This window comes from Chitinophaga pendula (genome assembly GCF_020386615.1).
Lineage (GTDB): Bacteria > Bacteroidota > Bacteroidia > Chitinophagales > Chitinophagaceae > Chitinophaga > Chitinophaga pendula.
This window is the reverse complement of the sequence record NZ_CP077769.1, coordinates 6,028,874-6,086,544: the sequence shown is the minus strand read 5'-3', so window position 1 is coordinate 6,086,544 and position 57,671 is coordinate 6,028,874. Positions and strand designations below refer to the sequence as shown.

Here is a 57,671-nt window from a genome sequence, read left to right as displayed (position 1 = left end):
GATATTGTGACAGGCGCTTGCCTGCCTGCTTTAAAAAGGCATTTGGCCAATACTGTTCAGGAATGAAATATGCTAGATAATAAGGTATGTGATTCATAAACTATACGGATATGCAAAAGTCAAATAAGAAGAAACCAGTACGTCCTGCGCAAAAACAAAAAAGGCAACCCGGTTTGGAAGAACATATGAAACCTGCGCCGGAGTTTGCGGCGAAAGTTTCTCCTTTTACGGGGAAGCTGCATAACAAGGTAGCATTGATTACCGGTGGAGATAGCGGTATAGGACGGGCTGTGGCGGTAGCTTTTGCAGCAGAAGGTGCGGATGTGGTCATCGCTTATCTTGATGAGGATGAAGATGCTACACTTACTGCACAATACGTACAGGAGAAGGGGCGTAAGGTATTACTCATACCAGGTGATGTATCCAATGAAAAACATTGCCAGAATATAGTGAGCAAAACTATGAAGGATTTCAGGCGTATTGATATCCTGGTGAATAATGCTGCGGTGCAATATCCACAGAAGGGGATAGAAGATATCAGCGCTGTACAGCTGCAAAAGACATTTGCCACCAATATATTCTCACAGTTCTATCTCACGAAGGCTGCGTTGCCGCATATGGGAAAGGGGAGTTGTATTATCAATACTACTTCTGTAACGGCCTATAGGGGAAGCAGTCATCTGTTAGATTATTCGGCCACTAAAGGAGCTATTGTTGCTTTCACCCGCTCACTGTCGGCCTCTTTGGTGGACAGAGGGATACGTGTGAATGGTGTGGCGCCCGGGCCTATCTGGACACCGCTGATACCTGCTACATTTACTCCCAAAGAAGTAGCACAATTTGGTTCTGATGTTCCGTTGAAAAGGGCGGGACAACCTGCAGAGGTAGCACCCTGTTATGTATTCCTGGCGAGCGATGATGCTTGCTATATCACCGGACAAATATTACATCCCAATGGAGGGGAGATTGTCAATGGATAATTTATCTGCCATCATTACGGACCCGGTTGCGGCTGCCCGGGCTATCAAATTGCGCTATGTTAAAGCGGGTACCACTGGTTATTCCCGTCAGCGCCATGGTAAAGAATTTCATTACCTGGATCAGCATGGTGAGCGTATACGGGATACGGAGACTTTACTACGTATAAGAGGTTTAGTATTACCGCCTGCCTGGGAGCAGGTATGGATATGTCCTTATGCGAACGGTCATCTGCAGGCAACAGGAATTGATGCGCTGGGCCGTAAGCAGTATCGTTATCATGCTACCTGGGCTAAGGTAAGGAATGAGACTAAATACGACCGGTTGCTACAGTTTGGGGAAAAACTACCGCAAATCCGTCGCCGTATACAGGTCTCGCTTCGTAAGAGGACATTGGATAAAGAGAAAGTATTGGCAATTGCGTTGAGTGTGATGCAGGAGACGCTTATTAGGGTAGGTAACAGTGCATATGAGAAGCTATATGGCTCTCATGGGTTGACCACTTTGCGTAATCAACACGTTAAAATCAACGGAAATACCGCTTTTTTCCAGTTTAAAGGTAAAAAGGGCGTTATGCACAAGATTGCCTTAAAACATGCCTCCTTAGCCCGCTTATTGCAAAAAATGAAGGATATACCCGGGCAGGAACTTTTCCAGTATTATGATGAGTCGGGAGAGCACAAGGGGCTGGACTCCGGCGATATTAATGAATACCTGAAGGAGTGTGCGGAAGAGGATTTTACCTGTAAAGATTTTCGCACGTGGTCCGGGACTGTTAACGCTCTTAATCTTATGGCGGATCTGATGCCATTCGAGTCGCAGGCGGAATGTAAGCGTAATATTGTTAGTATTATAGACGGTGTGGCGGGTAAGCTGGGTAATACTAGGGCGGTCTGTAAGAAGTACTATGTTCATCCACAGCTTTTGCTGGCCTACGAAAACTGCCAACTGGACACTTACCTTCAACAGATACGGGATAGCAGGAGCCGGCCCGCCAAGGGAGGGCTGCACAACGATGAAAAGGTATTGTTACAGTTCCTGAAGAAGCAACAGCAGCCTCGTCGCGCGCGCATAAAAAAACCGGTAAAGATGATAGCTTAGCTGCTTTTCATCTTTACCGGTTTTTGCGGTTTTTACGAAACGATCTTTCCGGTCAATCTAGCCAAATAGTAACTGGTCTTCCCTGTCTTCAACAGGAATCTTCTGGAGGAATTCGTCGAATCCGGATTCTTCATGTGTACTGTAAGTACCGTAGGCATCCAGCACGTATCCTTTTTCTCCCTCTTTATCTTCCAGTACATATAGTACAGAGGAATCTGAAGGATCGGATTCTCCTTCGAAGCGGTAGGTTTTGATGATCTTCAGGTCTTCCGGATTATATATCTTGCTACTCACTGATGACTGCATCCTACCGTGATCGCTCATTTTCAACTCATGGTCAAATCCCTTCTCGTGTAACCGTTCCAACACGCGTGTCAGTGTGGTCATTTCACCAGGTTTTTCCATAAAAAATAGTTTTTGGTATGATTAAGTAAAATTCAAAAGTTATGCCACGCAGCTGGCATTAAGTTTGGCATGCCAATGTTAACAAACGTATAGCAGGCGGCAGATACAGGCGATCTGCCCCCTTCAACTAAACCTATTATATATGTCTGCGCATCCGTTACCACATTCTTTTTTCTACAGGAATGGCCTTACTATCGTATTTATGTCCCTTTTATTGCTCTTTTGGGGAGGGCAGGCTTATACCGGTTGGAAGGAATATAATGAAGAACGAAAGGAGAAAGGTATATCGCCGATCGCCTTTGCGCCTTATCTGCGATCCAATCATTTTGTGGAGGCTACTTTTGAAAACTGGGAGAGTGAGTTCCTGCAGATGTTCCTCTATGTAATATTAACGGTAAAGTTGCGGCAGATCGGTTCAGCAGAGTCCAAAGACCTGTCCAAGCCTGAGCCGGTGGACCGGGAACCCCAGCCACATAAGGATGCTCCCTGGCCGGTAAAGCGGGGCGGATGGTGGCTCCGGCTATATCAACATTCCTTATCCCTGGCATTTCTGCTGCTGTTTATGGTATCATTTGTGTTACACTTCATAGGTAGCCGCGGGACATATAACGTGGAGCAGGCGGCTATGCATCAGCCTTTGGCGTCTGTGTGGTCTTATCTGTTTAACACTAAGTTCTGGTTTGAATCGTTTCAAAACTGGCAAAGCGAATTTCTATCAGTAGCTGCCATCGTCTTTTTGTCCATTTATCTCCGCCAGCGAGGTTCTCCCGAATCCAAACCGGTGGATGCTCCTTACATGGAAACAGGCAAATAGTTTTTCACCCTCCAAATACAACAAACTATGAGAGCAATATGGTCAGGATCAATAGGCTTCGGGTTGGTTAATATACCGGTGAAGCTGTATAGTGCCGTGCAAGAGAGCCGGCTTGATCTGGATATGCTGGACAAAAAAAACCATGCACGTATCAGGTATCAGCGTGTGAATGAGGATACCGGTAAGGAAGTGCCTTGGGACCAGATCGTAAAAGGTTTTTTGTACAACGACGAGTATGTGATACTGGAAGACCAGGATTTTGAAGACGCCAGCCCTAAGAAGAGTAAGGTAATAGAGATCGAGTCTTTTGTGGATGAACAGGAGATCGATAATATCTACTTCGAAAATCCCTATTTCATACAGGCGGAAAAGGGAGGTGGTAAAGCTTATGAGCTGCTGCTGAAGACATTGCAGAAAACAGGTAAGGTGGGGCTAAGCCGTTTTGTGCTCCGCTCCCAGGAGCACCTGGCAGTGGTAAGGCCCCGGGCGAACTACTTGATGTTGCAACAGCTGCGTTTTGAAGAAGAGGTGCGTTCTCCCGATGAGATCACGGTGCCGGGGGATGTACGCATTACCAAAAAGGAGCTGGACATGGCTGCAGAATTAGTGAAACAGTATAGTGCTCCTTTCGATATCAGTCAATACAAAGATGAATACAAGGCAGAGCTGATGAAGATCATCAAGGCTAAAGCCAGCGGTAAACGCCGGACGGTGAAAAAGTTGAAGATCGTACATACCAAAAGCGATGATCTGTTTAGTCAGTTGAAGGCCAGCCTTGGCACTGGTAGTAATAAAAAGCGTGCATCATGAGTTTAAGTACCTACCGTAAGAAGAGGGATTTTTCCAGTACTGCAGAACCGACAGGAGGAAAAAAGCGTAGTAAGCAACACCAATTCGTGATACAACGACATCACGCGACGGCGTTACATTATGATTTTCGCCTGGAAGTAGATGGGATATTGAAAAGCTGGGCGGTACCCAAAGGGCCTTCGCTGGACCCGCAGGATAAGCGGCTGGCAATGGAAGTGGAAGACCATCCTTACGATTATAAAGACTTTGAGGGTACTATCCCTGCTGGTAACTATGGTGCCGGCAATGTATACATATGGGATAAGGGCACATTTGAATTGCTGGAGCCCAAGACGGATAACTTTGATAAAGAGGCGCTGAAAGACATTAAAGCAGGAAGTCTGAAAGTTATTCTGAAAGGCAAAAAACTTAAAGGGGAATTTGCATTGGTCAAAATGAAGGGCCGTGGGGAACGGTCCTGGTTGTTGATCAAACATCGGGATAAGTATGCTGTGGACGGGTACGATAGTGAGGAGCATACACCGCAGCGTGTGAAGGACAAGGGTATTCAAGTGAAAGAGGCCGCGAAGGAAAGCAAAAAAAAAGTCCACGTGAAAAAGCCCGAAGCAACGGAGGTAAAAGCAGTAACACCAAAAAGGCAGTCCGGAAAACATAAACTCAAGGCCATCTACCGGCCTATGCTGACCACGTTGGTTGATGCACCCTTTGACCGGGACGGGTGGATCTTCGAAACCAAATGGGACGGTTATCGTGCGATTGCTGCTGTCAATAAGGGCAAGGTAGCGCTTTACTCCCGCAACCAGGTATCCTTTGACGAAGTTTATCCGCCAATCGTTGCTGCGCTTTCCAATATGCAGCATAATGTGGTATTGGATGGGGAGGTTGTCGTATTGGATAAACAGCAGCAATCGGACTTCCAGGCTTTACAGAATTACAAAACGACGGGCAAGGGCAACCTTTGCTATGTCGTGTTCGATCTGTTACACCTGGACGGTAATGAATTGCAAGCATTGCCACTATTACAACGGAAGGCTTTATTAGATGACTTGCTGGCACAGCTGAATGACAAACGTATATTATTTTCGGCGCACCTGGAGCATAAAGGGCTAGCGCTATTCAAAAAGGCGCAGCAGCGTGGATGGGAAGGAATCATCGCAAAAGATGGAGAGAGTATATATGAGGAGAACAGGCGTGGTAATGCCTGGCTGAAGATAAAGATCATTCAGCAGCAGGAAGCCGTGATATGTGGTTATACTGAGCCAAGGGGTAGCCGCAAACAGATCGGAGCGTTGATATTGGCTGTATACGAGAAGGATACGTTGCGGTATGTAGGTCACTGCGGCGGTGGTTTGAATACACAATTGATAGATGATCTGTACCGGCAGCTGCAACCACTACGCCGTAAAACTTCGCCATTACAGGAAAAGGTAAAGGTCAATATGCCGGTTACCTGGGTGGAGCCCAAACTGGTATGCGAGGTGAAGTTTTCCTCCTGGACGGCCGATGGTATATTACGTCAGCCGATATTTATGGGGTTGCGTGTAGACAAACCTGTTAAAGAAGTGCACCAGGAGACTGCTAAATCATTACACATGGGAAAAGCCAAAAAGACGGCGACGTCCGCCAAAGAAAAGACATCTGATACTGCCGAAAAGGAAAGGGCTCTTTCGCTCAACGGCCATCAGGTGGCACTTACGAATCAGCAGAAGATATACTGGCCTAAAGAAAAGATTACTAAAGGTCAAATGATAGATTACTACCTGGCTGTGGCGGATTACTTGTTGCCGCATATAAAGGACCGGCCATTAAGTCTGAATCGTTTTCCCAATGGTATTACCGGCGCCAGTTTCTACCAAAAGGATCTCGATCTTGCCACGGTGCCCGGCTGGATCAAAAGCATTCCTATACACTCCGATTCCAGCCATAAGGATGTAGATTATCTCTTGTGTAACAATGCAGCAACGCTTGCTTATATGGCTAACCTGGGGTGCATAGAGATCAACCCCTGGCTGTCGCGTACCCGTAGCCTGGATCAACCGGATTTTATTGTGCTGGACCTTGATCCGGAGGGTATTTCTTTCCGGCACGTGGTAGAGACGGCTTTATGTATCAAGGAGATACTTGATGGATTTGGTCTGCATCATCACTGTAAGACTTCTGGCTCGTCGGGGTTGCATATATACATTCCTACCGGTGCTAAATACAATTATGATAGCTGTCGCTTATTTGCTGAATATGTAGCAAAACAGACACAGCGCCAGCTGCCCGATATTACCAGTGTGATCCGTGCCAAGTCGCAGCGTAAGAAAAAGGTGTATATCGATTACCTGCAAAATAGCAGGGGCCAAACGGTAGCGGCGCCATACTCGGTACGTCCAAAACCAGGCGCTACAGTATCTGCTCCGTTGTTGTGGGAAGAGGTAAATAGTAGTCTACGTATCAGCGATTTCGATATCTGGAATATGCCGGACCGTATTAAAGAAAAGGGGGAGTTGTGGAAGGATATACGAAATGAAAAAAATGACCTGAGGAAGGTGATCCGGCAGATAGAAAAGGCACCTGAAGTGGAATAGTGTTTGTGTTACATCACATGAACGTTATTCCTAAATGAAAAACCTACGCTCATGGAAACAGGTCACGCACACACCAAACTGTCACCTATTTACGGTATAGGCATTGCAGCAGTATCCATTGTATTTATTATCATTTTTTATGCTACGCAGGTATATGGTAATTTATGGACGGGATATTTTGTGAACCTCATTGTGTTCCTAGGGGTATTGTTTTCCGTTATTCATTACAATAGTCAGCATCATGAGCGTACTTCTTCACAAGCGCTCTTTGCAGCAGGGTTCCGTACGACATTATTATCCGTAGTGATCATTTCGGTGTTTACTATTGTGGTACACTTGGTGACGCAGGAAGGTGCCCAACGTAATATGATCACTGCCGACGACAGGCCACAGGGGGTGGATATGCAGCATAACTTCTGGATATATATGTTGACCAACGTATTCTTCACCAGCCTGATATTGGGGGTACTGGCATCCATAATAAGTGCTTTGGTATTTAAGAGGAACCAGCAATCTACCAAGGGGGAGCGACCCGGCAACCAGGACCGGCCCTAAAATATAGCGAACTATATTACCTTTGCTCCTATGTCAAAAGGAGCTATACTTATCATCGACGACGAAGAACAGTTGCGCAAGTTACTGAGCAGGTTATTGGCGCTGGAGGGTTATGTCATGCATGAAGCGGGGAATGTGAAAGCAGCCCTGAAAGTGCTGGATAAAGAGGATATACAGGTGGTGCTGTCTGATGTTAAATTGCCGGATGGCAATGGGGTAGAACTGGCACAAACCATCAAGGCTAAATACCCGGATACGGAGACGATCGTGCTTACTGCCTTTGGTAACATTGCGGATGGTGTGCAGGCCATTAAGAATGGCGCTTTTGACTATATTACCAAGGGGGATGATAACAACCGTATCCTACCCCTGGTAAGTAAAGCAATGGATAAGGCGCAGTTGCAGTCGCGTGTAAGCAAGCTCGAAAAACAGATAGGGGGCAAATACGACTTCAGCAATATTATCGGCGAATCGTCTGAAATAAAGGCGGCTATCAACCTGGCTCAGAAGGCAGCTCCGGCGGATATCACTGTGCTGTTGCTGGGGGAGACGGGTAGTGGCAAGGAGGTATTTGCGCAGGCCATCCACCAGGGTAGCCTGCGGCGGCAGCAACCTTTTGTGGCTGTGAACTGCAGTGCTTTTGGTAAGGATATATTAGAAAGTGAGCTATTTGGCCACATTGCTGGTGCTTTTACGGGTGCGGTTAAAGATAAGAGGGGCTTCTTTGAAGAGGCGAAAGGGGGTACTATTTTCCTGGACGAGATAGGAGAGATGGCTGTAGAACTACAGGCCAAATTATTACGAGTGCTGGAGACCCAGGAGTTTTACAAAGTAGGGGAGTCTAAACCAACCAAAACCAATGTCCGCATTATAGCGGCTACCAACCGACATCTTGATTCCGAGATAGCGGCGGGTCATTTCCGTTCGGATCTTTACTACCGTTTGTCTGCTTTCCAGATACAGCTGCCTTCTCTGAACGAACGTCGCAAAGATATTCCGTTGCTGGCCACCTGGTTCGTGCAACACCTGTCGCCCAAGCTGAACCGTAAGGTGAATGAGTTGTCGCCAGGGTTCCTGCAGGCGCTGCAGCAGCATAGCTGGAAAGGCAATATCCGGGAGCTCAGGAATGTAATAGAGCGGGCTATGATACTGGCTGATACTGCTATCCTGGAAGAGTCGCTACTTCCGTTTGACTTCAAATGGAGCCAGGCGGACGAAAATTCTTCTTCTTTTAGTCTTGTGGATATGGAGAAGCAGCATATTGCCAAGGTGATGGCTTATGCAAAAGGTAATAAAACCAAAGCAGCCGAATTGTTGGGGATAGGGCTTACTACCCTTTATAACAAGATAAAAGAATATAATATTCACTGATCTTATTACATCAGCCATCCCAGCAGCAGGCATGCCAGTACGATAAAGGGGGAGGGGATACGGGTAAAGAAAAGTATCAAAACGGTTGCGATAATGAGGGTAAGGTTATACCAATTGAGGGGGATGGCAAGGAATAAGAGGATGGTAGCCGACCACATGATGCCTACTACGACGGCGTTGATCCCTTCCAGGGCGCGGTAGATGACCACATACTTTTTCAGGTTGTGCCAGATGGGGAAAAAGAATAATACCAATAACAGACTGGGCAGAAAGATGGCCACAGGTGCTAATATGCATCCAATGAACTGATATCCCATACCCTGACTGCGCATGACCATACCGCCAACATAGGCTGAAATGGAGAAGGTAGGACCAGGTAATGCCCGCATGATACCGGCCCCGGTGAGCAGCTCCTCTGCTGACATGAACTGGGTTTGTGCCCTTGATACATATTGTTCCAGCATCATGGCAATCAGCATATCGCCGCCGCCGAAGACGAGGCTGCCGAAACGATAGAAGTGTTCGAACAGGTTAAAAGGCCGCCTGGTGATCCAATTATTTGTACGAGCGATCTCCGAAAACACTCCTGCCAGAATAAACAGCAATGCAAACAACCAGATATTGGTCCATTGGATCTTTTTCGGCTTTTCGGCGATGTCGGGGATACGTTTATTACTGAAATTGGAGACGATACCGCCCAGTATGATTAGCACGGGGAATATCCAAGGTGATTTCAGGTAGAAGGCTGCTATCATGGATACCAGCATGATTACGCTGGTAGCGGTATTCTGTACGCTGATGCGGTAGGCTTTGCTACCGCCATATGCGAGGAAGCCTACTGCCATGGGCTGTACATATTTGAATATGTCGGTCTGCAGGGCGCGGCGGTCGAAATATTGTAGCAGGAAGCTGAGGGAACCCATTAGCAGGCAGGCGGGCGTGATCCATATCAACAGGGTGATAATGGCCAACGGTACGCCACCACGTTTATAGCCGATGAGTGTCAGGGTCTGGGAGGAGGAGGCGCCGGGTAATAGCTGGCAGAAGGCGTTGTATTCCATTAACTCCTGTTCGGTGACATCCTTTCTTTGTTGCACAAAAGTTTTCAGCATCATGGCCAGGTGCCCTTGCGGGCCGCCGTAAGCGGTGAGGCTATGTAACAGGACTGCTTTTAAAAAAGGGACATGACGTAAAAACACAGGCAGTTAATCTTTCCAACCCCCGAATTTCTTCTAAAAAAATGTAATTATCAAACGAATTGTTGATGAGCCGGTTACTTACTGCGGAAAGCAGGCATGGAACTTGCCGTATATTCCCGCAAAACAGCGCTCAGATCGATCGTGCCAGTAAACTGCCCCTAATGACAACCCATAATAGCCATGGCAAAATACTTATTTATTCTACTCCTGATCAGTTGGGCCGGCATAGCACAGGCACAGCTTATCATCGATAATAGCGATGCCCGTTGGGCTACGTTCCGTTGGCAACAGGATACTCCGCGTATTGCGCCGGGGGATACCTGCGTAGTATTGGTAAGTAACCGGCATATTTATCCGGACAGTCTGCGTTTTGCGGATGAATTTGTCGACACCTGTTCTCTGAAGTATTTTCTTCTGCAAAAACAGCCGGATGGCTGGAAAGTGTATCGTACTTCCGGTTTGGATGCTGCTATGTCTATGTTTCCGGAAAAAAGGGACGTTGTGTTGTATGCGGAAGGGATGGGGAAGATATTTACCAGTAATGTTTTCAGGGCGTTGCTGATGACCAGGCAGTACCAGGTGAATGTGGTGATGTTTGATTACGCGAGTATCAATACTACTTATAAGCCTTCCCGTAATTTCCGGTTTGCGCGTAGTAATGCCAGTCTTTCGGCCCGGCAATATTATACGTTGCTGGAGGAGTTTCAGCAGGCCCGGAAGGAGCAGCGTGAATGGCTGGCAGGAGTGCGGTTGTCTGCTTTTTATCACAGTATGGGCAACATCATCCTGATGGATATGATGAAAACGCTACCTTATGAGCGGCTCAATGCTTATCCTTTTATCAACAACCTGATCATTAATGCAGCTTGTGTGCCGGAGGGGAAACATGCGGGGTGGGTAGAACATATCCGGTTTGCGGACAAGGTATATATTCACTTCAACCGTACAGATATGCAACTGAAGGGAGCGCATTTGATCACTTTTACTCCTCAGCTTGGAGAGAAGGCCAAGGGGCCGTTGGCGCATAATGCGCGTTATATCAACTTCCATAGTCTTGTGGGTTGGAAGCATAGTTATTTTCTCAATTTCCCCCATAAAGAATTTCGTTTGCCCGATCCCGTAACCCGTTACTTTACGGACTTGTTTAAGGGGCTGCCTGCTTCGCTGGCACCGGTACCGGTGGGTCTATCACGGCCGGAATATTCTGCGCAAAAAAAATCCAAAGAGCAGCTTCTGGGCATCTGAGTGATCCAGGAGGCTGCTCTTTGGAAAGTATCTGTGCAGAAGTTGTAATTACTTCTTCAGTCCAATTTCTCTTAAACGTTCATCCAGATAGTCGCCTGCTGTGATAGGTTCGTAAGCGAGGGGGTGTTCTGCATCTACGCAGCTTTCCAGGCAATCCAGGCGCATGTTGGATTTAGGATGCAGGAAGAAAGGGATGGAATAACGGCTGGTATGCCACATTTCGCGTGGTGGGTTCACTACGCGGTGTGTGGTGGATTTCAGCCGGTTGTTGGTCAGACGTTGCAGCATATCACCAACATTCACTACGATCTGTTCCGGTAACGAGGTAACTGGGACCCAGTTGCCTTGTTTGTCCTGAATCTGCAGGCCATCGGCGGAGGCGCCAACGAGCAATGTGATCAGGTTGATATCTTCATGCTGTTCTGCACGGATGGCAGACTTCGGCTCTTCTTTGATGGGAGGATAATGGATGGCACGCAGGATAGAATTGCCATTGTGAACCTTATCATCGAAGTAATGCTCATCCAGGTTGAGATAGAGGGCAATGGCCTGTAGCAGGTATTTACCGGAGGTCTCAAATCCGCGATAAGCTTTGGCGAATGTAGGGGTGAATTCGGGTACTTCGGCAACACTTACATTTGGTGGGTATTCCTGTTGGATGGGATCGTCATCTTCTACTACCTGACCGAACTGGAAGAACTCTTTTAAATCGGGTGCATCAAATCCTTTGGCGTGTTCTTTACCGAAGGAGGTATATCCTCTTTGTCCGGCCAGTTCAGGGATTTCGTATTGATATTTGGTTTGAGAAGGCAGCTGAAAGAAACGTTGTACATAGCTATACAGGTCACCGATCAGCGCATCGGGGATACCGTGGTTTTTTACCGCTACGAAGCCGACTTCTTCATACGCTTTTCCTAACTGCTGCACAAAAGCGGCTTTGCGGGAGGCATCTCCGGAGGTGAAATCTGCCAGGTCCACAACAGGGATGGAATGAGTTATTGCCATAATAAAATCGTTTTGGGACACTGAAGGTAGGAAATTCCTGCTGTATCGCCGCCTGCGCGCGGTATTAAAGGCTTTTTATTTTCTCCTGTCTTAATGGTTGACTGCAACTGGTCTGTTGGTCAGATAGGTGTGTTCTTGCGCTGTCATGTCTGCAAGGGTATAACTTTCTACTTTATTGATCAGCATTTCATCCATAATATCTACTATGTTCTTATAGCTGGCGTGTTGATCTGCTTTGATCAATACCATCAGCTGGTTTTTTCCGGTGCGTTGTAATATTTCGGCCCGTTTGCGACGGATGATGTTGCCAATGCCATTGCGTTGACCATAGGAAGTGTACTGAACGGAAGGATTGTCTGGCAGGCCTTCATACCAGGCAATACGGTTATGATCGCCCAGGAGGAGGGTCATGGCATTGCTGGCTTTTAATGGGGACGGGTCGCCATCATTATGGGGCATGATAAGATCCATGGTTTTAGGTTGCATCAGGGTGGTGCTGAGCATGAAGAAAGTGATCAGGAGGAATCCCAGATCTACCATAGGTGTCATGTCTACACGAGGATTATTCTTTTTGCAACGGGTACCTTTCCGGTTGTTATTGTCGGTAGTGATTTCGGCCATAGTAACAGGTATAGATGAACGAATTAGTTGTTTTATGGAAGATGCGGATGTGATATGATTCCATAAAAAAAAGAGATGCGTATATCACGCATCTCTTTGGTATTGTTGGCTCCTTAGGAGGAGTTGTTTGCAGGTGGATTAGAACTCTGCGTTCTTGGGTGTTCTTGGGAAAGGGATGACATCGCGGATGTTGCCCATACCAGTTACGAACAATACCAATCTTTCGAAGCCAAGGCCGAAGCCGGCGTGTGGAGCGGTACCGAAGCGGCGGGTATCTAGGTACCAGCTCATTTCTTCTACGGGCAGGTGCATTTCTTCCATGCGGCGTACCAGTTTATCATAGTTTTCTTCCCGTTGGCTACCCCCTACGATCTCTCCGATACCGGGGAAGAGGATATCCATTGCTCGTACGGTTTTTCCATCTTCACTTTGCTTCATATAGAAGGCTTTGATATCCTTTGGATAGTCGGTCAGGATGACTGGTTTTTTGAAATGTTTTTCTACGAGGTAGCGTTCGTGTTCGCTTTGCAGGTCTGCGCCCCATTCCTCGATGAGGTACTGGAATTTTTTGCTTTTGTTAGGCTTGCTGTTTTTGAGTATATCGATGGCTTCGGTGTAGGTGATGCGCATGAATTCGTTGTTCAGTACGAATTCGAGTTTTTCGATCAGGCTCATTTCGCTGCGTTCCTGTTGCGGCTTTTGTTTTTCTTCTTCCTGCAGGCGTTGGGCGAGGAATTCCAGGTCTTCGCGGTTATTTTCCAGTACGTAGCCTATTACGTATTTGATGAAAGCTTCTGCGAGGTTCATATTGTCTTCTAGGTCATAGAAGGCCATTTCTGGTTCTATCATCCAGAATTCTGCGAGGTGGCGGGCTGTATTGGAGTTTTCGGCTCTGAAGGTAGGGCCGAAAGTGTAGATATCGCCGAAAGCCATCGCGCCTAATTCGCCTTCCAGCTGACCGGAAACGGTGAGGTGGGTGGCTCTGCCGAAGAAGTCTTCTGTATAGTTGATTTCGCCGGCTTCGTTGCGGATGGGATTGTTGATATCCATGCTGGTGACATGGAACATTTCGCCGGCGCCTTCTGCATCGGAGGCGGTGATGATAGGTGTATGCAGGTATACAAATCCTTTTTCGTTAAAGAACTTGTGTACGGCAAAAGCGAGACTATGTCTTACTCTGAAGATAGCACCGAAGGTATTGGTACGGAAGCGCAGATGAGCGATTTCGCGCAGATATTCGAGGCTAGGTTTATTTTTCAGCTGTAGCGGATATTGTTCGGGATCGCAATCGCCGAGTATTTCGAGTGTATTGGCTTTGAGTTCTACGCGTTGACCCTTACCGAGGGAGGGGATTATTTGCCCTTGTATGCTGATGGCAGCGCCGGTTGTGAGCCTTTTGACAATGGCAGGATCAATCTGCTCTTGGTTTATTACTACCTGTAAATTATTATTAGTAGAGCCATCATTCAGGGCTATAAATTGGTTATTACGGAAAGACCGTACCCAACCCTTTACTGTTGTTTCGTAATTGGTCCTGTCGTCGGACAGGATGTGTTTTACTTTCACTCTTTGGCTCATAATAGATAATTTTTAGGAATGCAAAAATAAGCGATCTCACTGAGAAGTTATAGGGTTTGCAAAGTGGGCTTTATGGCAGGATTGTGCCGGTGTGGGGCGTATATTACCCGCCAAAACGAGGCTGGAACTGCCAAATAAATGTTAAATAATGTTATGAGGGCACTAAAAACACTCCTGGCGTAGTTTTTGAAGGACTAGATAATATTGATCGGCTGTAGAGTACCATACAATAGCCATTTTGACTGTTCACAGGGATACAATACCTGCCTCAAAATCTGCCTAGAAGCCGCATTATGGGTGTTGAGTGTTATAACTTTTTTTTGGAGAATAATAAAACTTGTTTTAATCTTGCGTTATTATCTGCCTGATTAAGCTTAATTTTATCCATCTTCATCAGCAGTTCCTGAACTCAACAATCCCTATCAGGTTTAATAATCAAATTAAATTTATTGGACTAAACAATTATCAGTAATTGGTGTATGTTGGTACGTAGTGCTACCCGCCTTACAACACTTCTAAAATTAGACAACACAGATGATGTACGACATCTTACAATTGAACGACATGCTCGTTCCCGAGCTGCTTGACATTGCAGAGAAACTGGAAGTACCCAACGCTAAAAAACTCAGCAAACAAGACCTGATCTATAAAATACTCGACAGGCAAGCAGTGATGGCCTCAGAAGGTAACCCGGCCAATGGAGAAGAGAAAAAAACACGCAAAAGAAAACCTGTAAAGAAAGACGAAACTGTACAAGAAGAAGTAGCGCCAGCAGAAGAGAAACCCGCCGCTAAGAGAGGCCGCAAAGCCGGCAGCACGAAGACAAAAGAAACAGAAGAAACTACGCCCGCCACTCCCAAATCCAAAATAAAAGACTTCGACCTGGACCTGGATAGTATTCCGTCTCTTACATTTGATGATGATGAAGATATCATCCTGCCTGCATTTACAGAAGACCAGGTAGAAGAAGAAGAGGAAGAAGAGGTGCCAGCAGCTGTAGCAGCAGCTCCTGCACAGAAACGTAGTGTTATAGAAGAGGACGAAGATGAAGAGGAGGATGAGGATGATGAGGAGGATGATGAAGATGACTTTGTGATGCCTGATGAAACATTATTTACGCAAAAGCAACGTGCTGGCAAGAAAGAGCCTGCTTTTAATATTGAATTTGATGGCATTATTGTTAGTGAAGGGGTATTGGAAATGATGCCTGATGGCTATGGTTTCTTACGTTCTTCAGACTATAACTACCTGAGTTCTCCAGATGATATTTATGTATCACCGTCCCAGATAAAATTATTCGGTCTTAAAACAGGTGATACTGTTAAGGGCTCTGTAAGACCACCGAAAGAAGGTGAGAAATATTTCGCTTTACTGAAAGTGGAGACAATCAATAACAAACAACCGGAAGAGGTACGTGATCGTGTTCCTTTTGATTATCTCACTCCGCTTTTTCCTTTTGAAAGGTTGAGACTGACTACTACTCCTACTAATTACTCTACGCGTATCATGGATATGTTTACGCCTATCGGTAAAGGACAGCGTGGTCTGATCGTAGCACAGCCTAAAGTAGGTAAGACGATGTTACTGAAAGAGGTAGCGAATGCAATTGCTGCTAACCATCCTGAAGTATACCTGATGGTTGTACTGATCGATGAGCGTCCGGAGGAGGTAACAGATATGGAGCGTAGTGTGAAGGCGGAAGTGATTGCTTCTACCTTTGACGAGCCGGCTGAGAAGCACGTGAAAGTATCTGCTATTGCGCTGCAAAAAGCGAAAAGACTGGTTGAATGTGGTCATGATGTAGTGATCCTGCTGGACTCTATCACCCGTCTGGCGCGTGCGCACAATACGGTAGCTCCTGCTTCCGGTAAGGTACTGAGTGGTGGTGTGGAAGCTAACGCTATGCAGAAGCCTAAACAATTCTTCGGTGCTGCCCGTAAGATAGAAAATGGTGGTTCATTGACCATCCTGGCGACCGCGCTAATCGATACTGGTTCTAAAATGGACGAGGTGATCTTCGAAGAATTTAAAGGTACCGGTAACATGGAGTTGCTGCTGGATCGTAAGCTGGCGAACAGACGTATCTTCCCTGCTATTGATGTAACAGCTTCGTCTACACGCCGTGATGAATTGATGCTGGAAAAGGATATGCTCAAACGTATCTACATCCTGCGCAAACACCTGGCGGATATGAATACAGAAGAGACTATGAACTTTATGCTGCAGCATATGCGTGGTACTAAGAACAACGAGGAATTCCTCAGTTCTATGAACGGATAATATGTTAATTATCTTTTTGTATAAAACGAAAGGCCGGCGATTATGCCGGCCTTTTTTATGGTGTCCTACTTTTTTTATTAGCTCCTGGTTACATTTAATATCCTTTCTTTTGTTGTCCTGGTGCAAATGGTTTTGCACTTTGGGTGCCATAGATTTTTTTAGCCTGGCCCGGCGGTAGTCGATGAGGATTACCACCGTTATCCCTGGTGGTTACGCAACTACCGAATAACAGGATACCTGATAGTAATAGCGTAGCGGTTGTGTATGTCATCTTTTTCATAACTATTGCTGGTTATTGCTATCCTATTATATACCAAAATGCTGCCAATATTTATAACAAAAAAAGGGCAAGCCTTACGGCCAGCCCTTTCATTCATCTCTGTTTACCTTAAAGAGGTTATGCTATAATAGGCCTATTACTTTCTTCAATTAGAAGATAAAGTTTACGCCAACCTGGAAAGATTTAGTGAAAGCGAAGTCAAATTCACCCACTTTGGTTTTAACATCAGAACCATCGGTTTTGAAAGTGTCATAAGTGTAACCGAGGCCACCGAATTTACCTTCCAGTGCGAAACGTTTGGTGATGAAGTAAGCAATACCAGGAGCTACTTCGATACCAAAGCCATTACCTTTTACATCTTTACCGAGGCTGTTAGGCTCTTTGCTGTAGCGGTAAGAAGCAGTTGCTTCACCAAAGAAAGCGAAGTTAGAGCTACCGATAGTATGGTAGTTACGAACGAATACACCTGGAGCGAACAGGGTGCTTTTCACTTTAGCTTCAGCGTTAGCAGTTTTTACTTTGGTATTGGAGAGTTCTGTATTTGCTACGATACCGATCATCCATTGGCTATTGAGGGCAACGCCTACTCTTGGGCTGATAGTGAAGCCAGTAACAGTAGTTTTGTTGCTGGTTCCATCTACTTTAGTGGATTTGCTGTTGGCACCTAAAGTACCACCTACTAATACATCACCTGCTTTGAACTGAGCGTTAGCGAACTTAGCACCAAAAAGTGCGAGCGCGGTCATTACAATCAACTTTTTCATCTTGCGTAAATTTAATATTCATTAAAACTGTTGTCCAAATCTTGGTTTTTCTACATTATCCGATCTGGAAATTGGTTGATGGGGGGAGGGACCGCGTAAGAGAGGAGATATGGTGTGACGTTCTAAAGTTTTTTTCTTTTCGTGCTAATACTCGTCTATTACTCTTAGTTCCTGCCTTTTGTTTCTTTAATAGTCCAGGCTTTCGACTGTTTGACTATTTCATTTCGATAGTCAAATGTACAGCTTTTGCTATATCAGCAAAATTTTTTTGTTACGATTTCGCCCCTTATATTTCGCCCGCACGGTTATAATTGTCATGTTGGGTTGTTGTCGTAACGAATATGCTGGCAAGGGGGGCGCAAATTACAGAAAAGTAGTTGCAAAACAATAATTCTTCAATCAACAGCTCTTGTTGAGGATAATAAGATTCAGATTGACAATAAACCGGTGTGTATACTATCGTTGTTGCATCAAATCCTTTTTCCTTCTTTCTGTTATTTCCAGTTTAGCGCCACCGGTGAGGGTAAGCTGATTGCTATCCTGGTGTACGCGTTGTATTTGGTGTATCTGGACCATCTGCATGTTATTGATCTGATAGAACCGCAGGGGAGTGAGGAGGTCAGCGTAGTATCTGAAGGATCTTTCGGAGAGGAGTTGGGTACCATTTTTCAGGTGGAATAGGCTATGATCTTGTTGGGCTTCGAGGTAGGTGATATCTGCCAGGGGGATGACCTGGTCTTTGTCGTTGGCGGCGGGCAGTAACATTTGCCAGGAAGCGGGTTGGCTATACCGGAAATTTTCGAGCAGGACGGCATAGCGTTGTTTGCTGGCTCCGGATTGGATACGATGGCTGGTGATAGCGACTGCTTGCAGGAGGCTTTCTTTGTCGATAGGTTTCAGCATGATTTCTACTTCGGAGAAGCGGATGGTATGGAGGAATTTCTTTTCGAAGGCGGTGACGAAGACGGCTTCAAAGGGGTGGCCTTCGGCGCCGGTGAGTACGTCGAATCCGGTGCCGTCGGGCATTTCCAGATCCAGGAATACCAGTTCTGGTTTATGTTGCTGTATTTGTGCTATACCATCCGCACAATCGCTGGCCATTGCTGCGATGGTGATATCGGGACAATATTTGCCCAACATGAGTGCAATGATATCCCGGCTATTTCTTTCGTCGTCAATAATTACCGCCTTTATCATAAAAACAACTGTAATGGGGTAGTTGGTGTTGGCTATAGTTGTGGAATGAAAATCTTCACAATAGTACCGCTTTCTGCAAAATTATGTGCTGATTTGTCGATTATTTCTATGTAAATGCCGGTATTATACATTTTGTTCAACAGTTCGGCGCGGTTAAAGCTGATTTCCATACCGGAGGATTGGTGGTGTTTGGGGAGGGTGCGTAGTTCTTTGGATCTGGCGATGCCGATACCATTATCTTCGATGATACATTCGAGGATATCGGCGCCGGTGAGGTTAAAGCGGATGGACAGTTTGCCGATCGGCTCGCCGGGGTTGATCATACCATGTTTGACGGCGTTTTCGACATAGGGTTGGAGGAGCATGGCAGGTACTTCGGTTTCGGCGGTAGCGATGTGCGCATCGACGATGATCTCGTATTCCATTTTGTTTTCGAAGCGCATTTTCTCCAGTCCGAGGTAGGTGTTGAGGTACATGATCTCGTCTGCCAGGGAGATGAAATTGCGGCGGGAGAAGTCGAGTGTTTTACGGATGAGATAGGAGAAGTCTGACAGGTATTTTTGTGCGTATTCGTAGTCTTTTTGCATGACGAACAGCTGAATGGAGTTGAGGCAATTGAAGATAAAATGGGGGTTGATCTGTGCGCGGATTGCTTTTAGTTCTATTTCTGTGAGTTTCTTATCATACTCAATGTCCATTTGGAGTTTGCGTTGTTCTTCGAGTTCCTGTTTTTTTCGCAGTATTTCGGTGGTTTGTTCTTTTACGAGTTCTTCCAGTTGTTCGTTGAGTTTGCGTTGTAGTTCTTTGTTTTTGTTTAGTTGTTTGATGAGGAGTTCCTGTGTTTTGGTGCGTTCGTTGTGTACCAGTTTATTTCGATAGCTGAGGCCTGCCAGGAAAAACATGGCTTGGAGCAGTATACCGATGATCAGCAGGTAGGAGGGTTCGGATAGTTGTCCGAGGGCGCTTTGCCATCCTTCTGCTCTGACCTGCAGGAGGAAGGAGGTGAGGCTGGTGATATAGAAGGTGAGTGTACCTAGTAAGAAGAACCGTACTAATGGGTGGTGTCTGGAGCGTCGGGCCAGTGCGATGAATATGATGAACATGGGTATCAGCGTACAGAGGTATACGTAGGTGTAGATGATACCTGGGATATGGTATAGCTGGTATGCTGCGCATAGTAGTCCGATGAGGATGATGGCAGCGGCGATGAGGGCGACGATGGCGAATATTCTTTGCATGAAGGGATATCGCTGCCGCATGTTGAGGAAGAAGTTGCCGAATACCACTGGCATGAAGTAGAAGCAGAAGATGAGTGCTGGTGTATTCCAGTAATATTTGAGCATGGGCCATTGGTAGAAGATGGAGAGTTGGAATGGTTTGATCTCCAGGCGTAATGCGAAGAATAGGATGAGGCCCAATATATATGCTGCGAAGAAGAGGTAGGATCTGTCTGGCAGTTGGATGTAGTTGATGATGGCGATACTGAGGAATACGAAGAGCATACCGAGGAGCAGGAATATGACCATGGCTTCTTTGCGGTAAGCATGTAATTGGTGATCGCGAAATGCGTGGTATTGGCGGTTATTGAGCAGTACGGGCATTAAATCGCTTTCGTTGTAGGTTTTGCTGATGACATGCAGGTAGAAGGTGCGGGTGTTTTGAGCGGGTACGGCGACGCGGAGGCCATAATGTTCCCATCGTTCTACGCCATTTTTGTCGAGCATGAGGCCTGTTTGGGAGAGGCGGGTGTACTGCTGGGGGGTATCCTGCCGGTACCAGTAGATATAGTCGTGATAGCCGGTGAATAAGGTGATGGCGGAGTCGGTGGGGCCGGTGTTCCTGATATGGAACCGGAACCATACTTCGTGTGGGCGGCCGAGGTTACGGACGCCTTTATGGAAGAGGGTTGTATCTTTTTTGAAGGGCAATACGGCGACTTGCGCAACGGAGAGTGCGCGGCTATTGCCTTCCAGGGAGTACAGGTACGGGCGCAAGTCGGTGCTTGCGGGTGATGCGCTAAGATTGAGCTGAAGAGTGTCTTCGCTTTGTATCTGTGCGGTCCCGGTTGTACTTAGTATGCATAACAACAAGAATAGACAGAAGCGCTTCACAAGATGATCGTGCACTTGGTATTATAAAATGCCATCTATGGCTTTAGCTAATTGGCGGTCTTTGTCGGTAACGATGTTGCCTGCATCGTGGGTATTTAGAAATATTTCGACTTTGTTGTAGACATTGGTCCAGTAGGGATGGTGATCCATTTTTTCGGCCAGTAGTGCTACTTTGGTCATGAACGCGAAAGCGGATACAAAGTCTTTGAATTCGAACGCCCGATAGAGTTGATTATCTTTTTCTTGCCACATAAGTGCCTGTTTTTTGGCGCATCAGTTTGCCTGATGCAAATGATACATTGCGATAGAACAACGAGGTGTTTGTCAACAAAGAAAATGCCTGTCTAGTTAATCTTTTTTAGCGGCAGGGTTAGTTGCCGTGCTTATTGCTATCCTATCACCCGTTACAACAAAATGCAGTGTGAATAGTTGCAGTCCTTCGAAATAGTAAGAAGGAGTAATCGTGACGCTTGTTGGCCTTGGTATAGTGTGCTTAGTTTGAAGCCGATAGCGATGGGTTGTCCAAATTTCCACCGTATTGGGATCATTAAATATAAACTAAAATATGAGATTCATTTTGTTTTTGATATCCCGAATATCCAATAAAGAAACCAATTGAACAAGGGGTACGCGGCGCATATCTTCTATTAATTTTTTGACATCATCCTGTTGGTAATAGTCTCCTTTGATGAGCCAGAGGTAGTCAATATTCTTGAGTTCAGGCAGGAGGAATTCTGCTTTACAATGGTTGTTATAGAGGTAGTGTGCGCCGGACTTGGTGGGTTCCGGGAATTCGAACACAGTGAAATAGAAAGAGCGATGGCCTTTGGAGAGGTTGATCTCCAAGGAGTTATTTACCCGGAATGCGCAGTGCATTTGTTGATTGATCTGCCAGCATAGTTGGTAGTCGCGGGCGGAGGAGACGATACCAACGAGGTGTGTGGATTCAAAAAAGTCTTCGATCAATTGGTCCTGATCGAGTCTTAATTTAAGTATGGACATATATCAAATATCGGGATTACCGTCGATAAATGAGTCGTTGGTTACTTTGTTTTTTTCGTGTTATTCTTTGTGTTGGTTTTGCGGGTGGACGCTTTGGTAACGGGCTTTGCCACTGTTTTTTGGGCAGCTTTTGAAGCGGCTTTGGGTTTTATGGCACTGGGGCCGGGGTCGGGTTCGCCTGGTGTCCATAGGAGTTCTTTGAACTGTTGGACTTTATCATTTTTAACGACCACGCCTTCTTTGGCCAGCAGCTCTTCCATGAGTGTGGGGGTGGGGAAGTGATGTTTGCCGGTGAGCATACCGTTGCGGTTCACGACGCGATGGGCTGGTACGGGCGGGTGTACTTTACCGGCGGCGTGCATGGCCCATCCGACCATTCTAGCGGACAGGCGGATGCCGGCGGCTTCGGCTATGGTACCGTAGGTGGTGACGCGACCTTTAGGAACGAGGCGGGCCAGTTCGAATACTTTTTCGAAGAATGAGGGATTTTTCTCATTGGTGGTTGCCTGTTTCTTTTCTTTTGGCCAGGAGGGCACTTCTTTTTGGTTCGGGTACTTTTTCATAATCGAATGGACAATGTTTGCAACCGTTTCCGCAGCAGTAGCCTCTGTCGCGATGGTATTTTTCGGTGAATACCATGTATCCGGCTTCGTTATAGTAGAAATCAATCTTCTCCACCAGTGGCGACTGCTTCATCGGATGGCAGTTTGATGCTGCGCCAGTCGAGTGGGGCAGCGGGTAATGCGAATTTCAGATAACGGATGGTGCGGCCATCGGCCAGGTGCATGCCTTCGTAGAAGGTTTGTATTTGTAACAGCGGTGGTACAACGGGGAGTGCGTATACATCGCCGATATCTTCTATGATTTGGCAGTTGCTAGCGGTAATCGCCTCCCGGGTGAACTGGTAGAGTTCCGGTGAGTCGGTCTTCAGATTGATGGTACCTCCCGGGGCCAGCAGGGGCTGGAAGAGTTGGAGGAACTTTGGATGTGTCAATCTTTTTTTGGATTTTGACTGACGGAGGAATGGATCGGGGAAGGTGATCCATATTTCGGCGATTTCGCCCGGGTTGAAATAATTATTGAGTTTATCTATCTGGGTACGGAGGAAGGCGGCATTGGGGAGTGGTTCTTCCAATGCTGTTTTGGCACCTTTCCAGATGCGGTTTCCTTTGAGGTCGACTCCCAGGAAGTTACGATCTGGGAAGCGGCGGGCGAGGCCGAGCGTATAATCTCCTTTGCCACAGGCTAGTTCCAGCGTAAGCGGGTTATTATTTTTAAAGAAGGCATTCCATTGCCCTTGCATTCCTTCCGGGTAGATTAGTACGTTTGGAAAGGTTTCTATTTCGGCGAATCGTTGCAGTTTTTTCTGTCCCATCGTCGGCAAAAGTAAATGGATTTTTTGTGAAGTGGGTGGGGTAAGTGTAGCGTGAGTGAGGGGGCGGGGTTTTATGTGGGGAGGAAGGAGGAGGGAAAGGGAAGGGGAATGAGAGGAGAAGGAGAGGATAATAGGGGGCGTTGGGGATGTGATCATTGGGTTAGGGAGATGATAGCATGATAAGTTAGCAGGTAGGGCAGGAGGTGGATAGGGATACGGGTAGGTGTTGGGTATAGGAATGATATACCAATGATATACGAATGATACAGGAGAGGTGGACTTGAGCTGGAAATCGGCTAGGGGATTGGGTTTGCTGGGATGGCCGGCAGTGGGGTTGTCTTAATTAGTTGGTTTACAGCTAATTAGAAGGTATTTAAATGATAAAAGCCTGCAAACCAATACTTTGCAGGCTTTTACACCACTAGCTGTAGGGGGAGGAGTCGAACCTCCACGGAGCAGTTAGCCAAAGCACAAATAAGATTAGTGGTCAACCCATTATGCCAAGGTTTATCCCGGATTCTCCACCCTCGAGACAAGAGGGCATGTCTGCCAGTTTCATCACCCCACAATGTTTAATAATCATCTTCTTTGCAGAATGGGGCTCACTTTCTGAGCGTCCTATGTTGTAATGATTATTATGCAAATCTAAAGACGCGCGCCATTCCTTGCAAATTTTTTAAGAAAAATTTTTGAAATTTCGATATTTTTAAAATATTTGCAGTAGGATTTAAAACAATCAAAAACAAATTGTCAAAATGAGCCACAATTTGAATATCGACAAACTTGATTTACAGATCATCAGTGAGATGATGCATAATGCGGAGATCTCGTATGCGGACCTCGGCAAGAAGCTGTTTGTTTCCGGAGGTACTATCCACGTGAGAATGAAGAAGTTGCAAGAACTAGGTATAGTTAAAGGTACTAAATTACATGTAGATCTGAAAATGATCGGATATGATGTTATTGCCTTTATAGGAATTTATTTAGAGAAGAGTTCTATGTATGATACGGTGGCGAAGGAGCTGCGTAAGATACCGGAGATGGTTCGTCTGAACTATACGACGGGTAGTTACAGTATGTTTGCGGAGATCATTTGTAAGGATATTACACAATTGCGCCGGATACTGCATGATGAGTTGCAGAAGATCAAAGGAATAGAACGTACTGAGACCCTGATATCCCTGGAAGAGAGCTTTTATCGTACGATCAACGTTGTGGAATAGCTGTAATTGAGTTGCTGTAGTTACCCGCTTTTATCTCCCTGACATTCATATAGATATCGAACAACATCAGTTGGCGTGCTGCTGTGTTAACACGCAGGACCCGGTAACTGATGTTGTTTTGGCATTCCTTTTATGACGGATGTTTGTACTGTTGTGGGGGCTGATTATAGTGGCCGGGCGTTTTTAATCATTTATTAAAAAGCAATATATGCATACAGTTCAGCCGGTAAAGGTGATCATTACAGGGGCGACGGGAATGGTGGGCGAGGGGGTGTTGCAGGTATGTCTGCGGCATCCGGAGGTAACGGATGTGTTGGTGATCAATCGTAAGCCCTGTGGGGTGGAGCATCCTAAACTGAAGGAGGTGATCCACGGTGATTTTTACGATCTGCGTGCGGTGGAGGGGCACTTGCAAGGGTATAATGCCTGTTTCTTTTGCCTGGGTATTTCGTCGGTGGGGGTGTCGAAGGAGGAGTATTACAAGGTGACCTATACGTTGACGATGCATATGGGGGAGACGTTAAGCCGACTGAATCCGGACATGGTGTTTGACTATATTTCGGGAGGGGGGACGGACACCCGTGAGCAGGGCCGGTTGCATTGGGCGCGGGTGAAGGGTAAGACGGAGAATGACCTGCGGAAGTTGCCTTTCCGGCGTGCTTTTGCGGTGCGGCCGGGGTTTATCAAACCATTTAAGGGATTGAAGCGGGTGCATCCTTTTTACAAGTATATCAACTGGTTGTTTCCGATAGGGAGGGCTTTGTATCCCAACGGATTTTGCCGGATGGAGGAGTTGGCATTGGCGATGATCCATACGGTTACGCAGGGATATGAACACGATATTCTGCAGGGGCGTGATATCATTGCGTTAGCAAGGCGTACGGAGGCCAGAAAATGACCTGTAAATATTAAAGGTTTATCCTTTAATTTGTTGCATGGTTACAACTGAAATCGCCGAAAAAATCAAGCGGCTGGAAGAAAAGTATGCCGCTATGGGCCAAAGCTTATCCGCTTACCTGGATGGTCTTTTATATGCCGACTACCTTACTTACTGGGATTATATCAACCTGGATGTATTGCTGAACTTGCAACAACCCCGTACGCCTATTCCTGATGAGAACATTTTTATCATTTACCACCAGATTACGGAGCTTTATTTCAAGTTAGCCCTGCAAGCTATTTCGCAGATGTGCGAGGGGGATGCACCTGCATCAGCGGAGGTGATGAGTACGCAATTGCGTCGTATCAACAATTATTTCCGGAACCTGGTTTCTTCTTTTGAGATTATGGTGGAAGGGATGGATAAGGAGCAGTTTTTACAGTTCCGGATGGCGTTGTTGCCAGCCAGTGGTTTTCAGAGTGGTCAGTTCCGGATGATAGAGATCTGTTCGACGGACCTTTTGCAGCTGGTGTATGAGCCACAGCGGGCGCCGCTGGCGGGTACGGGCCTGAAGGATCGGCTGGATCATATTTATTGGCGGAGTGGTGCTACGGAGCTGGCTACTGGTAAGAAGACGCTGACGTTGCGTCAGTTTGAGCTGAAGTACATGGAGCCTTTCCTGAAGCTGGCGACCAACTATGAGTTATGCAATGTACGGGCGCGTTTCCTGCAGTTGCCGGAGCCGGAGCGAGCGGCGGTGATCCCATTACTGAAGGAGTATGATCTTAACATCAACGTGCGTTGGCCGCTGATGCATTATAAGTCTGCTGTAAGATACCTGCATAAGAAGCCGGAAGATATAGCGGCTACTGGTGGTACGAACTGGCAGCAATACCTGCCTCCCAAGAACAAACGAATTGTATTTTTCCCGGAGTTGTGGTCGGAAGAGGAGCTCAGCAACTGGGGGAAGCTGGCGATGGGTGAATAGTTATCCTAGGAACGGCAGTATGGTGTAACAAGGCTTCCCAGGGGTTGGGGGGCATGTCTTTGTTGTAAAGCCTGTGCGAAGGCCGGTACTTTTTCCAGTAGATATTGAACCCTGGCGAGTGGAATGGGGAGCCGGCGTGGCCGCTGATGTTAAGGGTATGGACTTTCCGGCCGGTATGGCGAAGTTGTACGGCCAGTGGGAGGAGTTGATCAGCGGCGCCCAGGGCGCCATGTAAAAGTAGTAACGGGGGCATATATACGAGGGCTGGTGTGGATGTAAAATAAGTATTTTCTCTGTGGTGGCGGGATGGCGGATAAAAATCTGGAATGCAAATTGCGATGGAGGGGTGATATTTTCCTAAAAAGAAGCAGGGGAGTGGGATACGGAATTTATTAAACTATTTTTCATAAGTTTGCATATCAGGTACTTTCGCAAAATTAGAGGGCATACCTATACCGGGGCACAGAAAAACTCCTCCGTTAAGTCCCGGAGCTTCGCGTAAAGATGGCTGGTCATCAAAAAATAATACTGTTTTAAAGTTGAGATAATGGAATACAATACCACCCGTAATCACCTCATTATGAAGGAATACGGCAGGAATATCCAGAAGATGGTGGAATACCTGCTGACTATAGAAGACAGGGATCAACGTCAAGCCAATGCTATGGCGGTGATCGAGCTGATGGGGACGCTGAATCCGCATTTACGTAATGTGGAGGATTTCCGGCATAAGCTGTGGGATCACCTGTTCCTGATCTCTGGTTTTACGCTGGATGTGGAATCTCCTTATCCTATTCCTACGAGTGAGACCTTAAAGGCCAGACCTGACCGTCTGCCTTATCCGAAAAAATATCCCAAGAACAGGCACTTTGGTAAGAACCTGGAGACTGTGATCAATAAAGCACTGGAGGAAGAGAATCCGGAGAAGAAAGAAGGTTTTACACAGACCATCGGTAACTACATGAAGCTGGCTTATACCAACTGGCATAAGGAGAGTGTACATGACGATGCTATCCGTACTGAGCTGAGTAATATCACGCAGGGGCAGTTGGAATACCAGGTAGGTACTACTCCGCAGGTGCCTGTACCGAACACTGCTCCATTGGGTAACAGCATTGCTGTGCCGGAATACCGTCTTGCCAACAACGGTAATAACAACAATAACAACAAGCGCAAGACCTTCCAGCAAAACAAGTTCAAGAGCAACAACGGCAATAAGAACAACAACAACAATAACAATAACAACAACAAGAATAAATACAAAAACAGGAATAAGTGAGCAGTGCTTTTGAAGTAAGAGGCGGGAACCGCCTCAAAGGGGAGATTGTGCCCCAAGGCGCCAAAAACGAGGCTTTACAGATTATCAGTGCGGTATTGCTCACCCCTGAGAAGGTGACGATCAGTAATATTCCGGATATCCTGGATGTGAATTTGCTGATCGAGTTGTTGGGAGAGATCGGTGTGAAAACGAACAGGGTAAGTCGTGATACCTGTGAGTTTCAGGCTGATGCTATTAATTTCGAGTATTTACAGCATGCGGAGTTTCGCAAGAAGTCGGGCCGTTTAAGGGGTTCGGTGATGATTGCGGGTCCTTTGTTAGCCAGATTCGGGAAGGCATTTATTCCCAAACCTGGTGGGGATAAGATCGGGCGTCGCCGGCTGGATACACATATTATTGGTTTTGAGAAGCTGGGTGTACAGTTTGTGTACGATACGGACGACAACTTCTTCCGTTTGGAGACCAGTGGTTTGAAGGGTACTTTCATGCTGCTGGATGAGCCATCAGTAACTGGTACTGCCAACATTGTGATGGCAGCTGTGATGGCGGAAGGTACTACAACTATTTACAATGCGGCCTGTGAGCCTTATATACAGCAGTTATGTAAGATGCTGAACAGCATGGGTGCGAAGATCAGCGGGGTAGGATCTAACCTGCTGACTATTGACGGGGTGAAATACCTGGGAGGTTGTTCGCACCGGATGTTGCCTGATATGATCGAGATCGGGTCATTTATCGGATTGGCAGCGATGACGCAGAGTGAGATTACTATCAAAAATGCCGGTGTGGAGCATTTGGGTGTGATCCCGGAGAAGTTCCGTCAGCTGGGGATACAGTTGGAGATCCGGGGAGATGATATTTATATCCCTTCCCAGGATTCTTATGAAATACAGACGTTCCTGGATGGATCTATCCTGACGATGTATGATCATCCCTGGCCAGGTTTTACGCCGGATCTGTTAAGTATAGTATTGGTGGTAGCTACGCAGGCGAGGGGTAGTGTGATGATTCACCAGAAGATGTTTGAGAGTCGTTTGTTTTTTGTAGACAAGCTGATTGACATGGGGGCTCAGATCGTACTTTGCGATCCACACCGTGCGGTGGTGATCGGGCTGGGGCGTCAGCATCCTTTAAGAGGGATCACGATGTCGTCGCCGGATATCCGGGCGGGCGTATCATTGCTGATTGCGGCGTTGAGTGCAGAGGGAAAGAGTACGATCCAGAATATAGAACAAATTGACCGTGGTTACCAGTATATCGATGAGAGGTTGAGGATGCTGGGAGCGGATATCAAAAGAGTATAATAAGCGGCGCCGGTATATTCGGTTGCTGGTTTACAAATGCCAAATTCCTATCGGGGATTTGGTATTTGCTTTTTACAGCCATCATCATTGTTGATGAGGAGAGAACGCAAAATTGTTATTACGAGGAATGCAAAAGATCATTATTGTTACGGCGCCTTCAGGGGCAGGGAAGACTACTATTGTCCGGCAGTTACTATCGGAGTTACCACAGCTGGCCTTTTCTATTTCGGCCAGTACGAGGACTCCCCGTGCGACGGAGGTAAATGGGAGGGATTACTATTTTATGAGTACAGAAGAGTTTCATAAAAAGATCGACGAGCATGCGTTTGCGGAGTACGAGATGGTATATGCCGGTAAATATTACGGGACTTTGAAGCAGGAGCTGGAGCGTATCTGGGCGGAGGGCAGGACGCCGCTGGTGGATATTGATGTAAAGGGGGCTTTATCTATAAAAGAGAAGTATCATGCAGCGGCGTTGAGTATCTTTATAGAGCCGCCATCCATTGATGCTTTGCGGGTAAGGTTAAGTGAGCGGGGAACGGAGACGAAGGATTCGCTGGAAGAGCGGTTGGCGAAGGCGCGGTATGAATTATCCTTTTCGCATGAGTTTGATGCGATCGTAATAAATGATGAGTTGTCCCGTGCTTGTGCGGAAGCCAAGCAGCTGGTGGTCAATTTCCTGCAGCAGTAGTTGTAAGTGAGGTAATTGTCAGGGAAGGGATCGGTGTTGATTTTTGGTATTTGGATTTTCCTATATTTGGTTTAAGATGGATGCATACACTATTATAATCCTGGCCATACTGGTATTACTGGCTGGTTTTTTTGCCGGTCTGGAGGCCGCGTTTGCGAATGTTAACAAGCTGTCTATAGAGCTGCGTAAGAAGCAGGGGCGGGCTACCGGTAAGATATTGGCTAATTTGAATGAGAATCCGAGCCGGTTCCTGGCGACGAGTATGTTGGGGTTGTCTATTGTGATGGTGGTGTATGGGGTGATGATAGCGGGTTTTTGGCAGCCTTTATGGAATTTGTCAGAGGAGGAGAATGCTATTTTTCAGCCTTTATTGTTGCTGATAGAGGTGATTGTGGCGACATTGCTGATATTGTTCCTGGGCTTTTTTATTCCCCGTGCGATCTTTCGTTCCCGGCCGGAGGCGTTACTTAGTTTTTTTGCGTTACCTATATCTATTATTTCCAAGCCGCTTTACATCATTGGTAGTGTGTTGGTATCTATTTCCGAATGGATACTAAAATACTTGTTTAATGTTCGTATTGCGGAGAACAGGGCTCCTTTTCCCCGGGTGGATGTGGAGCAGTTTATCCGTCAGTCGCAGCAGCATGTGACGGAGAACCAGGAACTGAATACGGAGTTGTTTGAGAATGCGTTGTCGCTGGCGCAGGTGAAGATAAGAGGTTGTCTGATCCCGCGGAAGGAGATAGAGGCGCTGGATATCAGCAGTCCGCTTTCGGATGCGCGTAGTAAGTTCATGGAGACGAAGTTGTCAAAGATTATCATTTACGAGCATAGTATTGATAATATCCTGGGCTATATTCATCAGCTGGATATGTTCAAGAGTCCGTCGGATATTCCCTCTATTATTCACCCGATATTGGCGGTGCCGGAGACGATGAGTGCGATAGACTTACTGAGCAAATTTAACAAGGAGCGGAAGAGTATAGCCTGGGTGGTGGATGAATTTGGTGGGACGGCAGGTATTGTGACGATGGAGGATGTGTTGGAGGAGATCTTTGGGGATATTAAGGATGAGCATGATGTGGAGGAGTTTGTGGAAAAACAGATTGCGGAGCGGGAGTATATATTTTCGGGTCGTTTGGAGCTGGATTATCTGAATGAGCGGTATGGGTTTGATTTTCCGGAGGATGAGAGTGAGACGTTATCGGGTTATATTATCAATCATCATGAAACGATTCCTAAGTTGAAGGAGCGTATTATTATTGATGATTACGAGTTTGATGTATTAAATGTGACTGATACACGGATAGAGATGGTAAAGATGAAGATATTGGGTTAGGCAAAACCTGGTGGGGAAAAATTCCGTATATTAAATTATACAGGTTGAGAAATTAGTGCTTGTATATTAAGTTTTTTTAAATATCTTTGTGAAGCAATGTAATAATCCGGGTTGCTAAAACGTTTTAAAAAAAAGTAGTAGGAAATTAACACGGATTTTATACATTTGCTGTAGATGATGTAACACAATGATTTGATTTTTGTTAAAAGGATGTAAAAAATATTGTTACAACATTGATAATAACATAATTCTTTCTATTTTTGTATAAGAAAATAAAAAAGCAACCAAGCAACTTTACTTATTCTGAAAGCTTGCCATCATAAGGATAGGTAAGTACACTTGGAAGCCAAAGACATTCTCGAATTCAACTTTTTTGGGGTTAACAAACAATGGATGAAAGGCCGGCTCTTGATTCTTCTCGGGCTGGCTCTTTTTTTTGTACTATCTCTTCCTTGATAATTTCCTTTTCAATCGATATACTAATCTGATTCACCTATACTGCAATCTCCCGGCAGCACAAGGGTGTACACTTGTCCGGTTTTGGTAAACATGTCTTGCACAGTAATGTGCAATCTTTTTAATTAGGATTAAAAGCATCTTAAATAAACGCAGATATCGTATTTAACGTTGTTATTTGTTATACTCATCTGCTATATTTGTGACCTGTTAATGCAGTACTAAGTTTTTAAGCAGCACTAGCTAAATCGTACCATGTTCAAAAAGATATTTGCTAATAATGCCGACAAGGCGGAAATGACATTTTTTGATCATCTGGAGGACCTGAGATGGCATATTATCCGCGCAGTAGTGGCGATCATCGTTTGCAGCATATTGGGTTTTGTTTATACAACAGAGATCCTTGATAATGTAGTGTTTGGGCCGACGAACCCGTGGTTTCCGACGTATACGGTATTGTGTAAGCTGAGTCATCTGGTAGGTTTGAAGGATCAGATGTGTATAACGCCGGTGAAGGTAGAGTTCCAGAACTTTAAGATGGCGGGCCAGGTGATGTTGCAGTTCAAGGTGGCATTTATGCTAGGTGTGGTATTGGCGTTTCCTTATGTGTTTTGGGAGTTCTGGCGTTTTGTGAAGCCGGCATTGCGGGATCGGGAATTGAAGGGGGCCCGTGGGATTATCTTCTGGGTGTCTTTGCAGTTCTTCCTGGGGATATTGTTCAGTTATTTCCTGGTGGTACCGTTTACTATTAACTTTTTGGCCGGATATACGGTAACGACCAAGGCGGTGAACCAGTTCTTTATGGATGATTATTTTGCGTTGATGTCGCAGATGGTATTGGGTATGGGCATATTGTTCGAATTACCTATCCTGGTGTTTTTCCTTACTAAGGTCGGGTTGCTGACACCTGATTTTATGAAGACATACCGTCGTCATGCGATTGTGATCATCCTGGTATTGGCGGCTATTATTACCCCTCCTGATGTGGTGGACCAATTGCTGGTATTCGTACCTTTGTATGCATTGTACGAAGTAAGTATTGTGATCTCCAAGCGTGCGGCCAGGGATCGGGAAGCCAGCCTGAAAGAAAGGGAAGTAGAGGAGTGGTCATAAGGAGGAATAGCCCACAATTTTGTGTTTTATCTAACATTTTCTAAAGCCAGCTGATATGGAACAAAAAACATTCAATCTTGCATTGCCTGTGGCGATTGGCTCTGATCATGCAGGGTTTGAGTATAAAGAAGCGATTATTTCTTATCTGGAAGCGAAGGGGTTGAAGGTGAAGGATTTTGGGGCGCATTCCAAGGATTCGGTAGACTATCCGGATTATGCGCATCCGGTGGCGAAGGCGGTAGAGCGGGAGGAAGCGGCTTTTGGCATCCTGATATGTGGTAGTGCGAATGGCGTGGCTATCACGGCTAACAAGCACCAGGGGGTACGGGCGGCTATTTGTTGGGGAGAAGAGCTGGCGCGCCTGGCGAGGGGGCATAATGAAGCCAATGTACTTTGTATACCTGCCCGGTTTGTGGATCAGTCGGTAGCGGTGCAGATGGTAGATGTGTTTATAGCGACTCCTTTTGAGGGGGGCCGTCATCAGGACAGGGTGCGGAAGATCGCCTGCCTGTAAATAATAGGAACGAACGTATTGATCATACTGTGACCGGGGGCGAAAGCTCCCGGTTTTTTATTGTCTGTGGAGAGGGAGGATCGCCTTTCAAAAGGTGTTATAACCATCCGAAAAGCTAATGCAGCGGGCTATTTAAAAGCGCTGGTGTATTGTTCAATAATTTATTATTCTTGTCAGGTAAAATCTAATACCCAATGAGGAAACACTTAGTAATAGCGGGGCTAACGCTAGTCGGGTTCAACGCCTATGCACAGCAGTCGGCGGCGCTCAAATCATCAACCGCATCTAAATACGCAGCCGGGATCACGGCGGAGCAACTGAAAAAGCAACTTTACATTGTAGCTGGTCCGGCTATGGAAGGGCGTGAGACGGGTACTGAGGGGCAGCGGAAGGCGGCAGCTTATATCCAGTCGCAGTTTGTGAAGGCGGGTCTGAAGCCAGGAGCCGATGGTAAGTGGGAGCAATATTTCTACCTGACGCAGGATACGCTTACTACCAGTAAGATATTGGTAGGGGACCGGGAGTTTGCGTATGCGAAGGATTACTATACCAGTCTGAAGGGCAGTCGTTCTGCACATCTTACTGAGCAGGAGGTGGTGTATGCTGGTTATGGTATTACGGCGGACAATTATGATGATTATAATGGGCTGGATGTGAAAGGTAAGGTAGTAGTGGTACGGGAAGGGGAGCCACAGCGGGCTGGCGCTTACTTCCTGTCTGGATCTAATAAGGCGGGTAAATACGGTACTACGGATTTCAAACATGAGCTGGCGGCGAAGAAGGGCGCCAGTGCTTTGTTGATTGTGAACAGCCAGGTGTCGCGTATGGGGATGATGGCGGGCGACCGGTTACGGCGTTCGGGGGTGTATGTAAAGGGGGACGTGGATATGTCTGCTTTTCCGACGGTATTTTATATTACTCCTGAGTTAGGGGCTGCTATCACGGGTCAGGCTACCTGGAATGCGGAGGCGCTAAAGGTCGGCGGGTATGCAACTAAGCTGGCTATTCATTTTGACAAGGGGGCGAAGGAATCGCAAGCGAGTAATGTGCTGGCTTACCTGGAGGGAACGGATAAGAAGGACGAGGTTGTGTTTGTGACGGCGCACTATGATCACCTGGGTACGCATGACGGGAAGATCTTTCACGGGGCGGATGATGACGGTTCGGGTACGGTATCGGTGATAGAGCTGGCGACGGCATTTGCTAAAGCGAAGAGGGAAGGTAAGGGGCCACGTCGCAGCATGGTATTTATGACGGTGTCCGGGGAGGAGAAAGGATTGCTGGGGTCGAAGTTTTATACGGAGCATCCTATTTATCCATTGGCGCAGACGGTAGCGGATCTTAACATTGATATGATTGGCCGCGTGGATCCAGATCATGCGAAGGATGAGAACTATATATATATAATCGGAGATAATAAGTTAAGTTCTGCTTTACGGCCTATCAGTGAGGCGGCGAATGATACCTATACGAAGCTGGCGTTGGATTATAAGTATAATGATCCGGATGATCCGAATCGTTTTTACTATCGTTCGGACCATTATATGTTTGCGCAGCATGGGATACCTATTATTTTTTACTTCAATGGTACGCATGCGGACTATCACCGGCCTACGGATACGGTGGAGAAGATCCAGTATGATCTGATGGCAAAGCGGGCGCAATTGGTGTTTTATACGGCCTGGGATATTGTTAACCGTGATGAGCGGTTGCCGGTAGACAGGCATGAGCAATAGTGTTTGTCTTGCATTTGTCTGTTTGACACCCAAAACAATAAGCTGTTGAATCTCTTTATTTCCGGCATGCTGCGAGGTATGCCGGAAATATACGCCTTATCTGACCGAGCTTTTCGCAGATTGATCTTCAGAAACCCCAGTAAATAAGCCCCATCTTTTATAACAGTGATCCCTATACTGTGGCCTTTTTAGGCGGACTGGGCAGATATTTTCGTATAGGCGCAAAAAAGTATGGTTATAATTATTTTTTTCACTAACTTAGGTATGCGTCATTAAAAGCGTTAGGTGAATAAATTGGCTTATTTATTTAGCGTGTGTAATAATAACTAATTGTGTGTATAGCTTCCTTAGCAGATTAAGAGAGTGAATTAAAGCAGTGAGAGAAAACCCTGAGTTTATTTGAGTATTTATCGAGGCTCATAGATATTATTCATTATCAGGCGGATATTAACGAGAATGCTTGTGTTTTTTACGCCCCGCATGGTAACCATAGTAAAAAACTACCACCATGGCAGAAGCACCCAATGATATGTTTTCCTGTTTTCGGGATATTGGCGTATTTCCGACGCTAATAGTTGGTTCCTAATGGAGGGGACTGACGGCTGATTGTTCGTTTTTTAGGCGGATGAGTAGGGATGTTTTTGTATTTGTTGCCCCGCGCCGGGTAGTAATGGATCGTTTAACCGGTACCGTTTCCTATACTGCTATTGTACTATCCAAAAATGAATGCAATGCAGAATTACTTTAGCGCTTATTGGTGGGTATTCCTGATGAGGGGCTTATTTGCGCTCTTTTTGGGGATTATGGCGTTGGGTTGGCCCGGGGGGACATTTACGACGCTTGTGATGTTTCTGGGGGCTTATCTGTTGATCGACGGGTTATTTTCGGTGGCAGGTGCAATAAGTTCCCGCAGGAACAATGAGAGTTGGGGTTTACTTCTGTTAGCTGGTCTGGCTGGGGTGGCGTTAGGTGTGTTAACTCTTTATAATCCATTTGCAACGGGGGCTTTGCTGATTTACCTGGTCGCTGTATGGGCGATGGTCGCTGGTATATTAGAGATTGTGATTGCGATACGTCTCCGGAAGGAGATAAAGGGGGAGGGATGGTATATACTCGGTGGGCTGCTCACGGTAATTTTTGGCATTCTATTGGTAAGTAACCCTATAGCTGCAGCTATCACCCTTACCTGGATATTTGGCTTTTACGCGATAGTAACTGGTATAATGCTCATATCACTTGCTTTACGCCTTAGAAAGAGGCGCAAGACTTACTAAGAATCAGGATTGGCTCAGATCACTGGTTAATTTTCTAATACTTCCGCATGTTTAAATTGGATTGTCTGACATTCTAAAATTTAATTACATGAACAGGAAAACACCCCGTTAAGGCGCCTGCCGGAAATCACTTCCAGGGAGGGCTATTGATTGTCTGTGAATGAAGTGATGACAGGCGCCGGGCGGTAGCGGGTAGAAGGGCCCGTTGCCATTGTCCTTACACCTTAGGTCTTATTTATGAAAGCACCGCTATGGCTACATTCTATGATTTTTAAAGTTAACCGTATGTCATCCACCGAATTCAACAATTTGTTACTGGGCAACGCCGATTTTCTTCGGCCTTATGCAATTACACTTACCAAGGATGCCGAATCGGCGAAAGACCTCTATCAGGAAACCTTGTTCCGGGCATTGGCCAACCGGGAAAAATATCTGGCCGGCACTAATATTCGGGCATGGCTGTATACGATCATGCGCAATATCTTTATCAACAATTACCGTCGCGGGAACCGTCAGTACAGATTGCTGGATAATGCTGCCGGCGAGTCATTATTGCATCAGCAGCAGCCGGCAGTTGGTAATTTTGCAGAGACCAATCTGCGGGTAAAGGATGTACAGATGGCGGTATATAATCGGCCTGTTATCTTTAAACAGCCTTTCCTGTTATATTTCGAAGGGTATAAGTATTATGAGATCGCTGCTATTTTGAATGAGCCATTGGGTACAGTGAAAAGCCGGATACATTTTGCCCGGAAGATGCTGAAGACACGTATTGCCCGGTATTGATAAAGCATATATGTAGCTGTGCATGCATGCGCAGGCATGCACAGTTAATTTTACCTCACTTACCAGCCGCCAACTTCGCTTCAGAGCCTTTGAATAACGTACAGCCTGTCTGTATGTGTTTGATGTAACCTTATTATCTGCCTGTTTCTCTGTTCCCCACATTTATTTTGAGCGTAGCCGTTCGTCTGTGATAAGTCGTTTATACGCAAGTATTTATATCGTTCTGTGGCTATATGTTACATGGTATGAGAACAAATGTTCATGTGTAAATATTTGTTAAATATATTTTTTAGATGAATTTGTCGAAATAAAGGGCTAGTTTAGGGCTACGGGCCGGAATGTGTCAACTCACCTTACAGCTGCGAACTTTCAATCGCTGGTTTCCTACAACTGTTACTGGCACAAAAATATATCATGCCTAAAGTTTCTTTCAGCAACGGTAATACGTTGTTTTTTGCCTCTTTAAAATTGGCTGTAGATGCATATTTTAAGGAAAACAATCTTCGTAAAACAGGTAATTGGGAATTATACATCAAAACTATTGTACTTATACCAGCGGCGCTTTTATTTTACGTTTTACTATTGACGGTACCGATGCCGGCGGCAGTGGGTATTGTGTTGAGTAGTGCATTAGGCTTTGTGCTGGCCTGTATAGGTTTCAACGTAATGCACGATGCCTGTCATGGCAGTTATTCTTCCAATAAGCGGGTAAATGCTTTGTTGGGTTTGACGCTTAATGCGTTAGGCGGAAATGCGTTTATATGGAAGCAGAAACATAATATTATTCACCATACCTATACAAATGTAGACGGGGTGGATGATGACATTGCGAAAAGCCCGTTAATGCGTCAATGTTCCAGTCAGCCCTGGAAGCCGGCGCACCGGATCCAGCATATTTACGTGATATTGATCTATGCTATCTCTTCTTTTGCGTGGGTTTTCATTATGGATTTTACTAAGTATCTAAGCCGGAAGGTGTATAGGACACCCTTACAGTCGATGAGTATGATGGACCATCTGACGTTTTGGGGTAGTAAGGTGTTGTACCTGATTTTCTATGTGACGATACCTATTTTGTGTGTAGGTTGGCAGGCTTGGTTGATTGGTTTTGCCAGTATGCATGTGGTAATGGGATTTACGCTGGCGATCGTGTTTCAACTAGCACATGTAGTGGAAGAGACTTCTTTCGAGGCGGTGGGGAGTGATGCCCGGGTAATTGAAAATGAGTGGGCTATTCACCAGATACATTCGACTTCTAACTTTGCGCCCGGGCATAAAGTTATTTCCTGGTTTGCCGGCGGTTTGAACTACCAGGTGGAGCATCATTTGTTCCCGCGGATCAGTCATGTGCATTATCCGGCTATCAGCAAGATCGTGGAGGCGAAGTGCCTGGAATATAATCTGCCATATAATTCGCTGCCAACGATGACATCGGCGGTGGTATCACATTTCCGCTTTATGAAGCTTTTAGGAGAGAAGCCGCAGTTGGCGTTGAGTTAAGACGGATCATTTTATTTAAGCTCCTGGTTGAAGAGGTACACTTTTTGACCAGGTTCTTTTTTTTTAAGGCGGTATCCAGCATGGATTAGGGCGATCGGGGCCTCAGAGGATTTGCCGAAGCCACCTGCAAATCGTAATTTTACACCCTTCCGGATCATTTCCAATGATTAAATAATATTAATAATATAAATCTCATTAACGGCTATAGGTGATGAAGGCAAACTATTTAGACGAGCTGAATGAACGGCAACGGGAAGCAGTCGCGCATATTAATGGCCCCCTGATGATCGTAGCGGGTGCGGGCTCTGGTAAAACCAAAGTGCTGACTACCCGGATTGCGCACCTGATGCGTAATGGGGTGGACGCCTTTAACATTCTGTCGCTCACCTTTACGAATAAGGCTGCCCGGGAGATGAAGGAGCGTGTGGAGCGTATCTTGGGAGGTAGCGAAGCGCGCAATCTGTACATCGGTACTTTTCACTCGGTATTTGCGAGATTGTTACGAGCGGAGGCTCACCGGTTGGGGTATCCCAATGACTTTACCATCTATGATTCTGATGATGCAAAGAGTGTACTCAAAACTATCATCAACGAGCAGAACCTGGATGACAAACATTACAAACCTAATTTCGTATACAACCGTATCTCTGCTGCTAAGAACAGTCTGATGAGTCCTGAGGAATATCAGCATGACTATTATGTGCAGCAGGAGGATATGCGCGCCAATCGTCCGATGATCGGGAAGCTGTATGATATGTATGCCAAGCGCTGTTTTAAGAATGGTGCTATGGACTTTGATGACCTGTTGTACAAGATGTATGTGTTATTAAAGAATTTCCCCGAGGTGTTGCATAAATACCAGCATAAGTTCAAGTACATCATGATCGATGAGTACCAGGATACGAACCCTGCGCAGTATGAGATCATCAAACTGCTGGGGGCTGTGCATGAGAATATCTGTGTGGTGGGTGATGATGCGCAAAGTATTTACTCATTCCGCGGTGCTACTATTGAAAATATCCTGCAGTTTGAAAAAGACTATGAGGATGTGCGAGTGGTGAAGCTGGAACAGAACTATCGCAGTACCAAATCGATACTGAATGTGGCCAACGAAGTGATCCAACACAACAAAGGCCAGATAGAGAAGAATCTGTGGACTGATAATGCGGATGGGGAGAAGATCAAACTGATTCGTACTATGACTGACAATGATGAAGGCAAGTTTGTAGCTGACACCATTGCTGAGCAGAAGTTGCGTAATCACTATGATAACAAAGATTTTGTTATCCTGTACCGTACGAATGCACAGAGCCGTTCGTTTGAGGAAAATCTTCGCCGGAAAGCGATCCCTTACCGTATTTTGGGCGGTATGTCTTTCTACCAGCGTAAGGAGATCAAGGATTTCGTGGCTTACCTGCGGGTGACGATGAATACGCAGGATGAGGAGAGCATAAAACGTATTATCAATTACCCGGTGAGAGGGATTGGTAAGACGACGATTGAGAAGACGGTAGTGCTCAGCAATGAGCACAATATCACGTTTTGGGAGGTATTGAACCGTGCGAAGGAGTTTGGGTTCAAAGGCGGTACGCTGGAAGCGATAGATGGTTTTGTGACGATGATACAAAGTTTTCAGGCTAACCTGACCAAACATAATGCTTATGATGTAGCGGTACAGGTGGGTAAGTCGACTAACATTGTAAAGGAGTTATTCAACGATAAGACGACGGAGGGGTTGGCCCGTTATGAGAATATCCAGGAGTTACTGAACTCTATTAAGGAGTTTACGGAGACACCGACGGAAGACGGGGAATTGCTGGATAAGAGCCTGGGTTCTTATTTGCAGCAGATCACGTTGCTGACGGATGCGGACCAGGGTAAGGATGAAAACAGTGATGTGGTGAAACTGATGACGATACATGCGGCCAAGGGATTGGAGTTTCCGGTGGTGTTTACGGTGGGACTGGAGGAGACTTTATTCCCCAGCCAGATGTCTGTGAATACGCGGGAGGAATTGGAAGAGGAGCGCCGGTTGTTTTACGTGGCGATCACCCGTGCGAAGTCGCGTTTATGGCTGACCTATGCGAACAGCCGTTACCGTTTTGGTAACCTGGTGCAAAATGAGGCCAGCCGTTTCCTGGAGGAGATGCCGGAGCAATATATTGACCGCAGTTATGCAGGCGGTGGTGCTATCCGGAATTCCTTTGGTGGTGGTGGCGGACAGTGGGGTAGCGGCAACAATATGTTTGACCGCATGCAGAAGAAGACGCCTGTAACACAAGCTCCTGCTACTGGCCCTAAACCTGCGGGGCCTAGGCCTTCGGCGCCGGCCGGCAACCACGTGCCTTCACCCGGTTTTACGCCCGATGATCCGGCTACGATGGAAGTAGGCATGGAGGTAGAGCATCAGAAGTTCGGTTTTGGTACGATACAGGGGCTGGAAGGGGCGCCTAATAACCGTATTGCTACGGTGGTGTTCCCCAAAGGCGGCGGAGAGAAAAAGATCATGCTGAACTATGCTAAGTTGATGATTGTAAAGAAATAAATTGTTTATATGTAAGGCGGTAAAGCTATGTTATCAGTAGCTTTACCGCCTTGTTATTTATAGTAAAACTTATCAGTGATATATGCCGGATGCGAGTGTTATGCAGAAACTGCGTCATTACTGTGCTTACCAGGAGCGTTGCCATAGTGAGGTAAGAGGGAAGTGTTTGGAGCTGGGATTGCGGGGAGAAGCATTGGAGGAAGCTATTGCCTTGTTGATCGCGGATAATTTCCTGAATGAGGAGCGGTTTGCGAAGGCTTTTGCCGGCGGTTACTTCCGTACTCGTCAGTGGGGGCGTAAGAAGATACTGTCGGCGCTTAAACAGCGGCAGATATCCGCCTATTGCATCAAGGTGGGTATGAAAGAGATCGATGAGGAGGACTATTGGCGGGTGCTGATACAGCTGGGCGAGAAGAAATACAATACCCTGAAGGGGGATACGGTATTGAAGCGTAAATACAAAACCATGCAGTTTCTCATCCAGCGGGGGTTTGAACCGGAACTGGCGAATGAGGCCCTTGAACAGATCATCAATACACCCTCGTAAACAGGCATAATTTTAAAAGTTTTCTAACATCCGCTACCGTAATTTTGGAGACCTTTGTTTTAACACCGTTGAGTGATCATATACCGGATGTCGTAACCACCCAAAACATGCTGGCAGCACTCAGCAACATAACTGAAAATAAAATGCCGGACTTAAAAGTAACGCTTATCCAATCGCAGCTTCAATGGGAAGACAAAGCTGCCAACCTGCGTATGTTTGATGAAAAGATAGCTGCTATCTCGGAACGTACGGAAGTGGTTGTATTGCCAGAAATGTTCAGTACAGGTTTCAGTATGAAATCGAAGGAGCTGGCAGAGACCATGGACGGCAGTGCTGTGGAGTGGATGAAGAAGACAGCTGCTGAAAAGAATATCATCATTACGGGAAGTTTGATCATCAATGATAACGGCCGGTATGTAAACCGCCTGATATGGATGCAGCCTAACGGTGTGTATGGTACTTATGATAAAAGACACCTGTTTGCCTATGCGGGAGAGCATGAGCATTACCAATCCGGCGATAAGCGCCTGATCGCGCAGGTGAAGGGCTGGAAGGTATGTCTGAATGTATGTTATGATCTGCGTTTCCCTGTTTGGGCGCGTAATGCGGTATTACCGGAGACGGGGGAGCCTGCCTATGACCTGCTGGTATATGTAGCCAACTGGCCGGAGCGGCGCAAAACGGCCTGGACTACGCTGCTCCAGGCGCGGGCTATTGAGAACCAGTGTTATGTGATCGGTGTAAACCGGGTGGGTAATGATGGGAACAACATTTACCACAGTGGAGAGAGCAGTCTGATAGATCCGATGGGTGAGATCATCTATCGTAAATCTGACGAGGAAGATATCTTCTCTTATACACTGGACCGTAACCGCCTGGATGAGGTACGGAAGAACATTCCTTTCCTGAAAGATGCGGATCAGTTTATTCTGAACAGTTAACACAAGTATATAGACAATTATGTTATTGAAAGGTGTTCACCATATTGCCATTATATGTGCTGATTATGAGCGGAGTAAGGCTTTTTATACGGAGGTGCTGGGGTTGGAAATCTTGCGGGAGGTATATCGTGCGGAGCGGCAGTCGTGGAAGTTGGATTTGGCGTTGGGAGCACAGTATGTGATAGAGTTGTTTTCCTTTCCTGACCCGCCGGCGCGGCCCAGCCGTCCGGAGGCTTGTGGGCTGCGGCACTTGGCTTTTGCGGTGGATGACATCGCTGCCGCGGTACGCCGGTTGCAGGAGAAGGGAATAACCACGGAACCCATACGTATTGATGAACACACGGGGCGTCAGTTTACATTTTTTACTGATCCGGATGGATTGCCATTGGAATTGTACGCCGTTTAAATCTACTACCTATCATGTTTGCATATATTAATGCCCGTGTTTTTACCGGGGAAGAATTCCTGGAGGATCATGCTGTACTGGTTGCAGATGACAAGATATCAGCCGTTATTCCTGTTAATACCTTGCCGGAAGGCATGCCTACGAAGGACTTGCGGGGTCATACCCTGGCGCCGGCGTTTATTGACCTGCAGATATACGGAGGGCATGGGCAGTTGTTTTCGCTGTACCCCAGTGTAGCTGCACTAACGGCTACGTATGAATACTGCCGTTCGGGTGGGACCAGCGCTTTTCAGCCTACGGTGGCAACGGAGTCGAGGGAGATCATGCTGCAAGCTATGCAGGCTGTAAAAGCCTATTGGGAAGCCGGTGGGAAGGGCGTAATCGGTTTGCACCTGGAGGGGCCTTTTATCAATCCTGAAAAGAAAGGAGCGCATCTGCCGCAGTATATTAAAAGTCCCGGCGTAGAAGATATAGACTGGATACTGGCGCATGGCACCGGCATCGTGACGATGATCACCTTAGCGCCGGAATGTTGTGCGCCGGAGCTGATAGACCGGTTGCAGGCAGCTGGTATCATTGTATCTGCCGGGCACAGTAATGCCACCTATGAGGAGGGAAGTGCTGCCTTTAATAACGGGATCACCGTAGCTACTCATCTTTTTAATGCGATGTCGTCTTTACAGCACCGGGCTCCGGGGCTAGTAGGCGCTTTGTTTGATCATAATAGTGCGAGCTCCAGCGTAGTGGCCGACGGTGTACATGTAGACTATAGCGCTATCCGCATTGCGAAAAAGATCATGGGCCCCAGGTTGTTCCTGATCACGGATGCGGTAGTGGCAAATCCTGCTGGAGATTATGTCTATGTAGAAGAAAGCGACCGTTATGTCAATGGAGGAGGTACGCTGGCAGGGTCCAAGCTGACCATGTGGAAGGCGGTTCAGAACAGTATCCATGAAGTAGGTATCGGAGCAGGGGAGGCATTGCGTATGGCATCCCTTTATCCGGCGGCGGTGATGAAGCAGGCGCACTTACGTGGACGCATAGCGGAAGGCTACCTGGCAGAGCTGGTAGTGCTGGATGGCACTCACTGCGAACTATTGTAATACCTGTATTTACCGGCATAACGCAATAATCTGTTTAACTTCGCGATTAACACGAATAACAATTATTGACGAATATGTCGATCACGCGATATTTTACAAAGGATCAGCACAAGAATTTATGGCTTGCCTTATGGCTCATACTCGGCATTGTCCAGGCGGCTTTTACAGAGCTGATGGATGATGAGGCGTATTATTGGGTATACTCCCGGCATATGGACTGGGGGTATTTTGACCATCCCCCGATGGTGGCGCTGCTGATAAAGGCAGGATATGCGCTTTTTCATAATGAGCTGGGGGTGCGTATAGGAGTGGTACTCCTGAATACCCTTACGCTTCAACTGACCTGGTCACTGTTGCCGCGTAAGGATAACCGGGTATTCTTTATTATCCTGGCTACTATGGGCGCCATGCAGATAGGCGGTATGCTGGCAGTGCCGGATGTGCCACTGATCTTCTTTGCTGCCTTGTATTTTTTACGCTATCGTAATTTCCTTGATATACCAAGCTGGCGTAACACTTTGTTGCTGGGGTTGGGAATGGCCCTGATGTTTTACAGTAAATACCATGGGGTATTGCTTGTTTTCTTCACGGTGTTGTCTAATCTGCGTTTGCTGCGCAGCTTTAGATTTTATGTGGCCTGTATCCTCACTACGGTGTTATTTTTCCCTCATCTATATTGGCAGTATACGCACGGATTTCCATCGCTGCAATACCACCTGGTAGAGCGGAATGCATCATCTTATGACATCTCTTATTCGCTGGATTACCTGGTAGGACAGGTATTGCTGTTTGGTCCGCTGATGGGATGGTTACTCCTCTATTATGCGTTTGTATGTCCTATAGAAAGCCGGTTTGAGCGTACGTTGAAGTTGAGTGTGATCGGAGTACTGGTATTTTTCCTGATCAGTACTTTTAAGGGCAGGGTAGAAGCTAACTGGACGGTGATGGTATTCACGCCAACGGTTATACTCGCACATCAGTCGGTATTGCGTAGAGGATATGCATTGAAATGGCTACAGTATGGTGCTTATTTGACGCTGGCTATTGTATTGGTCGCGAGGGTATACCTGATATGGGATTTTATGCCTGGAGTGGAGGTGCGTCCGGAGTTGCATCATAATAAAGCCTGGGCGGATGCTATATCCAAGCGGGCTGGTAATACGCCGGTGGTGTTCCTGAACAGTTATCAATGGCCCTCCAAGTATGCATTTTATGCGCAGCAGGAATCATATAGTATCAACAGCCGTTTTGCCCGCCGCAGTCAATATAACTATTGGGATACGGAGAAGGCTTTCTGGGGTAAACCTGTTATGATCGCTTTCCAGGGGGATGATGAATTGCCGATCACGGATAGTATTGCTACGGTGAAAGGGAAGTGGTATTATCACCTAGAACCGCATTTTTATGCTTATGCATTGGTGCAGCTGGAGCCTGCTATCAAGGAGATAAAAGGCAGGAAGGGAGAGCGGGTACCGGTGGTGTTCCGGTTGAAGAATGGATATGGTCAGCCGTTGCCGGTGGATACTACCCGGGAGGCGGTGATCGGTTATGCGATGATGCGTCAGCATGAGCAGTTGCCGCCGGTGAAATCTGATCTGACGTTGTCAAGGGCGATCAAGCGGAGGATTGTCAGTATGGAGATCGTGTTGCCGGATGAGGAGGGGACGTATCAGCTGAAGGCCTGTATTTTCTCGGGGGTATTACCGCCTACGCATAATAGTCCGGTGATCAAGGTGAAAGTAGAGGATTGATCTTACTATAGTAGAGAAGGGCGGATAGCAGTGTAGACCACTGCTATCCGCCTTTTTGTGTATGTTATTGCTGGAAGGCGTTCCAGCCCTGGGATACCAGTTTGAATTTGTTACCACCTTTGGTGATGATATGTGCTCCCTCGCTGATATCGGTCATGTAGCCGATGACGCTGATCTGTTCGTTGAGGAGCAGTTTGTCATAATCTTCCTGTTTCATGGTGAAGAGCAGTTCATAGTCTTCTCCGCCGCTGAGTGCGCAGGCGGTGGGATCGAGGCCGAACTTCATGGCTTGTTCTTTAGTCTGGCCTTCTATCGGTATTTTCTCTTCGTATACGACGCAGCCCAGGTTACTTTGTTTGCAGATGTGTAGTATTTCTGAGCTAAGTCCATCGCTTACGTCCATCATGGCGGTGGGCATGATATTTTCCTGTTCGAGGAAAGCGATGATATCGCGCCGTGCTTCGGGTTTTAGTTGACGGCCGATGATGTAGGTCTGATCTTCGAGGTCGGGTTGGATCTTTGGATTTTCGAGATAGATCTTTTTTTCTCTTTCGAGTAATGTGAGTCCGAGGTATGCGGCGCCGAGGTCGCCGGATACGCAGAGGAGGTCGCCTTTCTGGGCGGTGGATCTTTTGACGGCTTTGCCTGGTGCTACTTCGCCGATGGCGGTAACGCTGATAACAAAACCTTTCTGGGAGGAGGAAGTATCTCCGCCGATGAGGTCGACGTTATATTTTTCGCAGGCGGCATATATGCCTTCATAGAATTCGGTCAGGGCTTCTACGGAGAAGCGGTTAGAGAATGCTATGCTGACGGTGATATGCGTAGGGGTGGCATTCATGGCGTAGATATCGGACAGGTTTACTACGACGGACTTGTATCCCAGGTGTTTGAGGGGGGTATACATGAGGTCGAAGTGGATGCCTTCCACAAGCATGTCGGTGCTAATAACTGTTTGTTTTCCAAAGTTATCGATCACGGCAGCGTCGTCGCCTACGCCGAGCAGGGTGCTGGCCTGACGGATTTCGATGTTCCTGGTGAGGAGGTCTATGAGGCCGAATTCGCCCAGGTCGTTAATTTCTGTTCTTTCTTCACTCATCGTATATGGGTAAGAGGTAATATTAGAATTGTTGAATGGTAGTTAGCATGTCGTTGTGAAGGATGCCGTTGCTGGCCAGGATGGTTGGTTGGTAGGGGGAGTAAGGTTGTCCTTTATAGTCGGTTACCTTTCCGCCAGCTTCCTGAACGAGGAGAAATCCTGCTGCGGAGTCCCAGGCATTGAGGTGTCCTTCATAGAAGGCATCGAATCTGCCGCATGCTACCCAGCAGAGATCGATGGCAGCGGAGCCGAGTCGACGTACCGGTAGTCCTTTTTTAACAAAATTTTCAAGGATGTGCATGGGGTTGTGGTCTTTTTCTTCCCATTGATAGGGGAAACCCGTTACCAGGCAGGCTCTAGCCAGTTCTGTTTTGCCGGAGACTTTGATGGGTTGGTCATTGAGGGTAGCGCCCTGTCCTTTTTCTGCGAAGAAGAATTCGTTCATAAAGGGGTTGTAAACTGCGCCCATGATCATTTCACCATCTTTTTCTACGCCGATGGAGACGCAGCAAATGGGGATACCATGTGCGAAATTGACGGTACCATCGAGGGGGTCAATGATCCACTTTACTGAGGAGGAGGTACTGAGTTCGCCGGCCTCTTCGCTGAGGATAAAATGATCCGGGAAAGCGGCGCGGATAGTGTCCATGACAGCTTTTTCGGATTGTTTGTCTGCCTCGGTAACGAGATCGTTGACGGTACTCTTACTGCTTATTTGCAGATTGCCGTTAAAATAATGTTGTAAGATTTGTCCCCCGGCTTGCGTAGCTTTGAGCAAAGTTGATTTTAACATGTAGCAAAGGTAAGTAGGTAATTTTGGAAATCAGACCTCAGGAATGGAGAAGCAACTGTTTAATTAATAGAGAATCAGGTACAATTATATATGAAATCCACCTTGGGGAGCCTTACTTACTAAATTCACGTATTTTTGCAGTTTAAAACTAGCTAGAAAGTTAATGGCCATCATAGGTAATTTAATTTCCCGGTCCCTGCGTATCAGGAGAAAGTTCACGTTTAAGTTGGGTACGCCTCGTCAGTATCAGTTGCAGGTATTGCATCGTTTGCTGACGAAGGCTAAGAATACGCAATTCGGTCGTTTCTATAAGTTTGAGGATATTTTGCATAGCCCCAACTTTATGAACCAGTACCGTACCCGCATTCCTGTGCATAATTACAATAAAATGCACGGCGAATGGTGGCACAAGTGTCTGGAAGGTGAGCCCAATGTAAGCTGGCCGGAGAAGATCAAATATTTTGCATTGAGTTCTGGTACTTCAGAGTCTGCGAGCAAACATATACCTGTGACCCGGGATATGTTGAAGACGGTGAAGAAAGTGGGTGTGAAGCAGTTATACTCTATGGCGAACTTCAATGTGCCGCCTAAATCCTTCGAGAAGGGGATTCTGATGTTGGGAGGGACTACCTCCCTGTTTGAAAAGGGGGATTATTATGAAGGGGACATGAGCGGTATCCAGGCGAAGAATATTCCCAAGTGGTTCCGTCGTTTTTATAAGCCGGGGGGTAAGATTTCCCGTAAGCCCAACTGGGAGCAGCGTATTAAACTGATCGTGCGGAAAGCCCCGCAATGGGATGTTGGTACAGTATGTGGCGTACCAGCCTGGGTGCAGATCGTATTGGAAGAGATCATTAAGTATCATGGGGTGAAACATATCCATGAGATATGGCCCAATCTGGCGATTTATATTCACGGTGGAGTATCTTTTGAGCCGTACCGGGATAGTTTTGAGAAGTTGCTGGGTAAGCCCATTCATTTTATCGAGACCTATATGGCCTCTGAAGGCTCTTTTGGCTTCCAGGCCAGGCCAGGTACAAAGGGTATTAAGCTGGTATTAAATGCCGGCATTTTCTTTGAGTTTATTCCTTTTAACGAAGAGAATTTCGATGCGGATGGAGAGGTGAGGCCTAATCCCAAATCGTATATGATACATGAGGTGGTTGAAGATGTGGAGTATGCTGTGATGTTGTCTACGTGTGCGGGTGCTTGGCGTTATCTGATCGGGGATGTAGTGAAGTTCACTTCTGTAAAAGAGCATGAAATTGTGATCGTAGGCCGTACCAAGCAGTTCCTGAGCCTTTGTGGTGAGCACATGAGCGTCGACAACATGAATAAGGCGATCGACAATGTGCAGAAGAAACTGGGTATTACGGTGAGAGAATTTACGGTAGGTGGATTTAGTTATGAAAATCTCTTTGCCCACCGTTGGTACATCGGTACTGATGCGACGCATGTGACGGCTGAGCAGGTGAGGGATATTATAGACCAGACCCTGAGCGATGTGAATGATGACTATGCGGTAGAGCGTACGGCGGCGTTGAAGGAGGTTTTTGTGGAGATCATGCCTAACGAAGTATTCATAGATTACCTGCGTTGCAAAGGCAAGGAAGGTGCTATGAATAAGTTTCCCCGTGTAATGAAGGGAGACAAGCTGAAGGACTGGGAACGTTTCGTTGCCGGGAAAACAGTAGCAGGGACTAAGTAATTATTGTAGTAATATACGGATTCCAAGTTTCGATACCCACTGCCATTTTGCTATGCTTGTTGTAGATAAATAATAAGCCAGGGGATGTCAGCAGTGGATAGGAGCTTGGAATCTTGTATTTTCAGGTATTTTTAAGCATGACAGCAGCAATTGTAGCCGGTTTAGGATTAGGGTTATTTCTGGCAGTGTCAGTAGGCCCGGTGATCTTTGCCATTATCAAATATAGCATCAGCAATGGATTTAAGGCCGGTATTGCCTTTGCATTCGGGGTATCCATGAGTGATACCTTTTTTGTGCTGATAGGTAATCTTGCCACCAGCTTTATCTACAACCTGGAGGAATATAAGCGTTCGATCGGGATGGTAGGCGGTGTCTTACTGATCTGTATGGGGATCTATGGGCTGGTCTGGAAAAAGGTCCGGATCACTACTGGGGATGAAAAGCCGGAGATGTTCCGGACGCATGATTACCTGAAGATATGGCTGACTGGTTTTTTGATGAATACCCTGAATCCGGGGGTGATCATTTTTTGGTTGGGGGTATGTGTGGCGAATAGTGCGACTACGGTTGGTCATCGTTTCGTGATGTATGGTGTCTGTTTATTGTTTGTGCTGTCTGCGGATATTATAAAGGTATTTGTAGCGGATAAAATAAGGCATAAGCTGACGCTGAATAATGTGGTATGGCTGAACCGGGTGGCGGGTGTATGTATGATTATTTTCGGTGTTATATTATTGTATAAGGTATTGTTGGATACTGGTAACCTGGGGCATTAGGCAGTACGCAGTATTTCGAGATAACCAGACCGGTCTGAGGTGGATATACTTCAGGCCGGTTTTTTATTAAGGAATGTTGAGTATGGGTTGGATATAGGATAGTTATAGGTAAGCTATAGGAGAACTATAGGAGAGGTGGACGTGAGCTGTAACGATATGATTTTTATGCGGTTATGAGGGGTTTGGTAGATATTGGTACAAAAAAGTGACCAGACTGGATATTTATCTAGTCTGGTCACTTTTTATTGAAAATCAGGATGTAATTATTTGATGGTCCAGGTTTCTTTGCCTGCGAGGAGTTTATCCAGGTCGCCGGGGCCTCTTTTGCTGATGGCTTCTTCCAGCTGGAAGGACATTACTTCTTCGTAGGTGTGCCGGTGTGCCTGATAGAACACGCCGAACGGACGGGGGAAGCTGCCTTCTATGCGAGGGTCGTCGAAGAGGCGGGTGAGTAACTGGGCTTTATAGAAGTCATTTTCGTCATGTATCCAGAGGTCGGAAGCGCTATATGCTGTACCGAGTTCTACTACTACCGGTCTCAGGCCATCGAGGCGGATACCCTTATTCTTTTGGGCGCCGAAAACGAGTGGTTGGCCTTGTTCTAGGAACAGGGTTTGTTCTGGTTTGCTGGCTTTTTCAGTGAATATTTCGAAAGCGCCATCGTTGAAGATATTACAGTTCTGGTATATTTCCAGGAAGGAGGCACCTTTATGGGCGTGGCTACGTTTGAGGAGTTCCTGCAGGTGTTTGGGATCACGGTCCATGCTGCGTGCGATAAAGGTGGCGTCAGCTCCGAGGGCGAGTGCCAGGGGATTGAACGGGTGATCTATACTACCGAAGGGAGTGGATTTTGTCACTTTATTCTCTTCGGAGGTAGGGGAATACTGTCCTTTGGTCAGACCGTAGATCTGGTTGTTGAACAGCATGATATTGACATCGAAGTTCCGGCGCAGCAGGTGGATGGTATGGTTACCGCCGATGGAGAGGCCGTCGCCGTCGCCAGTAACGATCCAAACGCTTAGTTCGGGGCGGGCTGCTTTCAGGCCTGAAGCGATGGCGGTAGCACGGCCGTGAATGGAGTGCATACCATAAGTGTTCATGTAGTATGGAAAGCGGGAGGAGCATCCGATACCGGAAACGATCACGATATTTTCCCTGGGGATACCCAGGCCAGGCATGATAGTTTGTACCTGTTTTAATATAGAATAGTCTCCGCAGCCGGGGCACCAGCGAACTTCCTGGTCTGTTGCAAAATCTTTGGCTGTGAGTGCCTGCGGAGCAATAGTAGCTGTAGACATTTTTCTGTTTTAATAGTACACAAAGGTACAATAATCGGTAGTTAGAATGGATACTTCCGTGCAGGATATTGGCTGCCTGGTGGCAGCAGCCAATATCTAGCGGTTATTGTATCCGCTCACGGAATTTATTGGTGTTGTTGTGCGTCGTTGTTAGTGAGCAGGTCCCAATATTCGGCTGCTCTGCGGGTATGAGGGATGACGATGGTGCCTCCCACTATATTGGCGACGGCAAAGATCTCGTACATTTCTGCTGTATTGATACCTTGTTCGTGGCATTTGCCCAGGTGGTATTTGATGCAATCGTCGCAGCGCAGTACCATTGAAGCCACGAGGCCTAACATTTCCTTTACTTTGGTATCCAGCGCTCCTTCTGCATAAGTGTTGGTGTCCAGGTTAAAAAGGCGGTTGATCACCTTATTTTGTTTGCCCAGGATCACTTCGTTCATTTTTGCCCGATAGTCGTTGAATTCCTGTATTGCGTCTGACATAGCTTTAGGTTTAGTTTGTTTTTCTGAATAGTTCACTTCCTTAATGGCCTAAAGCTATGAAAGGATAAGCAAATATAGGATAATCCACTATCCTTGTAGACTAAGCGTAAAATGCTCCTCAAGTACTGAATTATATAGGATATATATAATTGTTTGTTTTTAAGCAGTGTATGAAGGTATTTGTGTTTATCGTAGATAACTGCAGGTTATTGATCATAACAATTAATTATGGCTTTTATTCGGAAGTTGCCAGGAAGTCCTTTAAACCCTGGACTATTTTATCTGCCATTAATTGTTGGAAAGCGGGATCGAGGGCTTTCATCTCATCTTCGGGATTGCTGAGAAAGAGTGTTTCTACCAGGACATCGGGGAACTCCGTTGGATTATTGAGGATAAAATTGAAATTGTTATTGTTGGCGAAGCCGCTAAGTCCGGTTTCCTGCATTCGTTTATAGATGGCATTAGCGAGCGGTTGGCAGAAAGGATGTTTGTAATAAACAGCGGTGCCTTTGATATCGACTGGATTGGCAGCAGAGTTCAGGTGTATGCTGAGTAGGAGGTCAGGATTGGCTTTCCGATAAAAGGAGAGTCGTTCTTCGTTGGCGAAGAACTGGTCCCGGGTGCGGGTGGTAATAATGCGAACACCTTCTTTCTCCAGTGCAGTTTTGAGCAACGAGGTGATTGCCAGCGTAAGTTGTTTTTCATAGATCCCGGCGGGGCCCATGGCGCCTACGTTGCTGCCCCCATGTCCGGCATCCAGCCCGATGGTGAGGCCGCTTAATGTGCGGGATGCCGGGGGCCGTTTTACTTTGATCACCAGGTTGTTGCCTTCATAATAAAGCTGGTAACCCCAGGGTTGGCGGTGTTGCAGTGCGATGTTGATTCTGAAGGTATTGGGGGCCAGTTGCATGAAGCCGACGCGGCTGATCTCTTTGGTGCCTTGCGGTAATGCCTGCAGTCCAGGTTCGGAATAGGCGCCATAGACATCGACAGTTATTTTACCAGGGTTTACATCCTGTGTGGAGAGGTAAGGTAATTTCTCAGACAGTTGAATGGATACGTAATCGTGGGTGGCATCTCCCCATGCGCGGGGTTGGGAGACGATACTTACCGGTACGGCAGCATCCAGTGTTGCCGTATCCAGCAAGGGTTCGGGGACGTAGGCATATTCGCCGGGCGCCAGTTTTACTTTATAGTAATCGCCAACCTGTCCGGCGATTTCGAGCAGTACATTTTTATCCAGGTACCCCAGTTTATCTGGTCCCAGGCGATCTCCTTCAGGAGCAATATTGAGATAGGTCATATTGTCGATGGTACGACCTACAAAGGGATGTTCACTTTGCAGGAAAGAATACCTGTTGCTGCTTTCTTTCGTGGCAATACTTCCATCCGGGGATTTAAGCATGATGTACAGCTTACTATCTTGCAAGGTGGAATCTGCTTCCGTGATCACATAGCTCCCGGCGTATATGCCCGGTACGCCACCGGTTTGGGACGTCGGGAGTTCTTTTATCGGGGTACCATTGATCCAGCTTGCCTGGCAGCCGGGGTATCCTTTCATGCGGATACGGATGGTATCACCCTCCATTATCCGGAGATTGCCTTTAGGGGTGACTGTCAGATAATCGATACGGAAGATGGGGGTAGCGGTGGGCGCCGGGGGGATATTGTAATAGTAATTGATATTCCTCGAATAGGTCTTTCCGGTGGTATCGGTAGCTGTGAGCACGAATCTGCTGGTACCTGGTGTGAGTGTTCGTGCAATAGCGAATGACCCTGTCGGGTATACGTAGATGCTATCATTGTTCAGCGATAGTTTACAGCCCTGGCAGGTCCTGCCTGAAATGAACTGTCTGGGAGTGCTGGTATTGTTTTCCTCTCGGGTAGGTTGTACTAACCGGATGAATGTCTGAGCTGCTGATCTTACCGTGGTACTGGTAAAAGCCAATGTTAATGTAATGCCAAGTAGAAATTGCTGTATCCTCATATTGCCGCTTCAAAAACTACAAAAATAAAAATCCGGACCTGAAGCCGGATATAGGAGATAAAAGTTGCAGGTGTTCAGCAGGAGGCTATTGGTTTTAAACGCCGGTGTTGTAGCCTGCGTATTGGGCGAATAGTTAAAAAACAGTTAAATCGATTATTTGTTTCAGGGTATGCCTGATTCTTTTCGTTCTATAGCTGGCGAGGTGGCGATTTGCTGCGATATGGTTGCTGCTTTCGGGATAGCTCATATATTTTCAACATATTTGCAGCTATATGTCTTCTTTTTACTTACCATATCGTCATAGTCGTTTTTTTCGGTATCCGGGAAGGGAGTGGAAAAGAATTATTGATCTGTCTGCATGGTTTTGGTGAAAGTTCGGCTTATTATGCGGCGATCATACCTGAATTGAAGGAGCTTTATACTGTGGTGGCATTGGATATGCCTGTGCATGGGGATACGGAGTGGAAAGAAGGAGGTCCGTTCCGGAAAGAGGACCTATATACTGTAGTAAAGATGATACTGGAGCGGGAGGGGTTTCAGCGTTTTTCGCTCATGGCCTATAGTATGGGAGGACGGCTGGCCCTTTGTATTGTAGAGGCATTGGCCGCATTGATAGATAGGTTGATACTGGTAGCTCCTGATGGTTTGCATAATAATCCCTGGCATCGTTTTGTAACTACTACTAATATTGGCAACCGGCTGTTCCGTTACGTTACTTATCATCCGGCGCCATTTCTTCGTTTACTTATTTTATGGAAAAAGTTGGGGTGGCTGAACCAGAGTGTATACAAATTTGTATTGAACCGTATGGATACGGAAGAGAAGCGGGCTTTAGTTTATAATGTATGGACCTGTATGCGTGAGATGCGGCCTGATAAGGAGCTTTGTAAGTCATTGCTGGCTAAATATCATATTCCAACGTTGCTGATTTTCGGGAGATATGACCGTGTAATACCACCCGCGATGGGAGAGGAATTCTTGGACGGCACGTTTGCAGGAAAGTTACTGATCATGGAGAAGGGGCATCATCTGCTGACCTCTGAGTTGGCGGAGATCGTAAAAAAGGAGATAGCTGTAAATAATATTTAGTTTCGCCATAATGGGCGCTATGCCATCTGTATAATTTTAATGGATTTCATGTACGTATTTCTGGCTTTTGTATTGATATTGGGACTTATTTATGCACAATTGATGCTTAAGTACAGCTATGGCTGGAAGAAATTGCCCACGTTTGTGCCGCTGAATACGGTGAGTGGGTTCACCAAAGTAACGGTGATCATTCCTGCCCGTAATGAAGCTGCCAATCTACCTGCTTTGCTGGATGCGTTACGGCAGCAGACCTATGATCCTGCGTTACTGGAGGTGATCCTGATCGATGATTTTTCTACCGACGATACTGCCGTGGTGTTTGAACAATATGCCACACCTAATATGCGGCGATTGCAGTTGAGTAATTATCTGAATGCGGAGCAGCGCCTTAATTCTTACAAGAAAAAGTCAATAGAGATCGCGATCGCTGAGGCAACAGGACATCTTATTGTGGCCACGGATGCGGACTGCGTGATGGGGCCAAAGTGGATAGAAACGATGGTATTGTTTTATGAATTGCATCGTCCCAAGTTTATCGCAGCGCCGGTAAGTTTTTATAAAGAGCATAATTTCTTTAAAGCGATGCAGTCGCTGGATTTTATGACCATGCAGGGGATCACCGGGTCGGCATCCCAGCTGCGTAATGGTACATTGTGTAATGGCGCCAATCTCGCCTACGAGCGGTCTGTATTTTATGAGGTGGATGGATTTAAAGGTATTGACAACATTGCTTCCGGCGATGATATGTTGTTAATGTATAAGATTTTTAAGGCTTATCCGGAAGGTGTCATGTACATGAAGAGCCAGGATGCGATAGTGCGTACTTTGCCGGTAGATACCTTCCAGGCTTTTATGCATCAGCGTATTCGCTGGTCGTCGAAGGCGGACAAGTATGAAGATAAACGCATTACCAATGTGCTGATCTGGGTGTATATATGGAATGTGACGCTGCTTGCGTTGGGGATTATGGCGATCGTACGACCGATGTGGTGGCCCTGGTTATTGATTGCGTTGTTATTCAAGATCACTATAGAGTTGTATTTCCTGATACCGGTATCCCGTTTCTTCCGGAAAACGGAGCTGCTGGTATGGTTTGTACCAGGGCAGCTGTTCCATATACCTTATATTGTGGTGGCCGGCTGGCTGGGGAAGTTTGGGTCTTATCAGTGGAAAGGCCGGAAGGTCAACTAATGAAGTACTATCAACCGAAATATCATCGATCAAACCAATAATATATCGTGGAGACGCTTGCGGCGTAATAAAGGTGCCATGGCGGGATTGTACATAATCATCCTGGCAGTGCTGGTGGGGATATTTGCCTACCTGCTGGCGCCGGATCATACGCCTTATGCCAACCGGATGACTTTGGAGACCGGTGGGCAGCGTCCTGGTTACAGCATACAGATGCTGGCGATCAAAAAGCAGCAGCCAGTGGAGCCGGTGGGATGGGGAGAGCGGCTGTTATATGGTGCGCCATCTGCGTTTACGTGGGTGCCGATCCGGTCCTGGCAATTTCAGGACACGGTACTGCTGGTGGCGCGTTATGTAGACGAGGAAACACAGGTAATGGCCAGGTATCCATTGTCGGTGATATGGTATGGGCAGGAGCAACCGGTCAAAGATGTAGCCGCTTTACGGCAAAAGATAGCGGCGGAGCGTATTTTTAAACAAACCTTCTGGCTGGGGACGGACAAGTTCGGCCGGGATATTTTGAGCCGTTTGCTGGTAGGGGTAAGGGTGAGCCTGAGTGTGGGTTGTATTGCGGTAGTTATTTCGCTTACGATAGGGGTGTTGCTGGGCGCTGTAGCAGGATATTTCCGGGGATGGGCGGACGATGTGATCATGTGGTTGATCAACGTGATCTGGTCGGTACCTACTTTACTACTAGTATTCGCTATTACCCTGGCGTTGGGGAAAGGCTTCTGGCAGGTCTTCATTGCGGTAGGGTTGACGATGTGGGTAAATGTGGCCCGTATTATCCGGGGGCAGGTGCTTGCTTTGAGGGAGTTGCAATTTATTGAAGCCACGAGGGCATTGGGATATAGTCATACCCGAACTATTGTCCGGCATATTCTACCGAACATTCTGGGGCCGGTGATGGTGGTGGCAGCCAGTAATTTCGCCACGGCAATTGTGGTGGAGGCTGGTTTAAGCTTTTTAGGGGTCGGTGTACAGCCCCCACAGCCTTCCTGGGGGCTAATGATCAAGGAGAACTATAACTTTATTATTACGCACAATCCTTTGCTGGCATTGGTACCTGGCATCGCTATTATGCTAATGGTGCTGGCATTCAATTTATTGGGAAATGGATTGCGGGATGCACTGGATGTGCGGAGTCAGCACGTGGATAAATAAGCGGCGGCCTGATTTTGTAGTATGATAAATTTATTTAATTTTATGGTAGCCAAAAGATCAACATGCCACTCAGACCTATCCTATTCGTTTTTTTCACCCTGTTAACGATCGGTATTGTTTCTTGTAAAAAGAAAAATAAGGATAATCCTACCCCTAATCAGACGGAAGAAGGCATTGCTTTCAATCTGGATGGAGTACAGGAAGGGACTTATAATGAGGCATTGGGAGCCAGTCATCCTTTTAAGGTGTTGTTGACTTCCAAGATGCCGGAAAGTGGGATCGTAGTGGAGATCACGGCGGTGACTGATCCTGGTGGGCAATCTATAGCGCAGCCTCCGGTAGCGCCGACCAAGGCTACGCCGGTGGATGTAAGTGTGAGTGGATTGGAGTTTGCCCGTACCTGCTTGGTGAGGGTAAAGGTGAGTTCGAAGGATAAGC

At 46.6% G+C, this 57,671-nt stretch carries 54 protein-coding genes (2 of these 54 running past the window's edge); 35 read left to right on the top strand and 19 right to left on the bottom strand.

Annotated elements, in window-relative coordinates; genetic code table 11:
* The 3 genes in view from KTO58_RS22630 to KTO58_RS22620 are tightly spaced (at most 44 nt apart) and all read left to right on the top strand, a layout consistent with a single transcriptional unit that may run on beyond the window.
* Positions 1-66, top strand: partial view of a CinA family protein gene (locus KTO58_RS22630; RefSeq protein ID WP_095837215.1) — the final stretch only. It extends 426 nt beyond the left edge of the window; only the last 66 of its 492 coding nucleotides appear in the window; the start codon falls outside the window, past its left edge; the stop codon is at positions 64-66.
* A 44-nt stretch (positions 67-110) separates the two neighbouring features.
* Positions 111-980, top strand: coding sequence for an SDR family oxidoreductase (locus KTO58_RS22625; protein ID WP_095837216.1), 870 nt, complete (start codon positions 111-113; stop codon positions 978-980).
* Positions 973-2,079 (top strand): DNA topoisomerase IB, encoded by a 1,107-nt coding sequence (locus KTO58_RS22620; RefSeq protein ID WP_095837217.1) that lies wholly within the window; start codon positions 973-975, stop codon positions 2,077-2,079. The genes KTO58_RS22625 and KTO58_RS22620 overlap by 8 nt, the downstream gene beginning before the upstream one ends.
* A gap of 57 nt (positions 2,080-2,136) precedes the next feature.
* Here the strand turns inward: KTO58_RS22620 and KTO58_RS22615 are convergent, their stop codons facing one another.
* Complete coding sequence (locus KTO58_RS22615) at positions 2,137-2,484, bottom strand: hypothetical protein (protein ID WP_095837218.1); 348 nt, start codon at positions 2,482-2,484, stop codon at positions 2,137-2,139.
* A 142-nt stretch (positions 2,485-2,626) separates the two neighbouring features.
* On the opposite strand from KTO58_RS22615, the gene KTO58_RS22610 reads away from it, so the two are divergent.
* From KTO58_RS22610 to KTO58_RS22590, 5 genes are read left to right on the top strand one after another with little or no spacing between them, the layout of a single operon-like run.
* On the top strand, positions 2,627-3,298 hold the full coding sequence (locus tag KTO58_RS22610; RefSeq protein ID WP_095837219.1) for a DUF6766 family protein: 672 nt from the start codon (positions 2,627-2,629) through the stop codon (positions 3,296-3,298).
* A 27-nt stretch (positions 3,299-3,325) separates the two neighbouring features.
* Positions 3,326-4,108, top strand: a complete 783-nt coding sequence (gene ku, locus KTO58_RS22605) for a non-homologous end joining protein Ku (protein ID WP_095837220.1) — start codon at positions 3,326-3,328, stop codon at positions 4,106-4,108.
* The gene (ligD, locus tag KTO58_RS22600) at positions 4,105-6,681 is read left to right on the top strand and encodes a DNA ligase D (RefSeq protein ID WP_095837221.1); all 2,577 of its coding nucleotides are present in this window, start codon (positions 4,105-4,107) and stop codon (positions 6,679-6,681) included. The genes ku and ligD overlap by 4 nt, the downstream gene beginning before the upstream one ends.
* Positions 6,682-6,732: 51 nt before the next feature.
* Complete coding sequence (locus KTO58_RS22595; protein WP_095837222.1) at positions 6,733-7,236, top strand: DUF4199 family protein; 504 nt, start codon at positions 6,733-6,735, stop codon at positions 7,234-7,236.
* A 30-nt stretch (positions 7,237-7,266) separates the two neighbouring features.
* Positions 7,267-8,607, top strand: coding sequence for a sigma-54-dependent transcriptional regulator (locus KTO58_RS22590; RefSeq protein WP_095837223.1), 1,341 nt, complete (start codon positions 7,267-7,269; stop codon positions 8,605-8,607).
* A 5-nt stretch (positions 8,608-8,612) separates the two neighbouring features.
* Here the strand turns inward: KTO58_RS22590 and chrA are convergent, their stop codons facing one another.
* Positions 8,613-9,806: a chromate efflux transporter gene (chrA, locus tag KTO58_RS22585; RefSeq protein ID WP_095837224.1), complete on the bottom strand. Its 1,194-nt coding sequence runs from the start codon at positions 9,804-9,806 to the stop codon at positions 8,613-8,615.
* A 180-nt stretch (positions 9,807-9,986) separates the two neighbouring features.
* Here chrA and KTO58_RS22580 point away from each other — a divergent pair, with 180 nt between their 5' ends.
* Positions 9,987-11,051 (top strand): alpha/beta hydrolase, encoded by a 1,065-nt coding sequence (locus KTO58_RS22580; RefSeq protein ID WP_095837225.1) that lies wholly within the window; start codon positions 9,987-9,989, stop codon positions 11,049-11,051.
* A gap of 48 nt (positions 11,052-11,099) precedes the next feature.
* Here the strand turns inward: KTO58_RS22580 and KTO58_RS22575 are convergent, their stop codons facing one another.
* The 3 genes from KTO58_RS22575 to asnS all read right to left on the bottom strand — a co-directional run bounded on the left by KTO58_RS22575 (position 11,100) and on the right by asnS (position 14,255).
* Positions 11,100-12,056, bottom strand: coding sequence for an isopenicillin N synthase family dioxygenase (locus KTO58_RS22575; RefSeq protein ID WP_095837226.1), 957 nt, complete (start codon positions 12,054-12,056; stop codon positions 11,100-11,102).
* A gap of 90 nt (positions 12,057-12,146) precedes the next feature.
* A complete protein-coding gene (locus KTO58_RS22570; protein ID WP_095837227.1) occupies positions 12,147-12,677 on the bottom strand; it encodes an ExbD/TolR family protein in 531 nt (176 codons plus the stop codon).
* A gap of 138 nt (positions 12,678-12,815) precedes the next feature.
* Entirely contained in the window at positions 12,816-14,255 is a 1,440-nt protein-coding gene (asnS, locus tag KTO58_RS22565; RefSeq protein WP_198315150.1) for an asparagine--tRNA ligase, read from the bottom strand.
* Positions 14,256-14,792: 537 nt separating this feature from the next.
* On the opposite strand from asnS, the gene rho reads away from it, so the two are divergent.
* Positions 14,793-16,535, top strand: coding sequence for a transcription termination factor Rho (gene rho, locus KTO58_RS22560; RefSeq protein WP_095837229.1), 1,743 nt, complete (start codon positions 14,793-14,795; stop codon positions 16,533-16,535).
* Positions 16,536-16,629: 94 nt separating this feature from the next.
* Here the strand turns inward: rho and KTO58_RS22555 are convergent, their stop codons facing one another.
* From KTO58_RS22555 to trmB, 9 genes are all read right to left on the bottom strand, one after another.
* Positions 16,630-16,815, bottom strand: a complete 186-nt coding sequence (locus tag KTO58_RS22555; RefSeq protein WP_095837230.1) for a quinol oxidase subunit 4 — start codon at positions 16,813-16,815, stop codon at positions 16,630-16,632.
* Between the two features lie 149 nt (positions 16,816-16,964).
* Positions 16,965-17,579: a putative outer membrane beta-barrel protein gene (locus tag KTO58_RS22550; protein ID WP_095837231.1), complete on the bottom strand. Its 615-nt coding sequence runs from the start codon at positions 17,577-17,579 to the stop codon at positions 16,965-16,967.
* Positions 17,580-18,035: 456 nt separating this feature from the next.
* Entirely contained in the window at positions 18,036-18,776 is a 741-nt protein-coding gene (locus tag KTO58_RS22545) for a LytR/AlgR family response regulator transcription factor (RefSeq protein WP_095837232.1), read from the bottom strand.
* 32 nt (positions 18,777-18,808) lie between these two features.
* Complete coding sequence (locus KTO58_RS22540) at positions 18,809-20,770, bottom strand: histidine kinase (protein ID WP_198315151.1); 1,962 nt, start codon at positions 20,768-20,770, stop codon at positions 18,809-18,811.
* A 138-nt stretch (positions 20,771-20,908) separates the two neighbouring features.
* Positions 20,909-21,139, bottom strand: a complete 231-nt coding sequence (locus KTO58_RS22535) for a 4a-hydroxytetrahydrobiopterin dehydratase (RefSeq protein WP_095837234.1) — start codon at positions 21,137-21,139, stop codon at positions 20,909-20,911.
* Positions 21,140-21,445: 306 nt separating this feature from the next.
* Complete coding sequence (locus KTO58_RS22530; protein WP_095837235.1) at positions 21,446-21,889, bottom strand: IPExxxVDY family protein; 444 nt, start codon at positions 21,887-21,889, stop codon at positions 21,446-21,448.
* 41 nt (positions 21,890-21,930) lie between these two features.
* Positions 21,931-22,452, bottom strand: coding sequence for an MGMT family protein (locus tag KTO58_RS22525; RefSeq protein ID WP_095837236.1), 522 nt, complete (start codon positions 22,450-22,452; stop codon positions 21,931-21,933).
* Positions 22,382-22,585: a C1orf53 family protein gene (locus KTO58_RS22520; protein ID WP_095837237.1), complete on the bottom strand. Its 204-nt coding sequence runs from the start codon at positions 22,583-22,585 to the stop codon at positions 22,382-22,384. Before KTO58_RS22520 ends, KTO58_RS22525 begins: the two co-directional genes overlap by 71 nt.
* Positions 22,554-23,264, bottom strand: a complete 711-nt coding sequence (gene trmB, locus KTO58_RS22515; protein ID WP_095837238.1) for a tRNA (guanosine(46)-N7)-methyltransferase TrmB — start codon at positions 23,262-23,264, stop codon at positions 22,554-22,556. The genes KTO58_RS22520 and trmB overlap by 32 nt, the downstream gene beginning before the upstream one ends.
* A gap of 755 nt (positions 23,265-24,019) precedes the next feature.
* Here trmB and KTO58_RS22510 point away from each other — a divergent pair.
* From KTO58_RS22510 to KTO58_RS22420, 19 genes are all read left to right on the top strand, one after another.
* A complete protein-coding gene (locus KTO58_RS22510; protein WP_012788686.1) occupies positions 24,020-24,487 on the top strand; it encodes an Lrp/AsnC ligand binding domain-containing protein in 468 nt (155 codons plus the stop codon).
* A 208-nt stretch (positions 24,488-24,695) separates the two neighbouring features.
* On the top strand, positions 24,696-25,385 hold the full coding sequence (locus KTO58_RS22505; RefSeq protein ID WP_095837239.1) for an NAD-dependent epimerase/dehydratase family protein: 690 nt from the start codon (positions 24,696-24,698) through the stop codon (positions 25,383-25,385).
* 37 nt (positions 25,386-25,422) lie between these two features.
* Positions 25,423-26,355, top strand: a complete 933-nt coding sequence (locus KTO58_RS22500; RefSeq protein ID WP_095837240.1) for a tryptophan 2,3-dioxygenase family protein — start codon at positions 25,423-25,425, stop codon at positions 26,353-26,355.
* Positions 26,356-26,902: 547 nt separating this feature from the next.
* Positions 26,903-27,634, top strand: coding sequence for a DUF4290 domain-containing protein (locus KTO58_RS22495; protein WP_095837241.1), 732 nt, complete (start codon positions 26,903-26,905; stop codon positions 27,632-27,634).
* A complete protein-coding gene (gene murA / locus KTO58_RS22490) occupies positions 27,631-28,938 on the top strand; it encodes a UDP-N-acetylglucosamine 1-carboxyvinyltransferase (RefSeq protein WP_095837242.1) in 1,308 nt (435 codons plus the stop codon). Before KTO58_RS22495 ends, murA begins: the two co-directional genes overlap by 4 nt.
* Positions 28,939-29,065: 127 nt before the next feature.
* Positions 29,066-29,629: a guanylate kinase gene (gene gmk, locus KTO58_RS22485; RefSeq protein ID WP_095837243.1), complete on the top strand. Its 564-nt coding sequence runs from the start codon at positions 29,066-29,068 to the stop codon at positions 29,627-29,629.
* A 76-nt stretch (positions 29,630-29,705) separates the two neighbouring features.
* The gene (locus KTO58_RS22480; RefSeq protein WP_095841440.1) at positions 29,706-30,968 is read left to right on the top strand and encodes a hemolysin family protein; all 1,263 of its coding nucleotides are present in this window, start codon (positions 29,706-29,708) and stop codon (positions 30,966-30,968) included.
* 711 nt (positions 30,969-31,679) lie between these two features.
* Entirely contained in the window at positions 31,680-32,537 is an 858-nt protein-coding gene (gene tatC, locus KTO58_RS22475; RefSeq protein WP_095837244.1) for a twin-arginine translocase subunit TatC, read from the top strand.
* A gap of 55 nt (positions 32,538-32,592) precedes the next feature.
* The gene (gene rpiB, locus KTO58_RS22470) at positions 32,593-33,051 is read left to right on the top strand and encodes a ribose 5-phosphate isomerase B (protein ID WP_095837245.1); all 459 of its coding nucleotides are present in this window, start codon (positions 32,593-32,595) and stop codon (positions 33,049-33,051) included.
* 194 nt (positions 33,052-33,245) lie between these two features.
* Positions 33,246-34,787 (top strand): M28 family peptidase, encoded by a 1,542-nt coding sequence (locus KTO58_RS22465; protein WP_095837246.1) that lies wholly within the window; start codon positions 33,246-33,248, stop codon positions 34,785-34,787.
* Between the two features lie 731 nt (positions 34,788-35,518).
* A complete protein-coding gene (locus KTO58_RS22460) occupies positions 35,519-36,061 on the top strand; it encodes an HdeD family acid-resistance protein (RefSeq protein ID WP_157752787.1) in 543 nt (180 codons plus the stop codon).
* A 285-nt stretch (positions 36,062-36,346) separates the two neighbouring features.
* Entirely contained in the window at positions 36,347-36,847 is a 501-nt protein-coding gene (locus KTO58_RS22455) for an RNA polymerase sigma factor (RefSeq protein ID WP_225859879.1), read from the top strand.
* 414 nt (positions 36,848-37,261) lie between these two features.
* The gene (locus tag KTO58_RS22450) at positions 37,262-38,347 is read left to right on the top strand and encodes a fatty acid desaturase family protein (protein WP_095837248.1); all 1,086 of its coding nucleotides are present in this window, start codon (positions 37,262-37,264) and stop codon (positions 38,345-38,347) included.
* A gap of 211 nt (positions 38,348-38,558) precedes the next feature.
* Positions 38,559-40,892, top strand: a complete 2,334-nt coding sequence (locus KTO58_RS22445) for an ATP-dependent helicase (RefSeq protein ID WP_095837249.1) — start codon at positions 38,559-38,561, stop codon at positions 40,890-40,892.
* A gap of 100 nt (positions 40,893-40,992) precedes the next feature.
* A complete protein-coding gene (locus KTO58_RS22440; RefSeq protein ID WP_225859878.1) occupies positions 40,993-41,439 on the top strand; it encodes a regulatory protein RecX in 447 nt (148 codons plus the stop codon).
* Positions 41,440-41,483: 44 nt separating this feature from the next.
* Positions 41,484-42,380, top strand: coding sequence for an amidohydrolase (locus KTO58_RS22435; protein ID WP_225859877.1), 897 nt, complete (start codon positions 41,484-41,486; stop codon positions 42,378-42,380).
* A gap of 19 nt (positions 42,381-42,399) precedes the next feature.
* The gene (gloA2, locus tag KTO58_RS22430; protein ID WP_095837251.1) at positions 42,400-42,786 is read left to right on the top strand and encodes an SMU1112c/YaeR family gloxylase I-like metalloprotein; all 387 of its coding nucleotides are present in this window, start codon (positions 42,400-42,402) and stop codon (positions 42,784-42,786) included.
* Positions 42,787-42,800: 14 nt separating this feature from the next.
* Positions 42,801-43,889: an N-acetylglucosamine-6-phosphate deacetylase gene (nagA, locus tag KTO58_RS22425; RefSeq protein ID WP_225859876.1), complete on the top strand. Its 1,089-nt coding sequence runs from the start codon at positions 42,801-42,803 to the stop codon at positions 43,887-43,889.
* Between the two features lie 74 nt (positions 43,890-43,963).
* A complete protein-coding gene (locus tag KTO58_RS22420; protein WP_095837253.1) occupies positions 43,964-45,640 on the top strand; it encodes an ArnT family glycosyltransferase in 1,677 nt (558 codons plus the stop codon).
* Between the two features lie 64 nt (positions 45,641-45,704).
* Here KTO58_RS22420 and thiL read toward each other — a convergent pair whose 3' ends face one another.
* Together thiL and KTO58_RS22410 are read right to left on the bottom strand one after the other, a co-directional pair.
* Positions 45,705-46,739: a thiamine-phosphate kinase gene (thiL, locus tag KTO58_RS22415; protein WP_095837254.1), complete on the bottom strand. Its 1,035-nt coding sequence runs from the start codon at positions 46,737-46,739 to the stop codon at positions 45,705-45,707.
* Positions 46,740-46,761: 22 nt separating this feature from the next.
* On the bottom strand, positions 46,762-47,532 hold the full coding sequence (locus KTO58_RS22410; RefSeq protein WP_095837255.1) for an inositol monophosphatase family protein: 771 nt from the start codon (positions 47,530-47,532) through the stop codon (positions 46,762-46,764).
* Positions 47,533-47,695: 163 nt separating this feature from the next.
* Between KTO58_RS22410 and KTO58_RS22405 the strand changes: the two genes are divergently transcribed.
* Positions 47,696-49,240 carry a GH3 family acyl-acid amido synthetase gene (locus KTO58_RS22405; protein ID WP_095837256.1) on the top strand — a complete coding sequence of 515 codons (1,545 nt, stop codon included), beginning with the start codon at positions 47,696-47,698 and terminating at the stop codon, positions 49,238-49,240.
* Between the two features lie 137 nt (positions 49,241-49,377).
* Entirely contained in the window at positions 49,378-50,016 is a 639-nt protein-coding gene (locus KTO58_RS22400; protein WP_095837257.1) for a LysE family translocator, read from the top strand.
* Between the two features lie 263 nt (positions 50,017-50,279).
* Here the strand turns inward: KTO58_RS22400 and KTO58_RS22395 are convergent, their stop codons facing one another.
* The 3 genes from KTO58_RS22395 to KTO58_RS22385 all read right to left on the bottom strand — a co-directional run bounded on the left by KTO58_RS22395 (position 50,280) and on the right by KTO58_RS22385 (position 53,789).
* Positions 50,280-51,314, bottom strand: coding sequence for a 2-oxoacid:ferredoxin oxidoreductase subunit beta (locus KTO58_RS22395; protein WP_095837258.1), 1,035 nt, complete (start codon positions 51,312-51,314; stop codon positions 50,280-50,282).
* Positions 51,315-51,439: 125 nt separating this feature from the next.
* Positions 51,440-51,802 carry a carboxymuconolactone decarboxylase family protein gene (locus tag KTO58_RS22390; protein WP_095841443.1) on the bottom strand — a complete coding sequence of 121 codons (363 nt, stop codon included), beginning with the start codon at positions 51,800-51,802 and terminating at the stop codon, positions 51,440-51,442.
* Positions 51,803-52,037: 235 nt separating this feature from the next.
* Positions 52,038-53,789: an N-acetylmuramoyl-L-alanine amidase family protein gene (locus tag KTO58_RS22385; protein ID WP_095837259.1), complete on the bottom strand. Its 1,752-nt coding sequence runs from the start codon at positions 53,787-53,789 to the stop codon at positions 52,038-52,040.
* A gap of 345 nt (positions 53,790-54,134) precedes the next feature.
* Here KTO58_RS22385 and KTO58_RS22380 point away from each other — a divergent pair, with 345 nt between their 5' ends.
* From KTO58_RS22380 to KTO58_RS22365, 4 genes are all read left to right on the top strand, one after another.
* Positions 54,135-54,878: an alpha/beta fold hydrolase gene (locus KTO58_RS22380; RefSeq protein WP_255613900.1), complete on the top strand. Its 744-nt coding sequence runs from the start codon at positions 54,135-54,137 to the stop codon at positions 54,876-54,878.
* A gap of 48 nt (positions 54,879-54,926) precedes the next feature.
* A complete protein-coding gene (locus tag KTO58_RS22375) occupies positions 54,927-56,069 on the top strand; it encodes a glycosyltransferase (RefSeq protein ID WP_157752788.1) in 1,143 nt (380 codons plus the stop codon).
* Positions 56,070-56,147: 78 nt separating this feature from the next.
* A complete protein-coding gene (locus KTO58_RS22370; protein ID WP_198315152.1) occupies positions 56,148-57,233 on the top strand; it encodes an ABC transporter permease in 1,086 nt (361 codons plus the stop codon).
* Positions 57,234-57,295: 62 nt separating this feature from the next.
* A protein-coding gene (locus KTO58_RS22365; RefSeq protein ID WP_095837263.1) for a hypothetical protein crosses the window boundary here: on the top strand, positions 57,296-57,671 show its 5' portion. It continues 47 nt past the right edge of the window; only the first 376 of its 423 coding nucleotides appear in the window; the start codon lies at positions 57,296-57,298; the stop codon falls past the right edge of the window.

What these genes read in the sequence shown, in the direction of transcription:
- KTO58_RS22625 (WP_095837216.1), top strand. Translation starts at nt 111, where the DNA reads ATGCAAAAGTCAAATAAGAAGAAACCAGTACGTCCTGCGCAAAAACAA.
- KTO58_RS22620 (WP_095837217.1), top strand. Translation starts at nt 973, where the DNA reads ATGGATAATTTATCTGCCATCATTACGGACCCGGTTGCGGCTGCCCGG.
- KTO58_RS22615 (WP_095837218.1), bottom strand. Translation starts at nt 2,484, where the DNA reads ATGGAAAAACCTGGTGAAATGACCACACTGACACGCGTGTTGGAACGG.
- KTO58_RS22610 (WP_095837219.1), top strand. Translation starts at nt 2,627, where the DNA reads ATGTCTGCGCATCCGTTACCACATTCTTTTTTCTACAGGAATGGCCTT.
- ku (WP_095837220.1), top strand. Translation starts at nt 3,326, where the DNA reads ATGAGAGCAATATGGTCAGGATCAATAGGCTTCGGGTTGGTTAATATA.
- ligD (WP_095837221.1), top strand. Translation starts at nt 4,105, where the DNA reads ATGAGTTTAAGTACCTACCGTAAGAAGAGGGATTTTTCCAGTACTGCA.
- KTO58_RS22595 (WP_095837222.1), top strand. Translation starts at nt 6,733, where the DNA reads ATGGAAACAGGTCACGCACACACCAAACTGTCACCTATTTACGGTATA.
- KTO58_RS22590 (WP_095837223.1), top strand. Translation starts at nt 7,267, where the DNA reads ATGTCAAAAGGAGCTATACTTATCATCGACGACGAAGAACAGTTGCGC.
- KTO58_RS22580 (WP_095837225.1), top strand. Translation starts at nt 9,987, where the DNA reads ATGGCAAAATACTTATTTATTCTACTCCTGATCAGTTGGGCCGGCATA.
- KTO58_RS22575 (WP_095837226.1), bottom strand. Translation starts at nt 12,056, where the DNA reads ATGGCAATAACTCATTCCATCCCTGTTGTGGACCTGGCAGATTTCACC.
- KTO58_RS22570 (WP_095837227.1), bottom strand. Translation starts at nt 12,677, where the DNA reads ATGGCCGAAATCACTACCGACAATAACAACCGGAAAGGTACCCGTTGC.
- asnS (WP_198315150.1), bottom strand. Translation starts at nt 14,255, where the DNA reads ATGAGCCAAAGAGTGAAAGTAAAACACATCCTGTCCGACGACAGGACC.
- rho (WP_095837229.1), top strand. Translation starts at nt 14,793, where the DNA reads ATGTACGACATCTTACAATTGAACGACATGCTCGTTCCCGAGCTGCTT.
- KTO58_RS22555 (WP_095837230.1), bottom strand. Translation starts at nt 16,815, where the DNA reads ATGAAAAAGATGACATACACAACCGCTACGCTATTACTATCAGGTATC.
- KTO58_RS22550 (WP_095837231.1), bottom strand. Translation starts at nt 17,579, where the DNA reads ATGAAAAAGTTGATTGTAATGACCGCGCTCGCACTTTTTGGTGCTAAG.
- KTO58_RS22545 (WP_095837232.1), bottom strand. Translation starts at nt 18,776, where the DNA reads ATGATAAAGGCGGTAATTATTGACGACGAAAGAAATAGCCGGGATATC.
- KTO58_RS22535 (WP_095837234.1), bottom strand. Translation starts at nt 21,139, where the DNA reads ATGTGGCAAGAAAAAGATAATCAACTCTATCGGGCGTTCGAATTCAAA.
- KTO58_RS22530 (WP_095837235.1), bottom strand. Translation starts at nt 21,889, where the DNA reads ATGTCCATACTTAAATTAAGACTCGATCAGGACCAATTGATCGAAGAC.
- KTO58_RS22525 (WP_095837236.1), bottom strand. Translation starts at nt 22,452, where the DNA reads ATGAAAAAGTACCCGAACCAAAAAGAAGTGCCCTCCTGGCCAAAAGAA.
- KTO58_RS22520 (WP_095837237.1), bottom strand. Translation starts at nt 22,585, where the DNA reads ATGAAGCAGTCGCCACTGGTGGAGAAGATTGATTTCTACTATAACGAA.
- trmB (WP_095837238.1), bottom strand. Translation starts at nt 23,264, where the DNA reads ATGGGACAGAAAAAACTGCAACGATTCGCCGAAATAGAAACCTTTCCA.
- KTO58_RS22510 (WP_012788686.1), top strand. Translation starts at nt 24,020, where the DNA reads ATGAGCCACAATTTGAATATCGACAAACTTGATTTACAGATCATCAGT.
- KTO58_RS22505 (WP_095837239.1), top strand. Translation starts at nt 24,696, where the DNA reads ATGCATACAGTTCAGCCGGTAAAGGTGATCATTACAGGGGCGACGGGA.
- KTO58_RS22500 (WP_095837240.1), top strand. Translation starts at nt 25,423, where the DNA reads ATGGTTACAACTGAAATCGCCGAAAAAATCAAGCGGCTGGAAGAAAAG.
- KTO58_RS22495 (WP_095837241.1), top strand. Translation starts at nt 26,903, where the DNA reads ATGGAATACAATACCACCCGTAATCACCTCATTATGAAGGAATACGGC.
- gmk (WP_095837243.1), top strand. Translation starts at nt 29,066, where the DNA reads ATGCAAAAGATCATTATTGTTACGGCGCCTTCAGGGGCAGGGAAGACT.
- KTO58_RS22480 (WP_095841440.1), top strand. Translation starts at nt 29,706, where the DNA reads ATGGATGCATACACTATTATAATCCTGGCCATACTGGTATTACTGGCT.
- tatC (WP_095837244.1), top strand. Translation starts at nt 31,680, where the DNA reads ATGTTCAAAAAGATATTTGCTAATAATGCCGACAAGGCGGAAATGACA.
- rpiB (WP_095837245.1), top strand. Translation starts at nt 32,593, where the DNA reads ATGGAACAAAAAACATTCAATCTTGCATTGCCTGTGGCGATTGGCTCT.
- KTO58_RS22465 (WP_095837246.1), top strand. Translation starts at nt 33,246, where the DNA reads ATGAGGAAACACTTAGTAATAGCGGGGCTAACGCTAGTCGGGTTCAAC.
- KTO58_RS22460 (WP_157752787.1), top strand. Translation starts at nt 35,519, where the DNA reads ATGCAGAATTACTTTAGCGCTTATTGGTGGGTATTCCTGATGAGGGGC.
- KTO58_RS22455 (WP_225859879.1), top strand. Translation starts at nt 36,347, where the DNA reads ATGTCATCCACCGAATTCAACAATTTGTTACTGGGCAACGCCGATTTT.
- KTO58_RS22450 (WP_095837248.1), top strand. Translation starts at nt 37,262, where the DNA reads ATGCCTAAAGTTTCTTTCAGCAACGGTAATACGTTGTTTTTTGCCTCT.
- KTO58_RS22445 (WP_095837249.1), top strand. Translation starts at nt 38,559, where the DNA reads ATGAAGGCAAACTATTTAGACGAGCTGAATGAACGGCAACGGGAAGCA.
- KTO58_RS22440 (WP_225859878.1), top strand. Translation starts at nt 40,993, where the DNA reads ATGCAGAAACTGCGTCATTACTGTGCTTACCAGGAGCGTTGCCATAGT.
- gloA2 (WP_095837251.1), top strand. Translation starts at nt 42,400, where the DNA reads ATGTTATTGAAAGGTGTTCACCATATTGCCATTATATGTGCTGATTAT.
- nagA (WP_225859876.1), top strand. Translation starts at nt 42,801, where the DNA reads ATGTTTGCATATATTAATGCCCGTGTTTTTACCGGGGAAGAATTCCTG.
- KTO58_RS22420 (WP_095837253.1), top strand. Translation starts at nt 43,964, where the DNA reads ATGTCGATCACGCGATATTTTACAAAGGATCAGCACAAGAATTTATGG.
- thiL (WP_095837254.1), bottom strand. Translation starts at nt 46,739, where the DNA reads ATGAGTGAAGAAAGAACAGAAATTAACGACCTGGGCGAATTCGGCCTC.
- KTO58_RS22410 (WP_095837255.1), bottom strand. Translation starts at nt 47,532, where the DNA reads ATGTTAAAATCAACTTTGCTCAAAGCTACGCAAGCCGGGGGACAAATC.
- KTO58_RS22405 (WP_095837256.1), top strand. Translation starts at nt 47,696, where the DNA reads ATGGCCATCATAGGTAATTTAATTTCCCGGTCCCTGCGTATCAGGAGA.
- KTO58_RS22400 (WP_095837257.1), top strand. Translation starts at nt 49,378, where the DNA reads ATGACAGCAGCAATTGTAGCCGGTTTAGGATTAGGGTTATTTCTGGCA.
- KTO58_RS22395 (WP_095837258.1), bottom strand. Translation starts at nt 51,314, where the DNA reads ATGTCTACAGCTACTATTGCTCCGCAGGCACTCACAGCCAAAGATTTT.
- KTO58_RS22390 (WP_095841443.1), bottom strand. Translation starts at nt 51,802, where the DNA reads ATGTCAGACGCAATACAGGAATTCAACGACTATCGGGCAAAAATGAAC.
- KTO58_RS22385 (WP_095837259.1), bottom strand. Translation starts at nt 53,789, where the DNA reads ATGAGGATACAGCAATTTCTACTTGGCATTACATTAACATTGGCTTTT.
- KTO58_RS22375 (WP_157752788.1), top strand. Translation starts at nt 54,927, where the DNA reads ATGTACGTATTTCTGGCTTTTGTATTGATATTGGGACTTATTTATGCA.
- KTO58_RS22370 (WP_198315152.1), top strand. Translation starts at nt 56,148, where the DNA reads ATGGCGGGATTGTACATAATCATCCTGGCAGTGCTGGTGGGGATATTT.